Annotated in this window: 46 protein-coding genes (2 of these 46 cut by a window edge); 15 read left to right on the top strand and 31 right to left on the bottom strand. The window is 56.6% G+C overall.

From position 1 onward, the window contains the following. A protein-coding gene (locus ACO6TI_RS13960; RefSeq protein WP_055111629.1) for a hypothetical protein crosses the window boundary here: on the top strand, window positions 1-75 show its 3' portion. The gene continues 105 nt to the left of window position 1, outside the view; only the last 75 of its 180 coding nucleotides appear in the window; its start codon lies beyond the left edge, outside the window; the stop codon is at window positions 73-75. Window positions 76-117: 42 nt separating this feature from the next. On the opposite strand, the gene ccoS is transcribed toward ACO6TI_RS13960, so the two are convergent. From ccoS to ACO6TI_RS13915, 9 genes are all read right to left on the bottom strand, one after another. Continuing rightward, window positions 118-276 (bottom strand): cbb3-type cytochrome oxidase assembly protein CcoS, encoded by a 159-nt coding sequence (ccoS, locus tag ACO6TI_RS13955; RefSeq protein ID WP_029063994.1) that lies wholly within the window; start codon window positions 274-276, stop codon window positions 118-120. Window positions 277-282: 6 nt separating this feature from the next. Next, on the bottom strand, window positions 283-2529 hold the full coding sequence (locus ACO6TI_RS13950; protein ID WP_196999198.1) for a cation-translocating P-type ATPase: 2247 nt from the start codon (window positions 2527-2529) through the stop codon (window positions 283-285). A gap of 10 nt (window positions 2530-2539) precedes the next feature. Further along, the gene (locus tag ACO6TI_RS13945; protein ID WP_055111625.1) at window positions 2540-3052 is read right to left on the bottom strand and encodes a FixH family protein; all 513 of its coding nucleotides are present in this window, start codon (window positions 3050-3052) and stop codon (window positions 2540-2542) included. 10 nt (window positions 3053-3062) lie between these two features. After that, on the bottom strand, window positions 3063-4526 hold the full coding sequence (gene ccoG, locus ACO6TI_RS13940) for a cytochrome c oxidase accessory protein CcoG (RefSeq protein ID WP_055111623.1): 1464 nt from the start codon (window positions 4524-4526) through the stop codon (window positions 3063-3065). A gap of 191 nt (window positions 4527-4717) precedes the next feature. After that, window positions 4718-5596: a cytochrome-c oxidase, cbb3-type subunit III gene (gene ccoP, locus ACO6TI_RS13935; RefSeq protein ID WP_055111621.1), complete on the bottom strand. Its 879-nt coding sequence runs from the start codon at window positions 5594-5596 to the stop codon at window positions 4718-4720. A 3-nt stretch (window positions 5597-5599) separates the two neighbouring features. Further along, window positions 5600-5755 carry a cbb3-type cytochrome c oxidase subunit 3 gene (locus ACO6TI_RS13930; protein WP_029063999.1) on the bottom strand — a complete coding sequence of 52 codons (156 nt, stop codon included), beginning with the start codon at window positions 5753-5755 and terminating at the stop codon, window positions 5600-5602. A gap of 5 nt (window positions 5756-5760) precedes the next feature. Further along, complete coding sequence (ccoO, locus tag ACO6TI_RS13925; RefSeq protein ID WP_108874511.1) at window positions 5761-6495, bottom strand: cytochrome-c oxidase, cbb3-type subunit II; 735 nt, start codon at window positions 6493-6495, stop codon at window positions 5761-5763. 12 nt (window positions 6496-6507) lie between these two features. Further along, on the bottom strand, window positions 6508-8163 hold the full coding sequence (ccoN, locus tag ACO6TI_RS13920) for a cytochrome-c oxidase, cbb3-type subunit I (RefSeq protein WP_104703374.1): 1656 nt from the start codon (window positions 8161-8163) through the stop codon (window positions 6508-6510). Between the two features lie 247 nt (window positions 8164-8410). Then, window positions 8411-9301, bottom strand: coding sequence for a LysR family transcriptional regulator (locus ACO6TI_RS13915; protein ID WP_422385126.1), 891 nt, complete (start codon window positions 9299-9301; stop codon window positions 8411-8413). Between the two features lie 101 nt (window positions 9302-9402). On the opposite strand from ACO6TI_RS13915, the gene glyA reads away from it, so the two are divergent. From glyA to ACO6TI_RS13895, 4 genes are all read left to right on the top strand, one after another. After that, window positions 9403-10725 carry a serine hydroxymethyltransferase gene (glyA, locus tag ACO6TI_RS13910; RefSeq protein ID WP_422385125.1) on the top strand — a complete coding sequence of 441 codons (1323 nt, stop codon included), beginning with the start codon at window positions 9403-9405 and terminating at the stop codon, window positions 10723-10725. 78 nt (window positions 10726-10803) lie between these two features. After that, entirely contained in the window at window positions 10804-11937 is a 1134-nt protein-coding gene (locus ACO6TI_RS13905) for a PAS domain-containing protein (RefSeq protein WP_196890868.1), read from the top strand. Between the two features lie 35 nt (window positions 11938-11972). Next, window positions 11973-12341 (top strand): response regulator, encoded by a 369-nt coding sequence (locus tag ACO6TI_RS13900; protein WP_029063991.1) that lies wholly within the window; start codon window positions 11973-11975, stop codon window positions 12339-12341. A gap of 35 nt (window positions 12342-12376) precedes the next feature. Beyond that, window positions 12377-14704, top strand: coding sequence for a methyl-accepting chemotaxis protein (locus tag ACO6TI_RS13895; RefSeq protein WP_422385124.1), 2328 nt, complete (start codon window positions 12377-12379; stop codon window positions 14702-14704). 89 nt (window positions 14705-14793) lie between these two features. Here ACO6TI_RS13895 and ACO6TI_RS13890 read toward each other — a convergent pair whose 3' ends face one another. Together ACO6TI_RS13890 and ACO6TI_RS13885 are read right to left on the bottom strand one after the other, a co-directional pair. Next, window positions 14794-15849 carry an AbrB family transcriptional regulator gene (locus ACO6TI_RS13890; RefSeq protein WP_055111606.1) on the bottom strand — a complete coding sequence of 352 codons (1056 nt, stop codon included), beginning with the start codon at window positions 15847-15849 and terminating at the stop codon, window positions 14794-14796. 60 nt (window positions 15850-15909) lie between these two features. Beyond that, complete coding sequence (locus ACO6TI_RS13885; RefSeq protein ID WP_196999194.1) at window positions 15910-16674, bottom strand: glutathione S-transferase family protein; 765 nt, start codon at window positions 16672-16674, stop codon at window positions 15910-15912. A gap of 76 nt (window positions 16675-16750) precedes the next feature. On the opposite strand from ACO6TI_RS13885, the gene hemN reads away from it, so the two are divergent. Beyond that, window positions 16751-18127 (top strand): oxygen-independent coproporphyrinogen III oxidase, encoded by a 1377-nt coding sequence (gene hemN, locus ACO6TI_RS13880; protein WP_422385123.1) that lies wholly within the window; start codon window positions 16751-16753, stop codon window positions 18125-18127. Between the two features lie 18 nt (window positions 18128-18145). Here hemN and ACO6TI_RS13875 read toward each other — a convergent pair whose 3' ends face one another. The 6 genes from ACO6TI_RS13875 to ACO6TI_RS13850 all read right to left on the bottom strand — a co-directional run bounded on the left by ACO6TI_RS13875 (window position 18146) and on the right by ACO6TI_RS13850 (window position 23496). Beyond that, complete coding sequence (locus ACO6TI_RS13875; RefSeq protein ID WP_422385122.1) at window positions 18146-18745, bottom strand: hypothetical protein; 600 nt, start codon at window positions 18743-18745, stop codon at window positions 18146-18148. A 213-nt stretch (window positions 18746-18958) separates the two neighbouring features. Continuing rightward, window positions 18959-19672 carry a helix-turn-helix domain-containing protein gene (locus ACO6TI_RS13870; protein WP_422385121.1) on the bottom strand — a complete coding sequence of 238 codons (714 nt, stop codon included), beginning with the start codon at window positions 19670-19672 and terminating at the stop codon, window positions 18959-18961. 276 nt (window positions 19673-19948) lie between these two features. Next, complete coding sequence (locus tag ACO6TI_RS13865; RefSeq protein WP_208992524.1) at window positions 19949-20335, bottom strand: response regulator; 387 nt, start codon at window positions 20333-20335, stop codon at window positions 19949-19951. Window positions 20336-20434: 99 nt separating this feature from the next. Then, a complete protein-coding gene (locus ACO6TI_RS13860) occupies window positions 20435-21046 on the bottom strand; it encodes a response regulator transcription factor (protein WP_055111598.1) in 612 nt (203 codons plus the stop codon). A 39-nt stretch (window positions 21047-21085) separates the two neighbouring features. Continuing rightward, on the bottom strand, window positions 21086-22249 hold the full coding sequence (locus ACO6TI_RS13855) for a two-component system sensor histidine kinase NtrB (RefSeq protein ID WP_422385120.1): 1164 nt from the start codon (window positions 22247-22249) through the stop codon (window positions 21086-21088). Window positions 22250-22323: 74 nt separating this feature from the next. Next, entirely contained in the window at window positions 22324-23496 is a 1173-nt protein-coding gene (locus ACO6TI_RS13850; RefSeq protein WP_422385119.1) for a pyridoxal phosphate-dependent aminotransferase, read from the bottom strand. A gap of 246 nt (window positions 23497-23742) precedes the next feature. Here ACO6TI_RS13850 and ACO6TI_RS13845 point away from each other — a divergent pair, with 246 nt between their 5' ends. Next, on the top strand, window positions 23743-27264 hold the full coding sequence (locus ACO6TI_RS13845; protein ID WP_108874519.1) for a PAS domain-containing hybrid sensor histidine kinase/response regulator: 3522 nt from the start codon (window positions 23743-23745) through the stop codon (window positions 27262-27264). Between the two features lie 4 nt (window positions 27265-27268). On the opposite strand, the gene ACO6TI_RS13840 is transcribed toward ACO6TI_RS13845, so the two are convergent. The 3 genes from ACO6TI_RS13840 to ACO6TI_RS13830 form a co-directional block, all read right to left on the bottom strand. Next, entirely contained in the window at window positions 27269-29665 is a 2397-nt protein-coding gene (locus ACO6TI_RS13840) for a putative bifunctional diguanylate cyclase/phosphodiesterase (protein ID WP_208992523.1), read from the bottom strand. A gap of 363 nt (window positions 29666-30028) precedes the next feature. Continuing rightward, window positions 30029-30709, bottom strand: a complete 681-nt coding sequence (locus ACO6TI_RS13835; protein ID WP_055111587.1) for a response regulator — start codon at window positions 30707-30709, stop codon at window positions 30029-30031. A 15-nt stretch (window positions 30710-30724) separates the two neighbouring features. After that, window positions 30725-30943 (bottom strand): hypothetical protein, encoded by a 219-nt coding sequence (locus ACO6TI_RS13830; RefSeq protein ID WP_158705493.1) that lies wholly within the window; start codon window positions 30941-30943, stop codon window positions 30725-30727. Between the two features lie 238 nt (window positions 30944-31181). On the opposite strand from ACO6TI_RS13830, the gene ACO6TI_RS13825 reads away from it, so the two are divergent. Next, window positions 31182-32051 (top strand): thioesterase family protein, encoded by an 870-nt coding sequence (locus tag ACO6TI_RS13825; RefSeq protein ID WP_055111585.1) that lies wholly within the window; start codon window positions 31182-31184, stop codon window positions 32049-32051. Between the two features lie 246 nt (window positions 32052-32297). Here ACO6TI_RS13825 and ACO6TI_RS13820 read toward each other — a convergent pair whose 3' ends face one another. The 3 genes from ACO6TI_RS13820 to ACO6TI_RS13810 all read right to left on the bottom strand — a co-directional run bounded on the left by ACO6TI_RS13820 (window position 32298) and on the right by ACO6TI_RS13810 (window position 37017). Beyond that, entirely contained in the window at window positions 32298-32834 is a 537-nt protein-coding gene (locus ACO6TI_RS13820; protein ID WP_055111582.1) for a hypothetical protein, read from the bottom strand. A 124-nt stretch (window positions 32835-32958) separates the two neighbouring features. Then, window positions 32959-34608, bottom strand: coding sequence for a cisplatin damage response ATP-dependent DNA ligase (locus ACO6TI_RS13815; protein WP_055111580.1), 1650 nt, complete (start codon window positions 34606-34608; stop codon window positions 32959-32961). 87 nt (window positions 34609-34695) lie between these two features. Further along, the gene (locus tag ACO6TI_RS13810; protein ID WP_196897775.1) at window positions 34696-37017 is read right to left on the bottom strand and encodes a methyl-accepting chemotaxis protein; all 2322 of its coding nucleotides are present in this window, start codon (window positions 37015-37017) and stop codon (window positions 34696-34698) included. A 307-nt stretch (window positions 37018-37324) separates the two neighbouring features. On the opposite strand from ACO6TI_RS13810, the gene ACO6TI_RS13805 reads away from it, so the two are divergent. Beyond that, complete coding sequence (locus ACO6TI_RS13805; RefSeq protein WP_422385118.1) at window positions 37325-39382, top strand: DEAD/DEAH box helicase; 2058 nt, start codon at window positions 37325-37327, stop codon at window positions 39380-39382. A gap of 56 nt (window positions 39383-39438) precedes the next feature. Here the strand turns inward: ACO6TI_RS13805 and ACO6TI_RS13800 are convergent, their stop codons facing one another. Then, complete coding sequence (locus ACO6TI_RS13800) at window positions 39439-40473, bottom strand: MBL fold metallo-hydrolase (RefSeq protein ID WP_282044621.1); 1035 nt, start codon at window positions 40471-40473, stop codon at window positions 39439-39441. 463 nt (window positions 40474-40936) lie between these two features. Between ACO6TI_RS13800 and ACO6TI_RS13795 the strand changes: the two genes are divergently transcribed. Further along, window positions 40937-42103 carry a M24 family metallopeptidase gene (locus ACO6TI_RS13795; protein ID WP_104703386.1) on the top strand — a complete coding sequence of 389 codons (1167 nt, stop codon included), beginning with the start codon at window positions 40937-40939 and terminating at the stop codon, window positions 42101-42103. A 24-nt stretch (window positions 42104-42127) separates the two neighbouring features. Here ACO6TI_RS13795 and ACO6TI_RS13790 read toward each other — a convergent pair whose 3' ends face one another. Further along, window positions 42128-42571, bottom strand: a complete 444-nt coding sequence (locus ACO6TI_RS13790) for a DUF4440 domain-containing protein (protein ID WP_104703387.1) — start codon at window positions 42569-42571, stop codon at window positions 42128-42130. A 490-nt stretch (window positions 42572-43061) separates the two neighbouring features. Here ACO6TI_RS13790 and ACO6TI_RS13785 point away from each other — a divergent pair, with 490 nt between their 5' ends. After that, window positions 43062-43871 (top strand): FkbM family methyltransferase, encoded by an 810-nt coding sequence (locus ACO6TI_RS13785; RefSeq protein ID WP_104703388.1) that lies wholly within the window; start codon window positions 43062-43064, stop codon window positions 43869-43871. 188 nt (window positions 43872-44059) lie between these two features. Here ACO6TI_RS13785 and ACO6TI_RS13780 read toward each other — a convergent pair whose 3' ends face one another. Next, window positions 44060-45082 (bottom strand): ligase-associated DNA damage response exonuclease, encoded by a 1023-nt coding sequence (locus ACO6TI_RS13780; protein ID WP_196999258.1) that lies wholly within the window; start codon window positions 45080-45082, stop codon window positions 44060-44062. Window positions 45083-45215: 133 nt separating this feature from the next. Here ACO6TI_RS13780 and ACO6TI_RS13775 point away from each other — a divergent pair, with 133 nt between their 5' ends. Continuing rightward, a complete protein-coding gene (locus ACO6TI_RS13775) occupies window positions 45216-47720 on the top strand; it encodes a ligase-associated DNA damage response DEXH box helicase (protein ID WP_422385117.1) in 2505 nt (834 codons plus the stop codon). Beyond that, complete coding sequence (gene pdeM / locus ACO6TI_RS13770) at window positions 47717-48454, top strand: ligase-associated DNA damage response endonuclease PdeM (protein ID WP_422385116.1); 738 nt, start codon at window positions 47717-47719, stop codon at window positions 48452-48454. The genes ACO6TI_RS13775 and pdeM overlap by 4 nt, the downstream gene beginning before the upstream one ends. A 43-nt stretch (window positions 48455-48497) precedes the next feature. Here pdeM and ACO6TI_RS13765 read toward each other — a convergent pair whose 3' ends face one another. The 5 genes from ACO6TI_RS13765 to ACO6TI_RS13745 form a co-directional block, all read right to left on the bottom strand. Next, window positions 48498-48860: a hypothetical protein gene (locus tag ACO6TI_RS13765; RefSeq protein WP_422385115.1), complete on the bottom strand. Its 363-nt coding sequence runs from the start codon at window positions 48858-48860 to the stop codon at window positions 48498-48500. Between the two features lie 235 nt (window positions 48861-49095). After that, window positions 49096-50196: an AI-2E family transporter gene (locus ACO6TI_RS13760; RefSeq protein WP_282044626.1), complete on the bottom strand. Its 1101-nt coding sequence runs from the start codon at window positions 50194-50196 to the stop codon at window positions 49096-49098. A gap of 146 nt (window positions 50197-50342) precedes the next feature. Then, complete coding sequence (locus ACO6TI_RS13755) at window positions 50343-51128, bottom strand: TIGR02186 family protein (RefSeq protein WP_108874531.1); 786 nt, start codon at window positions 51126-51128, stop codon at window positions 50343-50345. Then, window positions 51125-52054: a sulfite exporter TauE/SafE family protein gene (locus tag ACO6TI_RS13750; protein ID WP_104703394.1), complete on the bottom strand. Its 930-nt coding sequence runs from the start codon at window positions 52052-52054 to the stop codon at window positions 51125-51127. The genes ACO6TI_RS13755 and ACO6TI_RS13750 overlap by 4 nt, the downstream gene beginning before the upstream one ends. Window positions 52055-52179: 125 nt before the next feature. Beyond that, window positions 52180-56271: a peptidoglycan-binding protein gene (locus ACO6TI_RS13745; RefSeq protein WP_422385114.1), complete on the bottom strand. Its 4092-nt coding sequence runs from the start codon at window positions 56269-56271 to the stop codon at window positions 52180-52182. A gap of 421 nt (window positions 56272-56692) precedes the next feature. Here ACO6TI_RS13745 and ACO6TI_RS13740 point away from each other — a divergent pair, with 421 nt between their 5' ends. Together ACO6TI_RS13740 and ACO6TI_RS13735 are read left to right on the top strand one after the other, a co-directional pair. After that, window positions 56693-57154 (top strand): MerR family transcriptional regulator, encoded by a 462-nt coding sequence (locus tag ACO6TI_RS13740; protein ID WP_029063961.1) that lies wholly within the window; start codon window positions 56693-56695, stop codon window positions 57152-57154. Between the two features lie 317 nt (window positions 57155-57471). After that, on the top strand, window positions 57472-57671 hold the 5' portion of the coding sequence (locus tag ACO6TI_RS13735) for an acyl-CoA dehydrogenase C-terminal domain-containing protein (RefSeq protein ID WP_196877700.1). It continues 1597 nt past the right edge of the window; only the first 200 of its 1797 coding nucleotides appear in the window; its start codon is at window positions 57472-57474; its stop codon lies off the right edge, out of view.

Here is a 57671-nt window from a genome sequence, read left to right as displayed (position 1 = left end):
AATATTCTGCTTCTTTCAGGAGTGGGGCTTGTATTGCTGGCGGTTGCGATGGCGCTGTCAAACATTCTTGCCTGACATATCCTTCGACAGACCGTACGCGGGAAACGGGCCCTTGCGTCAGCGCTTGTCTTCCGGCAGGTCGTCATCGTCCAGAATCCGCCACTTCGCGCCTTCCAGATCATCATACTGACCATTCTTCAACGACCAGAGAAATGCAATCAGGCCGAGGGCACCCAAAAAGAGTGCGATCGGGATCAGGAAGATCAGGACATCCATCGATTGCTATCTCCCGTCTGACGGCTTTGGCGTTTGCGCGCTGCCGGTACCGGACGAACGGCTTGTTTCGCCCCACTTCAACTTCAGCGCGTTGGCCGTAACCGCCAGCGAGGAAGCCGACATTGCAACGGCTGCCATGAGAGGCGTCACAAAACCGGCCACCGCAATCGGTACGGCAATGACGTTGTAGAGGGCAGAAATCCAGAGGTTCTGTTCGATCGCCGCCCTTGCCCTTCTGGACAAGTGCAAAGCATCGGCCACCGGCATCAGCCTGTCTCCCAGAAACACCGCGTCTGCTGCCGCCTGACTGAGATGAACCGCGGAAACAGGCGAGAGTGAAACATGTGCACCCGCCAATGCAGGTGCGTCGTTCAGTCCGTCGCCGACCATGAGTACCTTGCGGCCTTCCGCTTGCAGTTCCTCAAGACGCGCTATTTTCCGGGCAGGTTTCATGCCCGCGCTCCAGGCAGAGATCCCCAGCGTTTTTGCGCAGTCCTCGACAGCCGGCAGGGTATCGCCGGAGATGATTTCAAGCGTGTACCCTTCCTGGCCCAGCCGATCGATCACACTGGCCGCATCCGGCCGCAGGCTTTGCCGGAAAGTCAACAGTCGCACAGGTTCGTCACCGTAGCTGATTGCGAGCAGGGAAGCGCCGGGAACCCTTTCAAGGGCTTCGTCAATCAGCTCCCGAGAGGCCTGGCAGAACTGTGGACTGCCCAAACGGAGCTTCTTGCCTTCATGGTTTGTTTCCAGACCTGATCCGGCAATTTCCTCAATATCGGGCAACGGCATGATAGCGCTCGTTGCCCGGACCAATGCGGCGGACAATGGATGACGGCTGGCAAGGGCCAGACGCCCGGCCAAGGCTATCGTCTCGTCTGCCGGGTCAACGGTTTCGAAAAGTTCAGGCTCAGGCCTTGTCAGCGTGCCGGTCTTGTCGAAAAGGATCGTGTCGATTTCAGCCAAGCGTTCGATGGCATCCCCTGAGTTAAGCAGGATACCACGCCTGAACAATTGTCCGGAGGCCACCACCTGAACTGCCGGAACGGCAAGTCCCAAAGCACAGGGGCACGTGATGATCAGGACTGAAATCGAGATTACCAGGGCCGGTTGCCAGGCCAGGCCGGCCAGAAGCCAGCCAAGAAATGTCAAGGCAGCAGCACCATGCACCAGCGGAGCGTAGAGTCGCGCCGCACGGTCGGCGATCCGGACGTAGGCGGACTTGGCCTGCGACGCGGTTTCCAGAAGCCGGTTTACTTCGTCAAGAAGCGTCGTGCCCGAGGCAGCTTCAACGCGAACCTGAAGTGCCCCTGCCCCATTCAGGGTACCGGCATAAACTCTTTGTCCCCGCCTGACTGGCACGAGAATGCTTTCGCCCGTAACCAGGCTCTGGTCAATTTCCGACTGTCCCGTTTCCACGACGCCATCCACGGGCACACGCTCTCCGCCTGAGACCAGGACAAGGTCACCCGTGTTGATCTTGGAAAGCGGGACTTCGCGTATGCTTCCGTCGGAATTCATCCGGGCGGCAACTTCCGCTTTCAGCGCAGCAATGTTTTCGGCAAAGGACCGGGTTCGTCCGCGCATGTTGTGGTCGAGATAACGACCAACCAGCAGGAAAAAGAGCAGCATCACCGCAGATTCGAAATAGGCATGATGCTGGTGCTGCAGCGTCTGGACAAATGACAGTGCCACGGTCAGAAACACACCGATCACAATAGGCACATCCATGTTGAGCCGGCCTGCAGCGAGCGCTCCAAAGGCACTTTTCGTGAACGGACGCCCAGCGTAGGCAACAGTCGGCAACGCGATCAGGGCCGACAGCCAATGGAAAAAGTCCCGCGTTTCGGGGGTGATGTCCGTGGCATTTCCCGACCAGACTGACACCGACAACAGCATGATATTCATGCCTGCAAATCCCGCGACAGCCAGGCAGCGCAGCAGCTGTTTGCCTGTCTTGTCCTGACGCTCCTTCTGGCTTGCCGGATCGAACGGGTGGGCCGTGTAACCCAGTCTGGCCAATTCACCGACAATCTCTTCGGCGCCCGTCTGGTCCTCAACCCAATCGACGGCAAGCCGCTGACTGGTGAGATTGACCCTGGCGGAACGGATACCCGGCAAACGTTTCAGGCCACGTTCGATTTCCCCCATGCAGGCGGCACAGGTGATCCCGTCAACGGCAAGGTCCATATGAACCGCGCCGTTGTTTCCCGGTGTTATGAATGCCTGCCAGTCACGCTGATGTACCGTCACGCGGAGTGCCTCAGTCCTTCAGGAATATGCGGTTTTCAGACTTGAATTTGCGGTTTCCGTCCTGCTCGATCTCCAGGACAAGCGTCCAGTTGCCGGCGGGTAGATGTTCCAGATCGGCCACATAGCGCCCGCCGCCATCCGCACGCAGGTTCGCTTCCACGTCTGCCATTTCCTGGGCCGGGCGCCTCAAGAGGACATTGATGTCGATGCCGTAAAGCGGGGTCGCTTCGGCATCTGCTGCGTGTACCACCAGTTTCCAGGTGTCGTCGGTTGACCGAACGACTTCGCTCGAAACCTGCCAGTTCAACTGTTCCTGAGCTTTCGCCGCCGCCAGTTCCTGGTTGTAGCCCTGGCCGGCTTCATAGGAACTCTCCACGACCACGCCCGGGAAAGACCCGAGCGCGAGGTAGATGAACACGGCATTGGCTGCGAAAATCACCCCGAAGAACCCCAGCAGCCAGATCAAAACGGTTTTGCCGGTAATCGCCTTGGGGTCTTTCATATTCGACTGAACCATTGTCATTGTTTGCTCCTCAAGGCTTGTCTGGCGCTTTGAAAGTATCTTGTGCGGTTACGACCTCACCCATCACGCTTTCGGTGATGCGGAACGTCACCGGCGTTGAATGCGGCATCTTCTCCCAGGGCGGCGAACTTACAAGAACACGCACTTCACGTGTTGTGTCGGGGCCAACCTCGATAATCGGCCGCCCGGCAAAATTGGAATCCGCGCCGACGGCCTCAACCTGCGTGTTCGTGGGCATGCCTTCGACATGGAGCATGAACGCTCTGGTATGGCGCCGTTTGTTGGACAGACGCACGGTGTAGCCATTGCGCACCGAACCGTCGGATTGCTCAACGAAAACCGGATTGCGGTCGTGAAGCACGCTGATATCGGCAAAATCCCGGTTGAGCAGCGCAAACAGCATGATTGCGCCCACGAGAGCGATAATCACGGCATAGACCACGGTCCTGACCCTGACGATCTCGTAGACCGGCTCCTTGCCTTCGATCCGTCGCTCGATGTTCTCGTCGGTATCATAGCCGATCAGGCCCGTGGGCTTGCCGACCTTGGTCATGATGTTGTCGCAGGCATCGATACACAGGCCGCATTGAATGCAGTCAAGCTGCATCCCCTTACGGATGTCGACGCCGGTCGGACAAACCTGAAAACACTGGAAACAGTCGATACAATCGCCTGCGGGCAAACCTTCCGCCGCAAGCTTCTTGTTCTGTTTCAAAGATCCGCGTGGCTCGCCTCTGTCCCAGCGATAGGTAACATTAAGCGCTTTTTCATCGGTAAGGGCAGCCTGTATGCGTGGCCACGGACACATGTAGATGCAGACCTGTTCGCGCATGAACCCTGCGAGCAGGTAAGTCGTTGTCGTCAGGATCGCGATCCAGATATAGGCGATCATCGGCGCCTGAAACGTGAGCAGTTGCCAGACCAGCGTCGGCGCGTCGTTGAAATAGAGGACCCAGGCCCCGCCGGTCCACCAGGCGATCATGAGCCACAGGAAGTGTTTGGTAGCGCGCTTGCTTACCTTGCCGAAAGTCCAGGGATCCTTGTCGAGAGCAATGCGTTCGCGCCGATCCCCTTCCACCTGCCTCTCGACCCACAGAAAAAGGTCCGTCCAAACGGTCTGGGGACACAGGTAGCCGCACCAGATCCGGCCGGCGACGGCGTTCATCAGAAAAAGCGCAACAGCCGCGATGATCAAAAGCCCGGTGAGGTAATAGACTTCCTGCGGCCAGATCTCGATGAAGAAGAAATAACCCCGGGCCTTTTCCATATCGACCAGGACTGCCTGTCCGGGAGCTTCCGGACCGCGGTCGTAGCGTACAAACGGCAGGAAATAGTAAATGCCAAGCGTGATGAACAGCAAAGCCCACTTGATCCTGCGGAACAGGCCGTGGGTTGCCATGGGGTAGATTTTCTTGGCTGACGCAAACCACTCTTCGGAGTGCTCGTCCTCATGCGTATCGGTGTCCGCAGACATACCGTCCGTCCTCTTTGTCGCGATCCTGCCCCAATAGGATCCTGCTTCAATCGGAACGGGACCCTCATCCCGTTCTCATCGCCGATCAATATCAGCATTGCTTGAAAATAATCCGGCGCAAAGCGTCACACTTTGCGCCGGATCAAATGCTTCAGGCGACCCGGCGCATTTGCCGTCTCCTCACCATCTTGTTACTGACCACCGCCAAAGGAGTGGACGTATACGGTAAGTGACTTGACGGTTGCCGGGTCAAGGCGGTCAACCCATCCCGGCATCACACCGTTGCGCGGGGTGGCTACCTGCCTCTTGATGTCATCGAGAGTCTTTCCGTAAAGGTAATTCGCAGACATCAGGCTCGGCGCTCCGACTTCCTGCAGGCCTTCCAGATTGTCGCCGTGGCAGGCGGCACAATTGTCCTCATAGAGGGTTTGCCCGGCAGCCAGGTCCACACCGTCATCGGTTTCGACACCGGCACGGGAGGCGACGAAGTTGGAAACCTGGTTTATTTCGTCCCTGCTCAGCAATTCATCGCTACCGAAAGCCGGCATGTCGCCGAAGCGCGTGTCTTCACTTTCCGAGCGAATGCCATGGAGGAGCGTGGTGTGGATGTCATCCAGCGTTCCACCCCAGATCCAGGTATCGTCCTGGAGGTTGGGATACCCTTCCGCACCCGTGCCACCCGAGCCATGGCAAGGTGAGCAGTTGTCACCAAACGCAGCCTGTCCGCTGGCCAGCGCAAACTGCAACAGCTCCTGATCCTTGGATATGTCCTCAAGTGCAGTTGCCACGATCTTGTCAGCAAACTCGGACTGCTCCGCGATCCCCTTTTCGTAGGCAGCAACTGCTTCCTGGCGCTGGTTCGAGCCCAGGATGCCGTGTGTGTATCCGTTGACCAGGGGCCATGCGGGATAAAGCACCCAGTAGATTACGGCCCATACGATGGTGACGTAGAAGAGGTACAGCCACCATCTCGGCAAGGGATTGTTCAGTTCCTTAAGACCATCCCATTCATGGCCGGTCGTCTCGACCCCGGAGATTTGGTCGACTTCCTTGTTTTGTGTATCTGCCATGGTTCAATCCTCCCGGAACGGGATCTGGGCCGCGTCGTCGAATTTTTTGGCGTTCTTTGGCCACAACGCATAGGCCAGGACGATGCCGAACAGGACCACGAAATAGACCAGGCCCCAGGTCTGTGCGAAGCTTGCAAAAGCGTTATACGTTTCGTTCATCGCCCTTACCTCGAGTTTGCCTTGTCGTCGTAGATGGAGAAGTCGACCATGGTGCCCAGCACCTGAAGATAGGCGACCAGTGCGTCCATCTCGGTGACTTCCTTCGGATTGCCGTCAAAGTCGCGGACAGTTGCACTGGGCCAACGCTCTTCGAAGGCATAGGCAGCATCGGAGTCCGGCATTGCCTGCCCGAGGAGATCGGTCTGGGCATTTTCGACCTGTTCATCCGTGTAGGGCACGCCGACAATGGTGTTGACTGTCAGAGCGGACTGGATGTCCCGCGTGTTCAGCCTGTTTTCCGCAAGAAACGGATATCCGGGCATGATGGATGCGGGAACCAGCGAGCGCGGGTCGACAAGATGCTCGACGTGCCAGGCATCGGAATACTTGCCGCCGACCCGTGCAAGGTCCGGTCCTGTCCGCTTGGACCCCCACTGGAACGGATGGTCATACATGCTTTCCGCAGCCAGAGAGTAGTTGCCGTAACGCGCGAGTTCATCGCGCATCGGGCGGATCATTTGCGAGTGACACAGGTAGCAGCCTTCACGGACATAGATGTCGCGACCGGTGAGTTCCAGCGGCGTATAAGGCCGCATTCCCTCAGTCTTCTCGATTGTGCTCTTCAGATAGAAGAGCGGGGCAATCTCGACCAGGCCGCCAATGGCGACCACGACCAGGATACCGACCAGCAGAACGAAGGAGTTCTTTTCGAAGACTTCGTGTTTTTTCCAAAGTGACATTGTTGTCCTCCCTTATTCGGCCGGAGCCAGGGAGCCAACCGGCGTGGCTTCGGCTTCCTCAGCCTCGCCATGACGGACGGTCATCCAGAGATTGTAAGCCATGATCACGGCACCAAGCACGAACAGTGCGCCTCCGAGAGCACGGATGATGTAGAAGGGATGCATCGCTTCCACTGTTTCGACGAAGGAATATTCCAGGAAGCCGAGGCTGTCGTAGGCACGCCACATCAGACCCTGCATGATACCGGATACCCACATCGCGGTGATGTAGAGCACGATGCCGATCGTCGACAGCCAGAAGTGCCAGTCAACGAGCTTCAGGGAATAAAGCTGCTTCTTGTTCCACAGCCAGGGGATCAGGCAGTAGAGCGCACCGAAGGAGATGTAGCCAACCCAGCCAAGAGCGCCGGAATGTACGTGGCCAATGGTCCAGTCGGTGTAGTGCGACAGGGAGTTGACCGAACGCAAACTCATCAGTGGACCTTCGAAGGTCGACATGCCGTAGAAGGCAACCGATACGACCATCATGCGCAGAACCGGATCGGTTCTCAGCTTGTCCCAGGCACCCGACAGCGTCATCAGGCCATTGATCATGCCACCCCATGACGGCATCCAGAGGATGATGGAGAATGTCGCCCCCAGCGTCGATGCCCATTGCGGCAACGCCGTGTAGTGGAGGTGGTGCGGACCAGCCCAGATGTACAGGAAGATCAGCGCCCAGAAGTGAATAATCGAAAGGCGGTAGGAATAGACCGGACGATCAGCCCGCTTCGGGATGAAGTAGTACATGATGGCAAGAAAGCCAGCGGTCAGGAAGAAGCCCACCGCATTGTGACCGTACCACCACTGCACCATCGCATCCTGGACACCCGCCCAGACGATGTAGGACTTGGTCGAATAGATCGAGACCGGAACCGTCAGGTTGTTGATGATGTGCAGCATGGCGATCGTGACGATAAACGCCAGATAGAACCAGTTCGCCACATAGATGTGCGGTTCCTTGCGTTTCCAAAGCGTCCCCAGGAACAACAGCAGGTAGAAGACCCAGACGATGGTCAGCCAGAGATCGGCGTACCATTCCGGTTCCGCGTATTCTTTGCTCTGGGTGACACCGAGCAGATACCCGGTACCCGCGAGGACGATGAAAACGTTGTACCCCAGGATCACGAACCAGGGCAGGATCTTGCCCGGCATGCGCACACGGCACGTCCTTTGAACGACATACATGGACGTCGCCAGCAAGACGTTACCGCCGAATGCAAAAATCACCGCCGATGTGTGCAGGGGACGCAGCCGGCCGAAGTTGGTCCAGGGAAGATCGAAATTCAATGCCGGCCATGCCAGCTGAAGCGCGATTATGAGACCGACCGTGAACCCGGCAAGCCCCCAGAACATGGCGGCGACCGCACCGAATTTGACCGGCCCCATATTGTAGTTCGGTTTTCCGTCGATTTCGGCCGGGATAGGTTCCCCGCCGTCGTCAAAGAAGTTCTTGAAGATCAGAAAGACGCTGACCGCGGCGAAAAGCGCGCCGATGCCAGCGTGAAAAGCCATGACCTGATCAAAGGTCTTGCCTGCTACGATGATGCAGACGAATGCAAGCAGCACAAGGAAGATGGCGAAACCACCCTCCTCGAGCGAGACCAAACCGGTCTTTTTATGTGCCATTTCAGCGCCCCAGTTTATTAGAATCCATGCAAGGTGCCAACGATGGCACGACCATGCGCACGACTCCCTGTGAGCCGCGTTGATTCATATCAAGAGCGGTCTTACTGCATTCAAAGATGTGAAAGTTGCCCGCACAGTGTCGCACGCCACAGGCAGAGTGTCGCAATCGTAGAACTGCGTACTCGCACGCGCGTCCGGCATTGCATGAAAACATCGCCGCCGTCCAAAAACCCAACACGGCTCATGGTCAAAATACCGAACCAGATTGCTTCAGGCTTTCAACGACATCTCTGAGAATTTTAATGTGATGCCTGCTTGGCAAAATCCACATTGTAATTCTCCCTGTGAGCGGCACCTGTGTCTTGAATGGGGCCACCAACTCTCCCTTCCGGAGATGATGCAAAACGAGGGACTTGTGTGCCATGAGAACACCTGCCCCGCTCAACGCCTCCTGGAGTGCAACCGAATAAAGTGAAAAGACCGGACCGTCGGGACTGAAGTCGGCTTCCGGCATCACTCTTTGCGCCCACAGCTTCCAGTCATCGGCCCATGCAATATCAGTCAGGCAGGAAACAGTTTTCAGGTCTTCCGGCCGCGTGAGTTTGCGCGCCAGTTCGGGAACGCAGACCGGCAGGATTTCTTCACTTCCCAGCTGTACTCCTCCCGGAGGGGTGGTGTTTGTGTAAAACAGGCAAAGATCGAACGGCACCCGTTTGAGGTTTGGCGGCGTTTCCATGGCAGTCACTGACACATCGACGTCAGGCAGTCTTTCTCGCAGCATCGGAAGTCGCGGTGCGAGCCAGAGCTGCGCCAGGGCAGGCAGTGCGGCAATGTGCACCTTGTGGGGCGTGGCATCCTGCCTGAGGTCGCGCACCGCCTGGCCCAGAGAATCGAAAACCTCCACGAATGCCGGCAGTGCTCTTTGCCCAATCGGTGTAAGCGTTACACCTCGGGTACTGCGGACGAACAGGCTGGCACCGATCTCCTCTTCCAGCGACTTGATTTGTGCGGCAACCGCACCCGGGGTCACGCCGAGTTCTTCGGCTGCCAGCGCAAATCCGCCAAGCCGCGCGGCCGCTTCGAAGGCACGAAGGGCATTGAGCGACGGAATTCGAGGTGTCGGGGGTGATACAGGCATCTTTTGACCTATTTTTTCTAGCCCTTGTTTTTCTAAAATCTGATTTGCGAATGTGCAAGCCCGGGTCCACTCTGATTGCAATTCGGATTGGAGAAACCTGAATGTCTGCACACGAACTCCGGCCATGGTTGCCGCAAAACGTCGCCTCGCGTATCGACGGAATAAACAGGAGCACCCGTCCCCTGACTTCAGCTCAGGTTGCAGGTCGCGTCGACCAGCTGGTTGCAGAAAACCGCAAGATTCACGAGCGGGACTGTTTCAACCTGAATCCCGCGACCAATGTCATGAACCCGAAGGCCGAGGCACTTTTGGCCAGCGGCATCGGATCACGCCCGTCGCTCGGCTATCCGGGCGACAAATATGAAATGGGCCTGGAGGCGATTGAAGAGATTGAGGTGATTGCCGCCGAGCTTGCCTGTGAAATTTTCAACGCGACATATGCGGAAATCCGGGTCGCATCCGGTGCTATCGCCAATCTCTACGCCTTTATGGCGACCACAAAACCCGGCGACGTGATCATCGCTCCTCCCGCCTCCGTCGGAGGGCATGTGACGCATCATGGTCCGGGTTGCGCCGGCCTTTACGGGCTCGAAATTCACGAAGCTCCGGTTGATCCGGACGGATACACGATCGATCTGGAGGGCTTGCGGGCCCAGGCCCTGGAGCTGCGCCCAAAGCTCATCACGATCGGCATGAGCCTCAACCTGTTTCCGCATCCGGTAACGCAGATCAGGGCGATTGCAGACGAGATTGGCGCCTATGTCCTGTTCGATGCGGCCCATCAGTGCGGCATGATTGCAGGTGGCGTCTTCGCCGATCCGCTGGCGGAAGGTGCGCATCTCATGACCATGAGCACCTACAAGAGCCTTGGCGGGCCGGCAGGCGGGCTACTTGTCACCAACGACCAGGAATTGTCCAGAAGGCTCGACGGGATCGCCTTTCCCGGACTGACGGCGAATTTCGATGCTGCCAAATCTGCTGCGCTGGCTGTATCGCTTCTGGATTGGCGCGACTTTGGACCTGCCTACGCGCAAATGATGGCCGCAACGGCAAAAGCCCTTGCAACAGCCCTTTCTGAAGAAGGTCTGCCGGTCTTTTCTACCAGGCTGGGCTTTACCGGATCACACCAGTTTGCCCTGGAAGCGGCTTCGCTGGGCGGTGGACAGGCAGCGTCGAAGAAGCTTCGCAAGGCCGGCTTCCTGGCGTGCGGCATCGGCCTTCCCGTACCGCCTGTCGACGGGGACATGAACGGACTGCGGTTCGGTACACCGGAACTGGTCCGCTGGGGCATGACGGAAACCGACATGCCGGAGCTTGCACGCCTTATCGCCGAAGCCTTGCGGTCAAACGATCCTGAAGCCATGGCAAGCCGTGTCTCGGACTGGCGGAAACAGTTCGGCGAACTGCACTTCGTTCGAACCTGAATCTGCAGTCTTCCGTTTTTCCGTTTCTCTGCCTACCCTCCTGTTGGCGTGCCTTTGAGTGCTTGGGGGGAAACAGACATGCAGAAGCGACTGGACCAGGGATATGCGGCTCTGGAAAGAATTGCCGATAGCTCGCCCGACTTGTTGAAGTCACTGCTTGAAGGGTCACCAGACACTGTCAGCGTCTCGGACGCCAGACTTCCGGACCTGCCTCTCACTTACGTCAATCCGTCATTCACAAAAACGACAGGATACAGCGCAGACGAGGTGCTGGGTCGCAACTGCCGTTTCCTGCAGGGCGAAGATACGGACAGGGATGATGTCGCCAAAATCAGGCAGGCAATCGAGGCTCGGCAACCTGTTGACGTCGTGTTGCTGAACTACAGGAAATCCGGTGAGCCTTTCATAAATTCCCTGCGTATGGCGCCGATCTTCGACAAGTCCGGCCAATTGTCGGCGTATCTCGGCATCCAGCGCGACATTACCGAGGAACGGCTACAGGCCGAACGGAATATCGGACAGAACCGCCTGGAAGCGCTCGGAACGGCGTCAGGTGCATTGGCCCACCAGCTCAACAACCTGCTGCACCCGGTCACGAGCCTGATCTCCCTGCACTTGCCCGACATCGAGGATCCGGGCATCCGCAAGGACCTGGAAATGGCACACTATAGTGCAAACCAGGCCGCCGACCTGTCGGACAATCTGCTTGGCCTGTCACGCGGCAGTTTCCAGGACAGCTCCGATGTCACGACACTGCCTGCCGGACTGATTCGAGCAGTCGATCTGGTTCGACTGATGCTTCCACCGACCATCACCATTGAAACTAGTTTCAGAAACATCTCAGGGGAACTGAATGTTCCAATCAATGAAACACTGTTCGCACAAGTATTAATCAATATCATTACAAATGCGTCCCAGGCGACCAAGCATTCAGGGAAAATACGTATAGAAGTCGCAGAACACGACAGTTCAAGAGTGAAAATTTCGATTTCCGACAATGGCCCCGGCATCCCACCTTCACTCAGAGAAAAAGTATTTTCTCCATTTTACTCAAAAAGCCACAGTAAAAACAGCTCCGGCTTAGGGCTGTCTGTCGCTTTGCAAATTATTAATAAAGTTGATGGACAAATTATAGTTGAAGACGGCCTGATACAACCTAACGGCGACGGATTTGGTTGTATGTTTATTATAGATATACCGAATATTACGTAGGGTTGTATTTCGGTAGATCTGGGAGAGACAGACCAATGTGTCAGATTCTACTGATTGACGATATGCAGCCAGTCCGGCATGCCATTGCAGCGACACTTCGCAAGGCAGGGCATGATGTTGTCGAGACCGACGACGGCAACAAGGGGTTGGAAATCGCAGCCAAAAGGCAGTTCGACCTGATTATCACCGATATCATGATGCCGGCATCTGACGGAACAGATGTCGTTTTCGCGCTCAAGTCCGGTGGAAGCGGACCCAAGGTAGTTGCAATGTCCGGCGGCGGGTCGGGCATTGCGGCGCAAGACGCCTTGAGCCTTTCGGCGTCCCGCGCCGATGCAGTTCTGAAAAAGCCTTTCACCAATGAAGTCCTGATCGAGACCGTGAGCTCACTCACCTCGAACTGATCACCAATTCATCCACGCTTTCGGAGGGGAAAATCGTGGCCTGGTTTTTTAATATGCGGATAACGCAGAAACTTCTGCTCGCGTTCGGTGTTTTGCTGCTGATCCTTGCGTTCCTTGGCGGAAAGTCAGCCCTGATGTTCCGTACGCTGGATCACGAATTCACCGAGTTTACCGAGCACGGCAACGCTCTGGCCGCTGCCACCGACATCACGCAGTCTTTTTCCGACATGGAGATCAAGGCGATTGAGTTCGTCGCGAATTCGACCGAGGAAAATCTTCAGCAGGTCGATGCGGCGCACACGAAGGTCGTTCAGCAGATTTCGGACAAGATCAAGAAACTGCACGTGCCGGAAGAAATCGAGCGTCTCGAGGATGCCAGGAAGCATGTCGAGATCTATTGGGAAAACTTCAAGAAACTCGCACATGAACGCGAATTGCAGCACGACATCGTCGACAACAGCCTGCACGCGGCCGGTGACAAACTTCAATACGAAATCGTCACCGTGTTCAAACACAAGCAGGAACAGGATTCCAAGAACGGCAAGCCGGCAGAAACGCTTGAACTCGTCACGGATGCAATGATCCACCTGCTGATCGCCAGGGACCATGCCAACCGCTTCGTCTACTCGGGACTGGAAAGCGAACTTGACTATGCGCTCAAGGAAGTCGAGCGGGTCAAAAAAGACCTGACCAGCGATGCGATGGCAAAGCTGGATGGCGAAGACAAAAAGCTTGTCAACGACGCCCTGCATCAGATCGACGTCTACGTGAGCGCCCTTGAGGAATTTCGTGTTCTGGAAAAGGACATCACGCATCTGGAAAATGATGTGATGTTCTCAGAGGCGAAAATCATCGCGAAAGACCTCGATATCATCAAGGAATTCGCGATCAACGCAGAGCATAAGCTTGAGGAACAGGTGCACGCCCAGACCGCCGAATCGATCATGTTTTCGCTTGGTGGAACCGCGATCGGGTTTGTCATCGGCCTTGCCGCTGCCATCCTTCTTGGCCGGATGATCAGCCGTCCGATCAACGGACTTTCAAAAACCATGAGCGACCTGTCGCACAACCGGCTCGACACACTGATCCCGGAAGCCAAGGGCAAGGATGAAATCGCGGAGATGACCCAATCGGTCATCGTGTTCCGCGACGGACTGGTCGAACGCCAGAAGATGCGCGAAGAGCAGGAAAGAAACCGCGAAACGACCAACCGTCGCCGCGACGAACTGGACCAGATGATCGGCATTTTCGGAAATACCATTCGCGGCATATTCAAACGGATGTCAGATTCCTCGACCGAAATGTCCGAGACAGCCGTCACACTGACCGAAACGTCGGAAAACTCGACGTCCCAGGCAACAGTACTCGACAAGGAAGCAAGCGACACTTCTTCGATGGTGGCAACCGTATCCTCCGCCGCGGAAGAACTGATTTCCTCCATTCAGGAAATCCGGCGGAACGCGGATCATTCAGCAGAGATTGCCGCACGTGCCTCCGGCCGGGTGGAAGAAACCAAGGCCAATTTCACCGAGCTTGTGACTGCGTCTGACCAGATCACCAGCGTTGTCGACCTGATCCGCGAAATAGCCGACCAGACAAATCTCCTGGCCCTGAACGCCACAATCGAGGCCGCGAGAGCCGGGGAAGCCGGCAAGGGCTTTGCGGTGGTCGCCTCGGAAGTCAAGGAACTCGCCGCGCAGACCGCACGGGCAACCGGTGAGATCAGCAACCAGGTGGGTGCTGTCCAGCGGACTGCCCAAAGCGCTGAACACTCCATAGGCGAGATTTATGGCACCGTGCGCGAGATCAACGACGTCGCGACCAGCATTGCCTCTTCGGTCACACAGCAGGAAAGCGCAACGTCGGAAATCGCGCGGAGCATGGAAACGGTCTCCAGCAGCGCAACACGTGTGCGCGACAGTGTTTCCGTCATGAGACAGAACTCCGAGGACACCGCAAGTTCGTCCAAGCTGGTTCAGGATGGAAGTTCAGTGGTCTATGACGAGGCGGTGCTTCTGGGCGACGAAGTTGAAACCTTCCTCGACGCGATCGGTAGCCGCGGTGACGACGAAACCTATCGGATCTACGAGGTAGACTGGGCGGCGACACTGGAAATCGATGGCAGGCTCATCAATGCCACCACAACGAAAATCTCGTCCGCCTACTGCACGGTCAACACCAAGCTCAACCTGGCTCCCGGCACTCCGGTCGTGTTTGCATGCGAAGAGCTTTCGATGACAATCAAAGCCCGCGTTGCAATGGTTGAAGACAATTCCACCACCCTGCAGTTCCCGCTGAACCTGGATCATATATCGGAACTCAAAATGCAGCTGGAGCAAATGAACCTGCAGGCAGCTGCCTGAGCCCATGTTCACGCGATCTTCGGGGCGCCGGTGAAACACCCGGCGCCCCGAATTTCTTTTCAGCCACCATATCGGGGGTCACATCGCCGCTATGACCGAGGCTTTGCCCGCCCGAATACCAGTCCGGTAATCAACGGCAACAGCAAAACCATGCCGGTAAACCTGGCAATCTGGTGCGCGGCGACGAAGGCCGGATCAAGATCCAGCATGAATGCCAGAAGGGTCATGACCTCAAGACCGCCCGGCGCATAGGCCAATAGCGCCTGACCGAACGGGATATCCACCAGCGACGATATGGCCAGCGCTCCCAGAATGGACATCAGGAATGCAGCGCTGAACGCAGCAACGGACGCGCCAAGCACGCTGACGAACTGCCGGAAGGTCATGCTTCCGAAACGGCACCCGATCATGGCCCCCATCAAGACGAAACAAGGCAAGACCATGTAGTCGGGCAAAATAAGTGTCCAGGCGCCCGATGCATTCAGGCCGGCGCTCATGAAAAAGGCACCCGTCATAAGTCCGCCCGGCACGTTCAGCTTCAGCGCGATCAGGCTCGCAAGAAGACAAAGGGGCAGGCCGATCATGATTTCAAACCAGCTGGAGACTTGCAGCAAGCCGGTTTCGCCTTCGAGCGTACCGCTGGTCGACACCACCGCGAAAGGCAGGATCGCAACCAGAACGAAAAGCCTGAGTGACTGACTGGATGCAATACGGGGGAGATCGGCACCACGATCGGTAGCCAGGGCGATCACATAGGAGAGCGTTCCCGGAATGGCTCCGAAAAAGGCTGTTTCCTTTGACCATTTGGCACCAAAATGCAGCACGGCATATCCGGCAAGCGTGACGCAGACAACGACAACGAGCAACAGGGCCATGGATATCGGCCAGTCGCCGATGCGTTCCACCACATCCGGGCGAACACCTGCTCCCATGGAGACGCCGATGCCGACAAACAGAGCGTCCCGAAGCGGGTCCGGCATGATCGTCGGAACGCCTGCCAGTGTGGCGGCGGCGACAAAAACCATTGCGCCTGACAACCACGCTGCCGGCAATCCCATCAGATAGAACGTCCCTCCCCCCAATGCCGCAAGCAGAATCGTCACGGGCAATCGGGTCAGGGTTGAGTTGAAGAACGCAGAATTCATGAAATCCGTCTGGGTTGATCCGGGATTGTCGTCATGACCTACTATGGTTGATCGTTGTCGTCATGGTTGATTGCATCGATCAACATAATGCTTTTGTTCCCGTGCGAGCGTAACCGGAACCGGCTTGGTAAAAGGGGCACCTGCAATCAATTCCATCTCGCACGCCCTTTTGACCGCAGGCCGACACTCCAGGCGCTCGAAAATGCGCCGCAGCCCGGGTGAACTGTCCAGCTCCCATCGCCCACAATTACCATAAATCTGGGCCCAGCGTGCACAGGCGGCGGCATAGAAATCAAGGCAACCCGGATCCGGACCAAGAAGGAACGGGCCTCCTGTTGCAACAAGCTCGCGTTCCAGAAGCTGAAAACCGGAATCGATGCGCTTTCTCAACGCCGCAGCGAAAACGCCAGACTGGTCTTTGGCGGGAAAATAGCGATGCGGCTTGAATGATATGCGCAGGTCGGCGTGCAACGTGTTGGACAGGAAAAAAAGCCACTTCAGGAAACGTCCGCGCTCAGGTGCCTCTTGCACAGGCGCGAGCCGGCGATGATGATCGACAAGCATCAGCACGATAGCTCCGGTCTCGAACACGGGGGCATCCTGTCCGGGCCATTCCAGTACCGGTATCAGCCCCTGCGGGTTCAGTTGCCGGTAGGTCTCCGATTTCTGCTCCGATGCAACGCGATCTACGTGGACAAAGTCATATTCCGCTCCCAGTTCCTCCAACACCATGCGGACAACCAGATTTGCGTTGTCCGGTGCCCCATGGAGCCGGCAGCGCGGCGTCCGGACCTGTTCTTGAGCTGTTTCCCACCCGTCGATCACCAAATTTCTCCAAATCCAGAAGGCGGACTTGAGCGATATCAAGGTTCCGTTCGGCACTTGAATGAATTATGCCGCCATGACTCACGATCCGCTCTCCTACGCGCTGCGCAATGTGCCGCGCTACACAAGTTACCCGACAGCACCGCATTTCCACGATGGTGTCACGGCTGAAACCTATGCAGACTGGCTCGGCGCGACCTCCCGGGACGACAGCCTCTCGCTTTACCTGCATGTGCCATATTGCCGGGAACTTTGCCACTATTGCGGCTGCCACACCAAGGCAACCCGTCAGGATGCGCCACTAAAGACCTATGCGGCGACACTCGGGCAGGAAATCGGACTGGTAAGCGAACACTTGAAAGAAGCTGGTCCGGTACGGCACATCCATTGGGGTGGCGGCACGCCAAGCCTGTTGCCGCGTCAAAGTCTCATCGATCTGACGGATCTGTTGCGGGACCTGTTCGATCTGTCGCCCGACCTGGAACACGCGATCGAACTTGATCCGAGACTGGTGACGGAAGACCTGGCTGAGACACTTGCACAGGTGGGTATCAATCGTTCCAGCCTGGGTGTGCAGGACTTCGACCCAGACGTGCAAAAGGCCATAGGCCGGGTTCAGCCATATGAAATCGTGGCAAAGGCAACAAGGTTCCTTCGGTCAGCGGGTTTATATGCACTCAATTTCGACCTGATGTATGGCCTGCCCGGTCAGTCGCGTGACACCATTCTCGACACGGTCGACAAGACGCTCTCGCTGGCACCGGGACGGATCGCGCTTTTTGGGTATGCACATGTCCCCTGGATGCGGAAGCATCAGCGACTGATAGACGAGACCACCCTGCCTTCTGCCGCCCAGCGCCTTGAACTTGCGGATCTGGCAAGGGCCGAGCTACTGAATGCAGGGTATGTCGCAATCGGTCTCGACCATTTCGCGCGCGCCGACGACAGCATGGCGATTGCGCTCGCCGATGGCTCGTTGAAGCGCAACTTCCAGGGGTACACGACTGACCAGGGTGAACAGCTTGTCGGCTTCGGTGTGTCATCTATCGGGAAAATGTCCAGGGGCTTCATCCAGAACATGCCGGACGTCGGCAACTGGCGCCGCAGCATACTGGCAGGCGAGTTGCCCGTTTCCAAGGGCCTCGCCCTTTCGGCAGACGACAGGATGCGCGGCCGGATCATTGAAGAGCTTATGACCAACTATGCCTGTGATCTCGCACCGGTCTGCGAGAGATACGGTCTGTCACTGCGGGATCTAGATAACGCACTGGACACCTTGCAGGACCTGATCACGGATGGAATGGTCGCGCTGGACTTCGGCGCGAATGACAATGTGAGGGTAAGCGTCACAGAGACCGGCCGACCGTATGTGCGCCTTGCAGCTGCAGCATTTGATGCCTATCTGGCCGAAAGCCAGGCGACCGGCAAGGCAAGACACTCGGCCGCCGTATAGCAAAGCTCAGGGCCGCCGTTAACCTGCGCGTGCGCCGCGAACCGTGATTTCGACCAAAAGCAATATGGACGCAATCATCAGATGCGCCGCCTCACTGGAGACCGGCTCATCGAGTTCGAGTTTCCAGTCGCGAGGTTTCAACAGGCCTCTCAGCTTTTGCAGCCTTGTGCCGGGTTCTTCCTCGCCGGGCCGCAAGGCCCGTCTCACCACACCAACACAGCGATCCCGTGACACAACAGCATAGCTGTCAGCCCAGGAGCCAAGTGCGGTTTCGAAGGTTTTTGCTGTCCATTTGCGGGGATCAACCACACGGAAGAGTTCGTTGGCGGAGGCGTCGCATGCAAGCCACGCACTTGCGCCATCTGCCACGACCATACCGCTTTCACGGTCTTCGCTCTCGGTGAGATGCCAGCGTTTGTTGAGAAATTTCTTTTCAGGCGACAATGTTCGCGTTGTTTTGTCCATCAGATTGACCAGAGCAATCGGCTTGGCGATCGTTCTCCTGGAAAGATCGCAGCGAACGAATTCTTCCTCATTCGCCAGGACTGAATATTGCTTGTCCGCATCGCCGCCGGGTGCCGACGACTGCACAAAACGTAGTGAGTTGATCTGCATCACGATCGCGTCCGATCCTTGTGAAACCAGAGACTCATATGCAGTTTCAACTGTTAAGATTCTTCCGCAGATCTCCGCCAATTGGTGGCTGTTCAAATGAAACTGGAGACATGGCTAAGAAACGATTTCTATTGTCAGCAGGAAAAGTATCCAGTTGAACCAAAAAAAAAGCCGCGACATGATCGCGGCCTTTTTCAGATCGTTCCTGATGTCCGCTCAGTGAATGCCTGTCATCTGGCAGAGGCTGCAGACCTTGTTGAGGTGAATCTTGTCAGCCTTGTCCACTCTTATGACACCGCGCCGCTTCAGGTCGGAGACAACCCGGCTGACGGTTTCAATCGTCAATCCCAGATAGTCGGCGATTTCCTGGCGCGTCATGTACAACTGCAAGTCGAAGCCGTCATTTTCTTCGTCTTCGGGACCTGCACATCCCAGACCACCACGATCGGGAACCAAGTGCATCAGAAAGCTGGCAACCCGCTCGACGGCCGATTTACGTCCAAGAAGAACCGCATGTTCATGCAGAACGTGCATCTGGCTGGTCAGGCTTTTCGTCAGGATACTTTGCAGTTCCTGAGATCGCTCAACCTGCCTGAGATCAATTTCCTGCACGATCGAGCTGGTCAGCGTTTCAGCGGTGCAATCGTTTTCGTCGGTGCTTGCCAGCCCGAAAATGTCGCCCGGACGAAGTACTTCGACGACCTGACGACGCCCATCCGGCAACAGTTTGTAGAGCATGATCGAACCGCGAACCAGTTCGTAAAGCCGTTTGGCGGGGTCGCCTTCATAGTAAACAACGGCATGGGTTTCATATGCCGTCGATTTGCCGCCAAAATCGGAGAGATTTGATTTTGCGGGACTGCATGGTGTTCTGCCTGTGGGCCGTGCGACAGCACCGTGGTCAATAACACTTGCTTCCAAATACGCCATTTTCCCTCCTTTGCGCGCATCTGCGCGGCCTGGCCTGCAATGGCAGTCCTTGTTCCTGATCGCCGATCCCGAAACCGGCCAATACGAACCAAACAAGCACCGCCTCTTGTTGCCGAGGCGTCCCGTCCGACGTCTCGCAACTTGCAGGAGCTACACTAAAGCTTGGAATCCATTGAAGGAATTCGGTCGACTGCGTAAGAGGAACTACATATGAGCCGATTGGACGCAGGCAACGAAAGTATTAGTCGGAGTGAGCGCAGGTGTTTGCCAAACGCGTCAAATCAATGCGGATGTCAGCATGTCGATGGACAATGGCTTGCGCAAAATGGTCAGGTCCTGCATTTCCCGCATTTGCCGCAGGATCTTGACCCGTGACTTTCCCGAGATCGCAATGATTTTCGGAGGTATCGCCAAGCTCTTCAATTTCTTGACGATTTCTGCGCCACTCACACCGGGAAGTCCCAGATCGACAATAACCCAATGGCAGGCGGACAGGTTCGCCTGTGCCAGGAAGGTTTCGCCATCTTTGTATATCCGGGGACGATGGTCCAGATGTTCGAGCGTAAATGCTAACGCGTCGGCAACAGCTACATCATCCTCAACGATGTGAACAATCACACAAAACAATCCCAGGAAGCCGGCGACATTGCCAGAACTCCCCATATACATACGTCAAAAGTACTACTGCGAATGTACGCAGAAATACGTCTGCCGCTAAAACTTGCGTGATCGGCCGGGAACTTTTTTCGCGAATCGGCTCTTTCAACCGGCTGCTGGATGCCCCAGCACAATCCTGACCAGATCCGCCGCGTTGCGCGCACCCAGTTTTTCCATGATCCGGGCACGATGAACCTCGACGGTCCTCGGGCTTATCCCAAGTGTCCTGCCAGCTTCCTTGTTCGAGGCCCCGTCCGTGATCTGCTTGAGTACTTCGAGCTCCCTGCGGGTGAGCAAGTCTGCCCCCTCGAACGTTTGGGACCTGTCTTCGTCTTCCCGCTGTTTCATCGCCGCGATCGCTTCCTTGACACGGTCAAGAACAGTTTCCGCGGAAAAGGGTTTTTCAATGAAGTCGAAGGCTCCGTTTCGGATTGCCTCAACAGCCATCGGAATGTCGCCCTGGCCGGAGATAATGAATATCGGTGCGGGATAGTTCTCGGCATTCAATGCCTTGAGGATTTCGATACCCGACCTGCCTGGCATATGAACGTCCAGCATGACGCATGCCGGAACCGACTTGCTCGCGGACTGAATGAACGTATCTCCGTCAGAGAAGGTTTCAACAACATAGCCTTCCATGTTGAACAGGACGGATAGCGCATCACGCACCGCAGGGTCATCATCGACGATGTATACGGCCTCTGCGTCAGCTTCCATTGTTTTTCAGTCCTCAGTTATGCCATCGCTTCGCGAAAGCTAAAGCTTTTCATCCAATGATTCCTCTCTTGGATGAACCGGCAACGTCAATAAAAATGATGCGCCACAGCCGTCCGGCGTGGATTCAAGTTTCAAATCGCCACCGTGATTCTGGGCAATTGATCGCGAGATCGCCAATCCCAATCCAACACCCTTGTGCTTTGCACCAGTGAAAGCGCGAAACAGACCATCAATGAGTTCGGCAGGGACGCCAGGTCCGTTGTCCGTTACCCTGAACTCAAGGGACTCTGCATTCATGATCACCGACAAGCTCACTTTCTTGTCCGGCTGGTCAATAACCGCTTCGCGGGCATTACGCAAAAGGTTGATCAGGATCTGTCTTATCTGTACCGGGTCTGCCTGCAGGGGCGGTAGGTTGGGTTCGATCGTGGCCGAAAGAAATGTCTGCTTTTCACCGCTACCGAGTTGAGCCATTTCCAGACAGGATCTTACCAGTTCGGCAACATCGACCGTCTGTCTTTCGGGAGCCTTCTTTTCGACCAGCTGCCGCATCCGCTGGATGATTTCACCGGCACGTTCCGCCTCGCGGACTGCCTTTTCGATTACAGACAGCACAAGCGGATCAATCGAAGCGTCCGACTTCGCTTTCCGCGATACGGACTGAAGGTACAAAAGGACAGCGGTCAAGGGCTGATTCAGCTCATGCGCGATTGCTGCGCCCATCTCGTCGAGTGCGCTGAGCCGTGTCATGTGCAACAATTGGGCCTGCGTCTTGGCCAGGCGATCCTCGATCTGCTTGCGGGATCTAAGATCTCTGAGGATACCGATGAACTGGCGCCCATAGGACGATTCGGCCTCGCCGACGGACAACTCGATCGGAAAAACTGTTCCGTCCTTGTGCTGTGCCTGCACCTCACGGCCGATACCGATGATTTTCTTCTCCCCGGTATCAATGTAATTTTGAACGTAGTGATCATGCGCCTGCGCGTATTCCCGAGGCATGATCTTGTTGACGTTCCGTCCAAGCAGATCTGCTGCCTCGTATCCGAACAATCGCTCACAAGCTTTGTTGTAGGCCAGCACCAGACCGCGATCATTGATGACGATGATACCGTCGACAGCGGTATCAAACACACTCGCAAGCCGCGCCTCTGAAACAGCGGCCGTTTCGGCATTGCGATCAATTACACTGTCGTCTGCCATCCCGGCACCCAAATGGAAATCACGTCCATTCAAGGTTTAAGGGGTTTCACGTAGACCAGCAACCCAACATATGTCTAAATCTCTGGAAGCCAAGCGTTAATTCGCCGTACCGCCTCGGCCAGCTGATCCTGCCTGCGGGCGTAGCAAAGACGAACAAAGTTCTCACCTCCCGGACCAAACGCAGAACCGGGTGCCAGACCGACACCGGTCTCCCGCACAAGATCAAGCGCAAACCGGCGCGTGTCGGTAACGCCATCAATGGAAAAGAACAGATAAAACGCGCCATCAGGCGGTTTTGCGCCAATGCGACCGGTCTCCTGAAGTCCTTCGAAAACGGCGTTCCTTCCAAGGCGCGCACGTTCTATTTGTGATGCGAGGAAGTCTTCTCCCTCAGTCAACGCCGCAACGGCTCCCCATTGCATGAAAGCGGGAACACCGGAGGTAGAGTACTGGATCAGGTTTTCGACAACCTGACCGATTATCGGCGGTGCGGAGATCCAGCCGACACGCCAACCTGTCATTGCCCAGTTCTTGGAAAACGAATTCACAAAAATGATCTGATCGTCTTCATCCGCGATATCGTAAAACGACGGTGACCGAGGTTGCTCCCCATAAAAATACTGGGCGTAGATCTCGTCAGCTATGATCCAGAGGCCATTTTTGCGGGCAATCTCCAGAAATGCGCGCAACAGTTCTTCCGATGCGGTCCATCCGGTCGGATTGCTCGGAGAATTCAAAAAGAGTGCGGCGGTGTGAGGTGTGATTGCAGCCTCGATTTCCTCCATGTGCAAGCTCCACCCGCCGTTTGCCTCGCGGAGCGGTACCGGTACCGGTCTGGCTCCATGTATTTCCACTGCAGCAGAAATATTCGGCCATGACGGAGACGGAACAATCACCTCTCTGCCGGGGTCCACGACAGCCTGCACGGCAAGCTGAATCGCCTGCATGCCAGATCCGGTGACGAAGAACCTCTCGGCAGAAAACACCCTGCCATACAGGTCCTGATGATAAGCCGCCAACGCTTCACGCAACTGGGGAATGCCGCGCTGGTAGGTATAAAAGGTTTCCCCCCGGTCGAGTGAAGCCTTCACCGCCCGGTTGATGAAATCCGGCGTCGGCAGATCCCCCTCACCTGCCCAGAGAGGTATCAGAGCTTCGTGATGCCAGCCCGCATTGAACACTTCGACAATGCCGCTTTCGGCCGTGTTGCGTGCACCTGCACTCAATCGCTCGATCAGGTTGGACAACTCACATTTCCTCGCATGCTTTTCCCGCGCACCTTAGCTCGTTTGAAACCAATTGTTTCATGAAACGATGTGAACAGGACTTCACCAACATTGATCAGTTACCCCTTGGCAAACCGGTCGATATTCTGTTTTGCCCTCATTGTTCGCAAGACGAATGGACAGAATGGTTTCGCTGTGCTCCGATCTGAATAAGGTGGCGAAACAAATTGCTGCAGGAACCGGGTCGGGAGGACAGTAAACAGCGCAATGTTGCACGGATGGATCGTGATATTGACCGCAACGGCCTATATCCTGCTGCTGTTTGCCATTGCCAGCTATGGCGACCGGATGACGCGCCGCAAATCATCACGCGCCGGTGGACGTCCATTCATCTACGCACTTTCCTTATCCGTCTATTGCACGTCCTGGACATTCTTCGGCTCGGTTGGAAACGCCAGCAGGAGTGGTGCGGAATTTCTGACAATCTATATCGGCCCCCTGCTTGTATTCGCACTTGGTTATCCGCTGCTGCGGCGGATCGTCCAGATCTCGAAGACGGAGAGCATCACGTCGATTGCCGATTTCATCGGCGCGCGATACGGCAAAAGCCAATCCGTGGCAGCACTCGCAACATTGATCGCCGTGATTGGCGTAATCCCCTATATCGCGCTGCAGCTGAAAGCCGTTTCCCTGTCGGTCACGACCATGGTGGGGCCGCTGATTTCGCCCGGCGACATCTTTACCCCTGTCTTCGACGACGTGACGCTGCTTATCGCACTGGGCATGGCCATCTTCAGCTGGGCTTTCGGAACTCGTCACATCGATGCGACGGAACACCAGGAAGGTCTCATGCTGGCAATCGCAACTGAAGCGATCGTCAAGTTGTTTGCCTTTCTGGCCGTTGGCGTATGGGTCACTTATTGGCTGTTCGACGGCCCGTTCGACCTGGTCCGGGCCATTACGGAAGCTCCGGAGGTGGCAGAGGTATTCGAACAGCCGATCAACGTGAGCAACTGGCTGATCCTGTCAATTCTGTCCGGATTCGCGGTTCTGATGTTGCCGCGTCAGTTTCATGTCACCGTCACGGAAAACAACTCAGATGCCGAACTTCGGCGGGCAACCTGGCTGTTCCCTGTCTATCTGGTTCTGATCAATCTCTTCGTGATCCCGATTGCCGCTGCCGGAATGCTGCGTTTCGGCCAGGATATCAATCCCGATACTTTCGTTCTTGCCCTGCCGATTGATGCCGGCCAGAACTGGCTGGCACTGTTTGTCTTCATCGGCGGATTGTCCGCCGCAACCGCAATGGTCATCGTCGCCACGGTAGCGCTGGCAATCATGATTTCCAACGACATTGTTGTTCCGCTCCTTCTTCGCCGTCACAGTGAGGACGAGCTGGTCAATACCAGTGGACGGGACATGAGCCGGCAGTTGCTCACGATCCGCCGCCTGGCGATTTTTGCGATCCTTCTTCTGGCCTATGCCTATTACCGGGCGGCCGGTGACACCGCGGCGCTGGTATCGATCGGCCTGCTGTCCTTTGCCGCGATTGCGCAATTCGCGCCTGCCTTTATCGGAGCCCTTGTCTGGCGCAGGGCAACCTCTCTGGGGGCGCTGGCAGGACTGAGTGGCGGGTTCGTGCTTTGGGTCTACACTCTTCTTTTGCCGACTTTCGCTCAATCCGGGCTGATTTCGGCCGGTTTTCTGGAAACAGGTCCGTTCGGCGTGGGCGTTTTGAACCCGCAATCGCTCTTTGGAATCGAGGCCGATCCCTTTATTCACGGGACGCTCTGGAGCCTTTGTATCAATATCCTGCTTTTTATCGGCGTCTCCTTTGTCAGAAAACCGCTGCCGGCCGAAACGCTGCAGGCAAATGTATTTGTGCCCGCAGAATTCACCCCGTCGCCGAGCCTTCGATACTGGCGAACCTCCGTGACAGCAGGCGACCTGCAATCGACTGTCGCCCGCTATCTTGGCGAGGAACGCACGGAACGTTCGTTTCATCGGTTCGCGACCGAAAGAGGCATCCCGCTCGACCCCAATACCCTGGCCGATGCCAATCTGCTGAGGTTTTCCGAGCAACTCCTGGCAAGCGCCATCGGCGCTGCATCTTCACGTCTGGTTCTGACGCTGATGCTCAAACGCCACGATCCGTCGACCAAGGGAGCAGTAAAACTTCTCGACGACGCATCCGTTGCCATCCAGTACAACCGCGATCTTCTGCAAACCGCGCTCAATCAGGTTCGTCAAGGCATCGGTGTTTTCGACCGGGATTTGCGACTGATCTGCTGGAATCGCCAGTTCAGGGACCTTCTTGGACTGCCTGCGGAATATGGTCAGGTCGGCACCACTCTCGACGCGATTTTGCGCGTGAACGCAGAACGCGGCGAACACGGCCCGGGGCCAGTCGAAGCGATTGTCGCCGACCGGATCGAAAAGCTGGTGCTCGTCCAGGAAACCTTCCAGGAGCGTCTGGAATCCAGTGACACTGTGTTTGAAGTTCGGATCAGCCCGATGCCGGACGGAGGAATCGTCACCACCTATACCGACATCACGGAACGGGTCATGGCAGAAGATGCACTTGCGCGCGCCAACGAAACGCTCGAGCGGCGCGTCAGGGAAAGAACCGAGGAACTCACGCACGTCAACGAACGCCTCGTCGAAGCCACACGCGCCGCAGAAGAAGCCAATATCGGCAAGACCAGATTTCTGGCTGCTGCCGGCCATGACATTTTGCAGCCCCTTAACGCTGCTAGACTTTACTCGTCCGTCCTGGTCGACAAACTCAAGGAAGGTGACGACGGCGATCTCGTGCGCAACGTGGAAGCGGCACTGGAATCGGTTGAGGACATCATAGGCGCCGTGCTCGACATTTCCCGGCTCGACACTGGTGCCTTGAAACCGGAGCCGACCGTATTCCGGCTGGATGAAATCTTGCGTGGTCTTGCGCTTGATTTTCAACCCGTCGCGCAGGAAAAGGGTCTCGAACTGAGGATCGTGCCGACGTCAATTTCCATTCGAACCGATCGCCGGCTGTTACGCCGCCTGCTGCAAAATCTGGTTTCCAATGCGTTAAAATACACACAGGAAGGCCGGGTTCTGGTCGGCTGCAGGCGTCGTGGCAACCGTGTGCTTGTCGAGATCCACGACACCGGAATGGGAATCCCGAAAAGCAAGCAGAAGGCCATTTTTCAAGAGTTTCACAGGCTGGATGATGGCATGCGTGTTGCCAAGGGCCTTGGACTTGGCCTGTCGATCGTGGAACGGATCAGTCATGTTCTGAACCATCCTGTCGACCTTCGCTCGGACGCCGACAAGGGATCCTGTTTCTCCGTTGAGTTACCGCGTTCAGCGGCAGTTCCCGATATCGAACCCGCCAAACAAGCCCCTGCTGCAATCGGCAATCTGGACGGCCTTTGCGTCGTGGCAATTGACAACGAACCGGATATCTTGAGCGGGATGCACCATCTCTTGTCGAGCTGGAACTGTACAGTCGTCACCGCTGCAAATGAGCATGAAGCCGCTGCGCTCCTGAACAAGGCAGGCCTGACGCCTGACGTCATCCTGGCCGACTACCATCTGGATGAGGGCACAGGCATTGAGGCAATCGTCAAACTCAGGTGGAAATTCGGAAACAGCATTCCGGCAATCCTGATTACCGCAGACCGGAGCAGACCCGTGCGGTCAGAAGCCGGAGACAAGGATATCTCCTTCTTCAACAAGCCGGTCAAGCCTGCCGCGTTGCGCGCGCAGCTTGCCCGGTGCCAGGCTGGCCAAGCGGCAGAGTAAATCTTCACGATGCGGAGGATTTTTTTCCCGGCACCTGTTGAGGCTCCAGGGAGTTTTGTGGTGCGGTACTGGGGCTACGGTCTTCCCAGTCTTCAGAACTGACCTGCGTTATCTTCATCGGATTTGCATGTGGTTTGCCGAAGTAATAGCCCTGCAGCGTGTCACACCCCAGGGTGCGCAAGGCTTCCACCTGAAACTGGCGCTCAACACCTTCCGCAGTCACCTCAAGGCCGAGGTTGTGCGCAAGAGCGATCACAGCAGAAATAATGGCCAAACCATCGCTGCGCTCTCCGATCTCGTCCACAAACGACTTGTCGATCTTGATCTTGTCGAACTTGTATTGCCGCAGGTAGGACAACGACGAATAGCCGGTACCGAAATCATCCAGCGAGATCTTGATACCGAGATCGCGAAGTTTTTCCAGTTTGTCCGGCGCTGATCCGAAGTCCCGCAGAAAAACCGATTCTGTGATCTCAAGAACAAGACGCTCGGGTGGAAATCCGGTCTCATCAAGAACGGACGTGATATGCCCCACAAGGTTGGGGTCCATGAACTGCACCGGTGACAGGTTCACCGCGACGCTCTCCAGTTCGGGGCATTGCGCCGCCGCCGCACATGCCTTTCGCAGAACCCAGTTTCCGAGCGGCAGGATAAGACCGGCGTGTTCGGCAATGGGTATGAAAGTATTCGGCGTAACTTCACCGCGCGTTGGATGGAACCAGCGGACCAAGACCTCGCTTGAGACCACTTTTCCGGAACGGGAATCAACAATCGGCTGGAATTCGACACTGAGCCTGCCGTATTCGAAGGCTTCACGCAGATCCGCTTCCAGTTCCCGGCGTTCGCGAACCTCGCGCTCCATGTCACTTTCAAAAGCAAGTGCCCGGCCACGGCCACTTTCCTTGGCCTTGTAGAGGGCGATGTCGGCCTTTCGCATCAGATCGTCGACCGTGTCCCCTTTGTCGCGCAGCCGCGTGAAGCCGACCGTTGAACCGATGGCGAAGTCTCGCCGTCCGATCCTGAAGGGTTTTCGCGTCACACTGACAAGCTCTTCGGCAAAAGCACTCGCCGCCTGGTCGCTGACGAAGCGGCCAAGTGCAGCGAATTCGTCTCCACCGAAACGGGCCAACGCGGTCCTGCCCTCGCTGATGGCCGTAAACCTGTCGGCAACCTGCCGCAAAAGCTCATCGCCGGCCGGGTGTCCGCTCGTATCGTTGACAACCTTGAAATTGTCCAGGTCGATGAGAAACAGCGTCAGCGTGTTCTGGCCGGTCCGGGCTTGTTCCTCCAGCATGCTCTCAGCCTGCTTCAGGAACCAGCTGCGGTTCCCGATACCGGTCAGTGAATCATGGTCTGCCAGATGAGATGCAAGCGCATTGGCGCGTCGAGGTTCCGTGATATCGGAGGCCACCCCCCGGTATCCAGCGAATGAGCCGTGATCGTCATAGATTGGTCTTGCGGCAAGGGACCACCAGCGTTCTTCACCATTGACCGTCAGACCGATGATCATCTCGCGGAAAGATTTTTGCAGGCCAATGGCTTCCTCGAGTTTGGCGACCGCATCCCGCGCTTCGTCCTCATCGAGAGAGTAGGCCAGATCAACCATGCGCATGGCATGGAGTTCCGATCTGCTTCGACCGCTCGCATGCAGAAACCGGTCTGAGACATTCCGGAAATTTCCGGCACTGTTGGCTTCCCAGATCCAGTCGCTCGATGTTTCCTCAAACTCATTCAGCAGCAGTGCAATCAGCTCGCTGTGCTTTTCGAGCTCCGCCTCTGCGAGAAAATGAGACGCAAACAACCAACCCGCCGCTGTCGTGCTGCCGATCACCACGAAAGCGTAGCTGGTTAGCAAAAACAGGAGCGGCCACATCATCACGCCCTGATCGATGACAAGCGCGACAACGGTTGCCACATAGAGGATTGCGACCCACCTGAAGGCGGCCTGGGGTACTGTGGCAAGTGCAAACCCTCCGCCACAAATCATCCCGGTGGTGATGCAGGACGCAATCCAGATACCGTTCAAATTTCCACTTGCAAAGGCGACGATGGGCACGACGGCCCAAAGCGCACTCAATACGGTGGCGTGGCGCAAGGCTGCTGAAAGGGCTCGTCGGGATGCCAGTTCCACCGGCGAACGTTTCGCGAGAAACCACTTTATCGCGGTGAGCGCCATAAGGCTCAACACCGCAATCACCCAACCTAAAACATAAGGAAGCGGCAGGACCAGCGCCAGGACAGGAGTGACGACCACCACGTTGACGATGTTGGCAAGAATAGTGAGCGGCGTCAGGCGGGCGATACTCGCGATCTGCGCCGCTCGCACCTTGCAGGCCAGGTACTGATCGACGACAGGATGACCGAATGCAAGAAGGAGAGCCCTCGACGGACTGGAATCCATTTGCCCATCCGTCTTCGACGCTGCAAATCTAATGCGCGTCCCGGGTGACACTAGCGCCATCAATATCGTCTGGAGGATCAATTTCCAATTGGCGCCGGGCCGCATCTCGTCTCCGCATCCACTACTCGCCGCTGTGGGCGTCACAGTTCAATGGGGGGAACGTAAGTGCAATCCCTGAAATTCCGGTAAAAGGCTTGGTCGGAATTACGGAAATTTCTGAAACATTTAAAGAATTTAGAGCTAATGCCCGTTTAGGTTAACAGACTGCTTCCGAGGTCCAGTTGGCACATAAACAACGCACAGACCGCTTTCGTTGCGGCCTGTATAGGATGATTTGCCGACACCCGTGCTGGAAGGATGTTGCTACGCCCCGGCAGCTTCCTGCGTCTCCCCGCCGAGCTGCCATTGCCCGGCCTCAATCTTGGAGGCGGCGATGACGGCTTGAGTTCGGCTTTCCACACCAAGCTTTTGCAGAATGGCAGAGACATGAGCCTTGACCGTAGCCTCGGACACCGACAGCTCATACGCGATCTGCTTGTTCAGCAGGCCTTCGGACAACATCATCAGAACGCGAACCTGTTGCGGTGTCAGCGTGGACAAGCGTTGAACCAGATCATCACTGCCATCGTCAGCCTTCAGATCGACATCGGGTGGTGTCCACATGTTGCCGGACATGACCTCAGAAATCGCCTGACGGATGACTTCGATGCCGTGTGATTTGGGTATGAAACCAGAAGCTCCGAATTCAATTGCCCTCCGGATTGCCTGCGGCTCTTCATTCGCGGAAACAACAACCACCGGAACGCCGGCATATTGCGCACGCAAATACATCAGGCCGGAAAAGCCCCGCATTCCAGGCATCGTCAGATCGAGAAGGATGAGATCGGCATCGCCGTCCTTTTCAAGGCGCGACGTTACATCTTCAAGCGCCCCTGCTTCCTCTATGGACGCATCAGGATACTGCGTTTCGAGCGTTTGCCGCAGAGCTCCACGAAACAGAGGATGATCATCTGCGATGATAAAACGATATGAGGTCGACGACACGTTGTTTTTCCTCCCTCAACGGTCACTTTTCCGCCTTACCAGCCTTTTTTTCGCCGAGCGCTCCGCTGCAAGCGTGCGCTTCAAGGCGACTCTATCGGCTTTTTGTTCCGTAATGCGGCTTGTTTGAAGTATGTTTGCATCATGGGTTGCGCGCAAGTCAAACAATGCTTTTGGTGAATGTATGCACTTTTTCATCCGCGCCTCTACGGCAAGGCGATAGATTTTCGCCGGCACGCAATTCTTCCCTTTTAATATAAAACCTAGATTAACTTCATATCGGAACGTGCAACTACGGGTTTAATGTTAAGTTTCCGCAGTAGCATTTCACCTATTGAGAATATTTCGCGATCAATCCAAACTATTTTTTCCACAGTCTACATTTCTTATTGATAAAATCTCAAAAGAGAGCAACAAATGAACTTGTACCAATTCGCAAAAACCTAATAAATCACTAAGCGCACGAAGTTATAGAATGACCATTCAAGCTACTCTTTACTCATTTGTGAATCGCTGGGAATGCGATGAAAATGATCACCTAAACGTTCAGTTCTATTTTAACCGATTTGAAGAAGCCGACCGCCAGTTCCGTTTGATGTGCGGGTTGAGTGAAACAATCGTCGGTGCAAGGCGTGTGAGACACGTCCGCTACCACCGGGAACTACGCACAGGCGATCTGATAACTGTACACTCCAGCGTTGCCTTCGACGGTCCGCACATGTTGACCGTTGTGCATGAAATGCGTGACGGAACCACAGGCACCCTGGCGGCAACCGCTCTCGACGGATATGAACCAAGCCCGAATTCCGCCAAATCGCTGCGTCAGCGTTTCAAGGAATTCCAGACCCCCATGATTTCCGAAGCAGCGCCGCGAGGAATCCCGTCCGGCCCGGCGGGACTACGCACCTCGTTGCCAGGACTGTTGTCTCACGGCGCGGAAATCTGCTTCAGGGGAACGGTGCTGCCGCGCAACATCGGGCCGGATGGAAAGGCAGATGACCAGTTTGCCCTCTCCTGCTTTACCGATGGCGTCGCGCATGTCTGGCAGCGCACACCGATGGATCATGCATATCTAAACCAAAACGGATATGGCCGGGTCGCCGCAGAGATGAAGCTGACCTGGTCGACACCGGTTAAATCCGGAGACACAGTGGTCGTCGCAACAGGATTTACCAGCGTCAACGCCAACACTTTCTCGATGCGGCATCATTTGTTTGAAAGCCGTACGACCAGACTGGTTGCGACCCTGGACGTTGTCGCCCTGACAATGGATCTTTCGACGCGCAAGGCCGTTGCCTTGCCGGAAGAGGCTCACAGCAGCATTTCAAAGATGCTAATCGACTGACTCAAACGGTTTAGCAGTTAAGACCGGGCGCAAGGCAATCCAAAACTTGCCTGCGCTTCTCAACCCGAAATTCGCTCGTGAGCACCCAGGCGGCTTGTTGGGCTTCAATTCAATTTGCGACAGAATACAGGGGCAAGTGCGAGACCCCTCATCGTACAGGCTCGTGAATGCTTTACGGTGGGTGCTATTGATCACTGGTCTCCCGGACACCGTGGTCGAAGAAGACACCCAGTTGAGGCACCACGTCTAGTTCCCGTCGTTGTCAAAGTCTTTCTGCAAGTCGCGCACCATGCCGAAAAATCGCCGCATGGCACTTTCAGTAAAGGTCAGAACCCGTTCCAGCTCCTCATCCTCCTCGATCCATCTGGATGTCTGGTCTCCTTCATCTGTCTTCGGACCCTGCCGTTTCAGAGTCGAACCAGGTGCTTGCGGCGCGGGAGATCCGGCCTGATCTTCCAGTTGCTCAAGACGGGCTGACAGGCGGTCAACTTCCGCTGCCAGCTCATTGATTTCCGCAAGATAGGCTTCTTCCGCCAATGGCACCGGGTTGCATCTCCAGGAGCTGTTCTGTTTCCGGCAAATCGAAACAGTGCCAGTTTGCCGGTCGACCCTCAGGATGTCTCCGTCGGCTTCAACAAGAGAGAACCGCTCGGGCTGTCCCTCGGTCACGGCCTGGGAATCCTTGCCTGCCATTCCTGACTGGGCTTGCGCAGGTACCGCCAGGACCAAGACAGCCGCTACCGCGCCAAGGAGGTAAAGGAACGTAATCTTGCGCATCGTCATCGTGGGTCTCCGGGTTTTGCTCAACAGCAGACCTGTCGCTGTACTCTCATAGCGGTGATGGGTGACACAAATCCATGGCCAAAGCGCGGCTTGCGGAAACTTTCCGCCTCATCCCTGTCAATGCTCAACTGTCCGGCAACAACGCTTCCAACGCTTCCAACCGGTCGGCTTCCGCCGGCGGCTTGTCCCATCGCAACCTGGATATTCTTGGAAACCGCATGGCAACGCCGGACTTGTGCCGGGTCGAACGGTTCAGTCCTTCGAAGGCCACTTCCAGAACAAGACCTTGATCCTTGCCGTGTTCGACTTCCCGCACAGGGCCGAAACGGTTGATTGTGTTGTTGCGGACAAATCGGTCAATTTCACGAAGTTCTTCATCGGTGAAGCCAAAATAGGCTTTGCCGACCGGCACCAATTCCTCGCCGGCATCTCCGCGCCGCCAGACGCCAAATGTGTAGTCCGAGTAAAAGGAAGACCGTTTTCCGTGTCCCCGCTGAGCATACATGAGCACGGTGTCGACCAGAAACGGTTCGCGTTTCCATTTGAACCAGGGTCCTTTCGGCCGGCCACTGACATATGAAGAGGCCCATTGCTTGAGCATCAGTCCCTCGACAGCTTCGGCGTCGTCGGACCGGAGAAGTTTGTGCGGGTCGGCGCGTGCGGCGGCTATTTCATCCCACCCGTTCACTTCAACCATCGGCGACAGCTCGATGCGCGGATCTGAAACTGTACCAATGAATACCTCCAACCTCTTGCGCCGCTCAACAAACGGCCTGTCGCGCAGATCCTCGTCACCTATCTGGAGCAGATCATATGCCCGGATCGCTGCCGGATGGTCCCGGATCAGTTTCGGTCCTGCTGTCTTGCGATTCAGACGTTTTTGAAGGTCGGAAAAGGGTTTTACCTTGCCATCATGAACAATCAGAAGCTCACCATCTATGCAGGCATTGAAATCCAGCAACTCGACAATATCGGGAAACGCCCTGGAAATATCCTCGCCCGTGCGGCTGTAAAGGCGGCGAACCGTTTCACCGCTTGAAGTCTCCCCTGCCGCTGCCTGCACCCGGATGCCGTCCCATTTCCATTCAACTGCGTAGTCCGCAGCCACCAGTATGCCGGTATCCCGGGCTTCATCCAGCGGGTGCGCCAGCATGACCGGCCGGAACGGTGCCGGATCCTGATTGTCAGGTCTTGTGCCTTTTCCCTCTGCCCAGGCAAACAGAGTTTCATAGGGCGGTTTCAATCCATGCCAGACTTCTTCAATCTGAGACACATCCAGACAGCCGAGCTTTGCAACCGATGTCTTGGCAAGCCTTGAGGAGACACCGACACGCAGGCCGCCGGTCACGAGTTTCAACAACGCCCACCTGCCTGTCTCGTCCAACCGGTCAAGCCATGCCGTCAACAATCGGGGAACGTCTGTTTTTCCGGCAGTCTCCAATTCAGTAACGACCTGCGTCAGCGTCAATTCGCCGTTGGTCACATCAGGACGGTTCCTTCCGGCCTCGGGCCACATCAGCGCTATTGTCTCGGAAAGATCCCCGACAAAATCATAAGATAGCGCAAACAGCTGCGGATCTGTTCGTTCACTGATCAGGGATCGAAGAAGCGCAGGTTTTGCGTTTTTGAACGAAAGTCCCCCAGTCAGTGCGGCAAGGGCGTAGCCACGATCCGGATTGGCCGTTTCCTGAAAGTAACGCACCAGCAACGCCTCCTTCGCAAGGCGCCGGGGTTCGAGGGAAAGTCGGTCCAGAAGCTGGGAGAAAGCCTGCATGAACAGAGAAAAGCCGGGAAAGCCTTGCGATGCAAGTCTTTCCCGGCCTTGTGCGAACTAGCTCAATTGCGTGGAGGGGGTTGCAATTCAAGCCGCCGCATACAGGTGGTCTTCAGCCGCATTGATTTTCAGTCCGGCAATACCATCCTTCACCCACCTGACTTCCATGGGGTGCCTGTCACCGGACGCGTCCTCATAGGTAATGCGCATTCCAACGTCGGCACCTTCAAAGCTGGTGACTGCAACACCACCTTCGGAACTGTTCACCAGGCTGGTCGTAATCTCGCGCCCGTCTTGAGTAGTCAATGTTACCGTCTGACCCGTCTCCAGTGTGCGCGAGGCCCGGCGGCGTTCCTCAACATCCTGGGCCATTTCAACAAGGAACCCTTCGATGCCCTTTGCCATCTGATCGGCAACGTCCTTGACCTCGCCGGAGATACGATCGACGATTTGAGCTTCACCCGCAGTTGTCTGAACGGCCTGATCGACGCTTTCGGCGCTGTTGACGGCATTGCTCGTCTCGCTCGCGGCCATGGTGATGCTTTGCGAGATCTCCTGCGTCGCAACGCTTTGCTCACCGACCGCGGTTGTGATCGCACTGGTCACTTCACTGATCATCTCAATGGAACCGGAAATCTTCCGAATGGAACCGACGGCTTCATCGGTCAGTCCCTGCACGGAGGAAATCTGACTTGAGATTTCCTCCGTTGCCTTGGCGGTTTGCGTGGAAAGCTCCTTGACCTCCGCCGCGACCACCGCGAACCCCTTGCCGGCCTCACCGGCTCTTGCGGCCTCTATGGTCGCATTCAGCGCCAGGAGATTGGTCTGTTCGGCAATTGCCCGGATCATCTCCACGACGGTTCCTATTTTTTCCACCGCTTCCGCTAGGCTTGAAACACTCTGATCAGTTCGTTGCGCCACACCCGTCGCGTCGCTGATGACAGTGTTGGCACGATCGGCCTGGCTCATGATTTCCTGGATCGCGGCGGACATCTCTTCGGCTGCGGCTGCGACTGTCTGAACGTTGTTTGATGACGAGGCGGATGCATCGCGGGCTTGTGTTGCAGCTCCAGATGCTTCTTGCGAGATCGACCGGACACGCGCAGCAATCTCGGTCATGGTGCCTGTCTTTTCGTGAACTTCGCCTGTAACGCTGTTCATCAGATCCTTGAACTTGTTGATCAATTCCTCAACGTGATTCTGGCGCATGCGCTCGCGATCACGTTCCTTGGCAGCTTCGGTCTCCAGTTTCTGACGCACCCTCGCGTTCTCCTGAAAAACACCACCGGCACGCGCGAGATCCCCAATGACGTCGCTACGCTCGCCGTAGGGCATCTTGAACTCGATATCACCATTGGAAATGCGCACGAGGTTGGCAGTCAGGTTTGCCAGGACACCGTTGACGCTGCGGAGCTGCCAGACACATATTGCAAGGGTCAGAAGGATAACAGCAAGCGTTTCGGCAATTACGTAATTCAGGTGGGAAATCGCGGCAGCAGCAAGCTCCTGTGCTCTTAGTTCTCCGGCCTTGAGCATCCCCAGCGATGTCTCTCGGATCAGGTTCAGGCGTTCGGTCGCCTTACCGAACCAGACGGATCCCTCGATCCCCTGACCGTCCTGCGTCTGCGGCAAATTGCGCAGAACACTGCGCCACTCCGCGATCTGATTGACAGCCGGCCCCACCACGATCTGGTTGTAGGATGCGAGCTCTTCCGGCGTCGCAACACTCTTGAAGTTCTCCAGAAACGTGGTTTCAACCGACAAGCGATCAAAATAGGCAAGAAACCGATCAACTGGTATTTCTTCGTTCTTCTCGATGATCGTGAAGAGCTGAGCACCAAGCGCACGTTCCAGCCCACCTGCCTCGATCGCTTCGGTGAGCAGCAGGAATGGTGTCATCTGTTCGGCGTATTCGGGATCCGCACTCGCATGCTGGGCTTCCTGAATAATCAGGATCAGGTCGCGAATCTTACCTGAATAAAATTCCAGGTTTTGCTTGCCGTTCAGGATCCGGCCATCGATTCCGGAGCGGTGCCCTGCGATGGTGTCCAACCCGCTTGCAGTGGCGCGGACTTCTTCAACAAGCTTGGGATTGCCGACATTGAAATCAACAACCGTCTTTCGCAGGTCGTCAAGCGCCTTGTCGGTTGCGCCGCGTTGCCTGTCCAGGAGGGCCCTGGGCTCATCGGAGTAGCCTGATGCAAGAAGAACGGCAGTCCTGCCCCGCTCCTTCTGCAATTCATGCAGCACGGCCTCGGATTTTTCGGCCATCAGCGCCGTCGGATAGATATCGGCGGCAACCCGGCTTTCCGTGTAGGCCTCGTTGAGCGCGATAAATGTCGCAACACCGTAGGCCAATAGCGGCACAATCGCCAGCAGGGCGATCTGCATGCGAATCGATTTCAGCATCGGACACTCCCATCGCTTCAACTGACCGGATTTAGCATGGTTGCAGGTTAATAAATTCACTCTACCTGAGGGTGAAAATACAATCTTTTATGTCTAATGTTAAAAATTACAACTAAATTCATACCAATCACATTTGCAACCATCGTTACTACTTTCACTTGTGCCTAATATTGAGTCATGTGGTCGCTGTGGACGACAGCCGCTTTTGCATATATAAGCCGCGCAAATCCTCGCCCGACGAAGTCCGGGCGGATCCGGTAGACTGCTGATTGGCATGCAGATGATCCGGAGCAGTTGAAAGATCTCTATGACCGAATTGAATTCACTCGCCCCGGCCCTGTCGGCCGCGTTGGCGAAGCGGGGCTATGAAAGCCTGACGCCTGTCCAGGAAAGCGTTCTGAGCGACGCACCAGCAGAAGCGGACCTTCTCGTGTCCGCCCAGACCGGTTCCGGAAAAACGGTTGCCTTCGGCCTTGCTCTCGCCCCGACCCTCCTTCGCGACAATGAACACCTTGGAAAAGCCGGTGCTCCGATTGCCCTTGCGATTGCCCCGACCCGTGAGCTTGCGCTGCAGGTCAAGGAAGAACTGACCTGGCTTTATGAAGAAGCCAGGGCCGTCACCGCGTCCTGCGTCGGCGGGATGGATCCGCGCACCGAGCGGCGGCAACTGGATCGCGGCGTGCACATCGTCGTCGGAACACCTGGCCGCTTGCGTGACCATATCGAGCGCGGCGCGCTTGACCTGTCTGAATTGCGCGCGGTCGTACTCGATGAAGCCGATGAAATGCTCGACATGGGTTTCCGCGAGGATCTTGAGTTTATTCTCGACGCGGCTCCTCAGGAGCGCCGAACGCTGATGTTTTCGGCGACCGTTCCCAAGCCGATTGCGGAGCTTGCGAAGAGGTTTCAGAAGGACGCGGTTCGTCTCTCGACTATCAACGCGCGGGAGCAGCACGGCGACATCCATTATGTCGCTCATCCTGTTGCGCCGAATGAACGAGAGAACGCAATCATCAACGTCCTGCGAATGCATGAAGCTGAAAAGGCGATTGTCTTCTGTTCTACACGCGAAGCCGTCAGCCGTCTGACGTCGCGACTCGCCAACCGCGGCTTTTCGATTGTTTCTCTTTCTGGCGAGCTCAGCCAGGAACAGCGTTCCAGTGCATTGGCCGCCATGAAAGACGGCCGCGCGCGCGTCTGCGTTGCCACCGATGTTGCCGCACGCGGGATTGACCTGCCAAATCTGGATCTGGTTGTCCACGCGGATCTTCCAACCGGGAAAGCTGGACTGCTCCATCGGTCCGGGCGTACCGGCCGCGCAGGACGAAAGGGAACCTGTGTTCTCATGGTGCCGTTCCCAAGACGGCGCCAGGCTGAACGCGTACTTCAATTTGCGGGGATCAAGGCAACCTGGACAGGTGCGCCCACGGCGGAAGCCATCCGCGCAAACGACAAGGAACGGCTTCTTGCCGACCCTGCGCTGTCAGTGGAACTCGAAGACGAGGACCGTGCACTGGCGATGGAACTCCTCGCACTGCACAGCGCGGAACAACTGGCAGCTGCGTTCGTCAAGCTGAGACAGTCTCGCATGCCCGCGCCGGAAGAGATTACGGAGATCGATGAATCTTCGCTCAGGGGACGGGACGCCGGATCACGTGGTGGCCGAACCGCGGAAATTACCGGAAAGTTCGAGGACGGCATCTGGTTTTCCCTGTCGCTCGGTCACAGGCAACGGGCAGAGCCACGCTGGATCCTGCCGATGATCTGCCGCGCGGGCCATGTCACCAAGAAAGAAGTCGGTGCGATCAAGATCTTCCAGAACGAGCTGTATTTCGAAATCGCAGGCAGTCACGGCAAGCGCTTTTCCGATGTTATCAAGCGTGAGGGTTCAAGCGAGGAAAACGTCACGATCACGCTTCTGGACGCGCGGGGCGGCAAGATCCCCGCACCACCCAAGGACGACGGGTTCCGGCGCGACCGCGGCGGTCCGCCCAAACGCCGCCCGCGCAAGGCGGATGCACCAGACTACGAGACACTCGGACCGGAAGACAGCCTCAAATCCGGCAAACCGAAACGTGGCCCGAAGCGCGATTTCGATGCGCCACGCGGCAAGAAACGGCGCCGCGACGATGATGCCGCTCCCAATCATCCCGCTTATGAGCCGCTTGACATGAAGGCGCTTTCAAAGGACCAGGATAGCGGCGACAGCAAACCGCACCGGAAGGGCGCCAAGGAAGGCGACGCCGATGCGCGGCGCAAGCCGAAACCACGGATAGCGGCCAAAACGTCCGCTGCCAAAAAGAAGGCCCCGAAAAAGAACAAGCCTTCCCGTGCAGAGCGGAAGGCGTCAAAGGCGCAGAAATAACAAACAGACCGGTTGCCAAGGCAATCGGTCTTTTTTTCGGACGCGAAGACCAGGCGTTAGTCGATCGCCTCGATCTCGCCACCTGCGGCTTTCCAGGCGCGAAATCCTCCAGGCAGATGCGCAAGTCCCTTCAGATCGTATTCATTGGCTATTTCAACAGCAAGCGTCGAACGTTCACCAACGGCGCAATAGATCAAAAGGTCCGCGTTCCTGTTGAGGCTGCGAAGTGTGCCGGCATCCGAACAGTGGGAAGCAAACCGTCCATAGGGCAAATGAATTGATCCCGGGATTGCGCCATCACGTCTGCGCTCGCTCTCCTCACGGATATCGACGAGCTGCATCTGTACATTCGGCCAGTCCGCAAGCAACGCGTCCACTTCAACGGAGGGCACGCGGTGTTGAGCTTCCATTCGCAGTCCGAGCTTCAAATTCTCGGGAACCGCGACGTCCATCATCTTCGGATTGGGAAGATTCAGGTTGTTCATGATCTCGGCGTATTCTTCCGCCGAGGAAACATTGAGGCGAGGATTGTACGCCTTTTCTTCCGCAATGGTGCTGACGGTGTCACCCTTGTAGTCGTGCCCGGGATAGACAAATGTCTGTTCCGGCAACTTGAGCAAGCGTTCAAACAAGGAGTGGTACTGATCGTACGGGTCGCCGTTCTGGAAATCGGTGCGGCCAGTGCCCCTGATCAGGAGAGTGTCACCGGTAAAGACGCGGTCGTCCATCAGGAAACTGTAGCTCTCGCTCGTGTGGCCGGGTGTGTGAAGCGCTCTAAGCGTCAACCCTTCAATGGTCAGTTTCTCGTTGTCGCCGACCCGCATGGAAACGACTTCCGTCGGCGACTGTTCACCCATGACGGTCACGCAACGCGTAGCGTCCCTGAGTTTTCCCATGGCGCTGACATGATCGGCGTGAATATGCGTGTCGATCACCTTGACGAGTTTCAGATCGAGTTCTTCAAGAAGTTTCAGATAACGGCCGGTCTGTTCAAGGACCGGATCAATCAGGAGCGCCTCACCGCCACTTCTGCTCGCCATCAGATAGGTGTATGTGCATGAGGTCTTGTCGAACAATTGCCTGAAAATCACAGGGTAACCTCCACTGGTTTTCACTTTCCGGATCTTGTGGCCGGATATACAGGTCGCCGAAACTGTTGCTGCCAATTAGACAAATTGATTTTCAAAAGGCCAATCAAAAAGCATTCACAATACGGCTTTCCCGTCATTGACGCATCATTTTGCCGTTTTGGAAAGACCTGTGCCCTACATCGACCCACGTCGCGCGATTGAACCGAAGCCGATTGCCGTTTCGATGTGCCGAAAGCCGTATTCCGCGCACGCTCACGCAAAACTGGACCCTTTGCAACTGGCAGCGGAACGCGAGCACGCCGCCTTTGCCTTGCGCTCGCGGCGACCACACATCGGCTTGCAATAGCGTTCAAGGTTTCTATTCTCGTTCGGAAAATGGATCGAAGCAGCCAAATCCGACTGAGTTCGAAGTCGTCCATCCTGCCTCCGTCTTCGCCTCAAGAACACTACGGGACGCCCGGTCTTGGAAATTGAACGCGATCGTCTGATCAGAGAAACCCACAAGCGTCTTGTTTCGGTCATGACCGAACGTGCTGTTCCCGCAGTGCTGACGGCCAACCCGATCAATATTCTCTACGCCACCGGTGCTCGGAATATGACTGTGTTCAGCCTCATGGGTCCATTCCGGTTTGCCCTCATATTGGCATCGGGAAAAGTCGTTCTTTGGGAATTCGCAGGCTGCGAACATCTGCAAACGGGCAATCCGGTTGCAACAGACATCCGTGCGGCTCCGGGGATCTCCGCCATTTCCGGTGCCGGATACCGCTCCGAGATCACCCGTTTGGTTCGCAACGTCAGATCCGCATTGGGTGTGGAAACCCGGCTTGCGATAGAAGGTTTCGATCTACCGGTCATTGATGCGTTGCGCGAGGACGGGCTTGAACTGGAAGATGCGACCGATGTTTTTTCGACTGCGCGTCTCATCAAGCAGCCTTTGGAAATTTCAGTCATGCGCGAGGCCGTCAGCCGCGTGGAGGCTGCTGCACGCTCCCTTGAAGCGGCTATCAGGCCCGATGCCAGTGAAGTTGAAGTGTGGTCCGAATTTCACCGCCACCTGATTGCGACAGAAGGCGAATACGTCTCGACCCGGCTATTTCAATCCGGCAGCAGAACGTTCCCTTACTTTCAGGAGGCAGGCCCGCGGCGTATGCAATCCGGGGATCTGGTGTGTTTTGATACCGATGCCCTGGGCTATCTGCACTATGCCGTGGACTTTTCGCGAACGTTCCTGTGTGGTGACCGTGCGGCCAGCCCGAGACAAAAGGATCTCTACAGGCTCGCCCATGACCAGTTGCACCACAATGCGATGCTCCTCGGACCCGGTATCTCCTACGAAGAATTTGCGCGTGCTGCCTGGCCTATTCCGGCCGAGTATCGCGGCCATGGGTATTATTGTCTCGGTCACGGCCTCGGACTATGTGGCGAATTCCCCTATGTGCCGCATTATTTTGATGGCGTTCCTTATGTATTCGAAGGTTGCTTCGAGCCTGGCATGGTGATCTGCATTGAAAGCTATATCGGCGCGGAAGCGGAAAGCGAAGGTGTCAAACTGGAGGACCAGTACCTGATCACCGAGACAGGGGCCGAGCGGATGACCACTTACCCATTTTGCGAGGCTCTGCTTGCCTGAGACTATGGCCCTATACAGCGGCGATCATTCGTTGATGATACAGGTGATCACCCAGTCAGGCCCCTGCTGGATCAATTGATAGTGGCACGTGAACTCAAACACGGCTTCACCATCAGCACTTTCCTGCGACCAGTCGAGCGTCACGAGAGCGGCCGATCCGCTGACGTGGCTCGATACGACCTGAAATTCCGAGTGCGCGATCCCTTCCTTCTCGAGCGCTTTCAGAAGGGCTTCGATGTTCTCGATCAGTTCTTCGTCATTTGCAAAAACATGACCCTTCTCGTGCTGCCAGATAATCACCGGCAGGGCAAAGCAATCGCAGATACGTTCAATATCGTAGTCGTCGAAGCCGGCCTGGTAGTCGTCGAAAAGCTGCGCAATCGCCTCTTCGGCATCGCCGTTCGCGCTCGTCCCCGATCCGTTCGTCTGGCCGTTTCCGGCCTTCTCAAATCCACCATTGTCCGTCATGACCGCCTCCCCAGAGGATGGGTACAAGCACACACGTAGTTTTACGCCCCTGAAACCTGTGTGTTGCCCGCATCCTCACCATCGTCATAGCCTATCATATTGAGTGCTTGAGCGTTTCGTCCATTCAATTCGCGCCGGAGCAAACGCGCGTCCCCAGTGTCGTTCGTCACAAAGATCTACCCTGAGCCCATTTCGTGAATCGCCTGGTCACTGGATAACCGAGACCACGACCTTCGCGCCGGCAAAAGCGGTTGAGAAAGCTGGCAACAGCGAGGGCACTAGCCAAAACCGCGTTCTGAGTGTAGGGCAACAGAAGTAAATCTGGTTCAACGGACAATCGAATGCCGGTTGCCGAGCGCAAGGCTTCACGATGGTGTTCAAAGAAGACAAAATGCCATCGTGGCCAACCTGTTTGGTTGCACCGCAACTTTTTTGAAGCAACCCGGGCTTCGACGGCAAAGATCGACAGCATTCAATCAAGGAAGAAAAAATGGGATTGCGCAAAAGCATTTCGAAATTTCTATACGAAGACAAGCGCCCGCGATCCAGAGTCAGCGAACCAGATGACCTTGTTGAATTCATCAAGATGCTTAGACCAAAACCTACTTCACATGAACTTGTAAGAATAGGAGAAGAAGGCGATGGCGGTTATCTGGTTCCAGATGACTTCCAGGGCATAGGTTTTTGCTTTTCACCCGGTGTCTCGGTAAAGGCGAGTTTTGAAGAGGAACTGGCGTCCAGGTATTCGATAAAATCGTTTCTGGCGGATGCCAGTGTCGAAAACCCGCCGGTGCTCAACGAGTTCTTTTCGTTTGAGAAGAAGTTTCTGGGAAGTCGGGACGAAGGAGATTTCATCCGGCTGGAAAGTTGGCTGAATTCGAAGGAAGAGCAAATTTCCGGTCAGGATCTTTTGCTGCAAATGGACATAGAAGGCTTTGAGTACGACGTCCTCATTGATACGTCCATCGAGACCCTGAAACGCTTCAGGATCATGGTTATCGAATTTCATACGTTGCAGATGCTCTTTGAGAGTTACACCCTGCGGCTAATGAAAGCTCTGATGGAAAAGATCACCCGCGAATTCGTTGTCGTTCACATTCATCCCAACAACTGCAAGGGTTTGGTGGAACGGAACGGAATTCACGTTCCAAAGGTCTTTGAAGTTACATTCCTGCGCAAGGACCGGGTAGATGCTTCGAACCCGACAAGAGAACTCGTGTTTCCACATCCTCTCGATGAAAAAAACATCCCCGAAAATCCAGACGTAGTTCTGCCGGACATCTGGTGGAAAGAGGATTAGTCAAACCTCTCTAGAAACAACGCGTGACAAAAAGCGCCGGGTGCGGAAACTGACGCTATCCCGCGTTATGCCACTCCGCCGATAATGAGAACATGAGACGGTCGCGAGGCCGGCAGGACCGATGCCGAGGTTCATCCGCTCGGTGATGACCATCGAGCCGACTGCGCAGAGCAGGCGTTGCGCGACCTTCACGATTCTGTGGCATGCACATCGTCGGTATCCTCGCCATCGTCATAGCCGATCATATTGAGAGGGCGTGCCTTTCGTCCGTTCAACTCGCACCAGTGCACGAGAGCTTCCTCGGCGCCGTGCGTGACCCAGATCTGCTCTGCCCCTGTTTCCAGAATCGTTCGGCAAAGGTCATCCCAATCGGCGTGATCAGATATGATGAGCGGCAATTCTGCTCCACGTTGACGCGCCCTGGCACGTACTCGCATCCATCCGGATGCCATCGCGGCGACAGGATCGCCAAATCGCCGCGCCCAGCGATCACTCAACTGCCCCGGCGGGCAGATTATGATCTCTCCCTGAAGCTCCTTGCCGCGTTTTCCAACCGGTTCAAGCAGACCCAGATCTATCCCCTGTGCCTGGTAGTAGTCCGTCAGCCTTTCCAGAGCGCCATGGAGGTAAATCACCTTGCCATAACCGGCGGCCCTGATCTCCGCGATTACGCGCTGCGCCTTTCCCAGTGCATAGGCGCCAACCAGATGAGTCTGCTCGGGAAAAAGATCGAGCGAGGACAGCAGTTTCGCAATCTCGAGTCGTGCTGGCGGATGGCGGAAAACGGGTAACCCGAAGGTCGCCTCCGTCACGAACGTATCGCAAGGAACCGGTTCGAATGGAGCGCAGGTCGGATCGCTCTGGCGCTTGTAGTCGCCGGAGATGACGACCCTCTGTACGCCGGTCTGCAACAGGACCTGCGCCGACCCAAGCACATGGCCCGCGGGATGGAGCGAAACGTCGACGTCTCCGACCCGGAGGGTCTCGCCGAAGTCGACAGCCTGGGCTGTGCCGCAGAAATTCTCACCGTAGCGGATCGCCATGATATCGAGTGTCTGCCGCGTCGCCAGAACAGCTCCATGGCCTGCCCTCGCGTGATCCGCGTGACCGTGGGTGACGACGGCTCTTTCGACCGGCCGGACGGGGTCGATGTGAGCTCGCGCTGCAGGAGAATAAAGACCTTCGGGGGTGATTGTCAGTGGATCGGACATCCGGAGATTTAATTCCTGATCAGGTGCGACATTCAAGAGCCTTTTCGTCATTCGGCCACCTACTAGAACACAAAGTGAACAAAATCAGCCTGATCCCCTCGCCTTTTCACAATGTCTGGCCTAAAACCGTTTGATGGACGCTGCGCTGCTACCCAATCGGTTTCAATCCTGGTTTGCCTCACGAGGCTGGGCCCCGCGGCCGCACCAGCTGCAGCTGATCGATCACCTGACGCTGGGCCATTCCACGCTCCTGATCGCGCCGACAGGTGCAGGCAAGACACTGGCCGGATTTCTTCCGAGCCTTGTGGAACTTGAAAGGCGGGGAAAATGCAAACCCGGACAGCCTGGATACGGCATACACACGCTTTACGTCTCCCCGTTGAAAGCCCTGGCGGTCGATATTGCCCGCAATCTCGAAGCTCCCGTTTCGGAGATGGGCCTGCCCGTTCGACTTGAGACGCGCACCGGCGACACGCCCTCCCACAAACGGCAGCGTCAGAAACTCAATCCACCGGACATCCTGTTGACCACACCGGAACAGATCGCCCTGCTTCTTTCCGATCCGGCGTCCGACAGATTGTTTGCGTCCTTGAAAACGGTCATCCTGGATGAGCTCCACGCGCTCGTCACGTCCAAACGCGGTGACCTGCTCGCCCTCGGCCTGGCGCGGTTGCGCCGTCTGGCACCCGGTGTTCGCACCATTGGCCTTTCGGCGACGGTGGCTGAACCGGATGATCTGCGCGCCTATCTGGTCGACCAGCAGGATGCGAACAAAAGAGCTCTGTCGCATGTTGTAGAAGTTTCGGGAGGAGCCCGACCCGACATATCGATACTGGAATCGCAGGAACGTCTTCCGTGGTCCGGGCACTCCTCACGCTACGCGATCGGCGACATCTACCGATTGATCAAGGCACATAATGTTTCGCTGCTCTTCGTGAATACAAGAAGCCAGGCGGAAATGGTCTTCCAGGAACTCTGGCGTATCAACGACGATACACTGCCGATCGCTCTTCACCATGGCTCACTGGATGTCGGTCAGCGGCGCAAGGTGGAAGCTGCGATGGCATCCGGAGCCCTGCGGGCCGTCGTTGCGACTTCATCGCTCGACATGGGTATCGACTGGGGCGACATCGATCTTGTCGTCAATATCGGCGCACCGAAGGGCGCAAGCCGTCTTGCGCAGCGGATCGGGCGGGCCAATCACCGGATGGATGAACCGTCAAAGGCGGTGCTTGTGCCGTCCAACCGCTTCGAAGTCCTCGAATGCCAGGCGGCGCTTGCAGCATCCAGGCGCGGCGATCAGGACACTCCACCACTTCGCAAGGGCGCTCTTGATGTGCTGGCACAGCATGTTCTCGGCCTTGCCTGTGCCGACGCACTGGATCTTGCCGCGACCTATGAGGAAATCCGATCGTCCGAGACATATCGCACACTGGACTGGGAAACGTTCGAGCGCGTCATCGACTTCGCCGCAACGGGGGGATATGCGCTAAAGAGCTACGACCAGTATGCCAAGCTTCGCAAGGGAAACGACGGGTTCTGGCGGATTGCCAACCCGAAAATCGCCCAACAATACCGGCTGAATGTCGGCACGATCGTCGAAGCTCCCAAAATCAAGGTCAGGCTTGTGCGCTCGAAGGCGGATGGCCGACGGACACCGGTGGGGCGCGGCGGGCGGATACTTGGCGAGATCGAAGAATACTTCATCGACCAGATGGTCCCCGGCGATACGTTCCTGTTCAGCGGCGAAGTCGTGCGCTTTGAGGCAATCCGCGAGAACGAAGCCTATGTTTCGCGCGCGAAAACCGAAAACCCGATGATACCGTCCTACATGGGCGGCAAGTTTCCGCTCTCCACTTATCTGGCGGAGGGAGTTCGGGCAATGCTGGCAAATCCGTCGAGCTGGGATCAGTTGCCGGGACAGGTTCGGGAGTGGCTGGAAATCCAGAGAGACAAATCCGTCCTGCCGACGCGGGACGGACTGCTGGTCGAGACCTTCCCTCGCTCGAACAAGCACTACATGGTCTGTTATCCCTTCGAAGGGCGCCTGGCGCACCAGACGCTCGGCATGTTGCTGACGAAGCGCCTGGAGCGGATGGGCGCCCGCCCGATGGGATTTGTCGCCAACGACTATGCTCTGTCGGTCTGGGGTCTTGGCGACCTCTCCCTGCTGTTTTCGTCAGGCCGCATTTCACTGGATGAACTCTTCGAGGAGGATATCCTCGGTGACGATCTTGATGCCTGGCTGGCGGACTCCAGCCTGATGAAGCGTACCTTCCGCAATTGCGCCGTGATCGCAGGCCTGATCGAACGCCGGCATCCGGGCCAGGAAAAGACCGGTCGTCAGGTCACGGTTTCCTCCGACCTCATCTACGACGTTCTCAGGGCGCACGAACCGGATCACATTCTGCTCAAGGCGACCTGGAGCGATGCGGCCGAGGGACTTCTGGATATCTCTCGTCTCGGTGAACTTCTTGCCCGCATTCGGGGGCGAATCGCACATACTCAGCTTACACGCGTCTCGCCCCTTGCCGTGCCTATCCTTTTGGAAATAGGCAAAGAACCAATCTATGGTGAAGCCATGGATTCCCTTTTGGAAGAGGCGGCAGAGGATCTTGTTCTGGAGGCTATGGAATGAATGTTCTGACATCACATGTGCGCAATTATCAGACTGCGCCGGTGTGCCATGACATTCAGATCAACGGCCAACTGGTGGGTCTGCACGACAGCGGCATTCTCTGGTGGCCTGACGAGTCCCTGCTGGTCGTTGCCGATCTTCACCTGGAAAAAGGCTCCAGCTATGCCAGACGCGGTGTCATGCTCCCGCCCTATGATACGGGAGCGACTCTGGAAAAGCTCGCCGGCGTGATGGACGCCTTCGATCCGGCCTGTGTCATCTGTCTCGGCGACAGTTTCCATGATGCTGACGGATCCGACAGGCTGCCGGCTCCCTATCGCGCCATGCTGACCACCCTGCAGTTGGGCCGGGAATGGATCTGGGTGACCGGCAACCACGATCCGGTCGCCCCTGTGCGGCTTTGCGGCGAAACGGTTGACGAAATTAACGTCGGCCCGTTGAAATTCCGCCACGAACCGATTGAGGAAATCGGTGTCGAGCGCGCAGCCGGCGAGATTTGCGGCCACCTGCATCCCGTCGCCCGCGTCAGGCGCTTCGGCCGGTCGATCCGGCGCTCCTGTTTCATCACCGACGGTACCCGTCTCGTCTTGCCTGCGTTCGGCGCCCTGACCGGCGGGCTCAATGTGACCGACCGCGCCTACGCGACACTCTTCAATCGCCGGCAATTCTCGGTCTTCCTGCTAGGGAATGACCGTCTATTTCCGTTCACGGCAAGCCGGTTGGTGGGGGATTGATCGATGTATTTTATTCTCGAGACAGAGCGGTAACCAGCTGGCATTAGTCGGTTGACGAACTCGGAATTGGCAAGTGGTAGCTGGTGGCCCCTCTCGTCCTGGTTCGCTTGACGAGTTCCACCGGTAAGCCGACGCCAACTGTTCCATTGTTTGATATGCGCGCCGTAACAATAGTTCCGTCTTCCAATTGCACGTGCAAAATCTTCTGAACCGAGCCATCGTCTCGTGGGGCAAGATTGTAGTGATGCAATACGCCGGTAACCTGCTCTTCGGTAAAGTTGTTTACGCCGCTCATCGAGACCATGAGGAGACTGATCACGATGGCGACCGGCACTCCGATTACCAGGAATATCAGCGCATTTTTCGCTCGTTCCATCCACATGAGCCGGTCAAGTTTTTTGTACACACTCAAGCGTTTCCATTGCCTCGTCTGATGCTGTTTCCTCGCACGGAATTCCTGCATCGTGAACACGTGGTGATTTGATCTTCATTTGCAACCGGCCCCCGAACAGGGCAGTTCGGTGTGCAAGTTCACCCCTTGACGCATACGGCTTGGCCCGATCACGCGCGCGACTTTTGCTCCGGGTCAGGGAACATTGGCGTCTGGAAACAAAACCTGTTGCGCGATCTTTTCGCCTCTTTCAGCCGTCCTCTCCAGCTTTCACCCACGCGATGACCAGCTCATAAAACACCGCGAGGACAACCGGACCCAGGAAAAGACCTAGCAGACCGTGAGCGATGGTGCCGCCGAGCACACCGATCAGAATGATCAGCATGGGAACATCCAGGCCACGCGACATCAGGATCGGCCGCAACACATTGTCCACGAGCATGACGGGTACCATGAGGACCGTGAAGGCGAGCGCGGGGACCAGGTCCCAGGAACTCCAGGCCCAGATTATGGTCGGAATGATCACCAGTGCCGGCCCAATTTGAATGATGCACAGGATCAGTGCGGCGAATGTCAGAACGCCGGCAAGAGGAACGCTGAACACGATCAGCAAGACACCTGTCAGAAGTCCCTGGATGACCGCAACGCCAATCACTCCCCGCGAAACATTCCGGATCGTGGCGCCTGCAAGATCAACAAACTCAGCACCGCGCGGAGCGATAATACGATCGGCAAAGCGTTTGGCTCCTTGCGCGAGACCGGGTCCGGGAACAAACAGGCAGCCTGCAAGGATGATCGAAACGATGAAGAACAGGACGCTGCCGCTCAGCGAGGCGAGCATGGACAGGATACGACCACCTGCCGGCACGACCATCGGACCGATCTTCTCGAAGAACAGTTCGAGACTTCGACTGGCAAGGTCCCACAATTCGGACACCCGGTCGCCGACTATCGGAAGCTCTGCCAGCTTTTGGGGTAATGGTGGCAGTTTCAGGCCGTCGCCTGTTATCCCGTGTAACCAGAACTGCAGCGTCTCAACGAGGCTTACCACCAGTACCGCAACGGGGCCGATCACAATGGCCAGGCACACCAGCGTGATCAGGATCGCGGACAGTACCTTTCGGCCGCCAAGCCTGGCCGCAAGCCAGCCATAGGCCGGATAGAGCGCGACCGTAAGCACGACGGCCCAGAGCAGGAACAGAAAAAACGGCGCGATCAGTTGCAGTGAGAAATAGGCAAACAATCCCAATACACCGAGACGAATGGCAACATCGATCACCCTGGCGTCTAGCGTCGTTTCCCGTTTGGCGGTTCCTTCGGCAGTTGGTTCGGATGAAGACTGATCGGTCATGGTGCCCCACCTTGTGATTCCCGGTAATTTCCTTTGCGGAAGAATAGCGGCAGGACGCGGGAGTGCCAGAGGAATATGAGGCACGACCTCAGGCACCCGTCAGAGCCGGAACAGTCCTTACTATTACCGGAACACCCGGAAATTCATCAGTCTTTCTTGAAGATGACGCCTGCAAGCCAGCCAGTGAATATCGCCAGGATCACTGCGAGAACACCGTAGACCAGCGGATAGTTCTGGGCGAGTTCAAACGTTACCTGTTCGAAACCGATCTTTGCGACTGCCAGTGTCTGCTCGGTCTGTGAGACCAGATCCCCCCGGTTGAACAGGAAGCTCTTGATCTTGTAGTCGCCGACAGGGATGTTTGCCGGGAGGGGAATATTGGTGCGGAACATCGTATCCGTCAGAAACTCGATCGAGGTTTCCCGCTCCGAATAAAGATCCGATTCCTCGCGAAGCCGTACAAAGGCCTTGCGAAAATCATCGCGGTCCGACAGCGGAACGTTGGAAACCCCGGAGACTGCCAGATTTAGGTGATTGAGCCCTATGCGGTATTCGTCCAGCACGTTCCGGTGAGCGATGTCGCCGATATCTGCAGTGCTCGCAACCGCATAAAAGGACGGTACATTCTGAAACCGTTCCGCCTCGCGGTTGACCCAGACACCCAGAAAGCGACCCTTGCGCCGCGTCGTGATGTCCTGCGGCGGTCCCTCGACGACAATCGCGAGCTCAAAATCGCCGGCGGCGTGCGGTGCTCTTTCTATGTCGCTGGCCTGACCGAAAATGACAATTTCGGTGCCGGTGAAGTTCGACTGGATCGAGACCGTGTCGGAGGAAAGCGCCGTGACCAGATCCTTGGAAGAGGCCTCTTCCTGCGCGAGCGAGAGTGACGCTCCGAAGACGGCAAAGGCAAGACAGAGAGCAAACCGGATCATGCGCCCGCCCCCTTGCGAATTGCGATCGAGTAGAAGTCCTCGGGCACCAGCAGGAGGTCGACCGCGAAGCGCAATCCGACACCCATAACCAGCAATGCCAGAAGAAGACGCAACTGGTCGCCGCGCAGGTTCTGACCCATTCTTGCACCGAATTGCGCGCCGATAACACCGCCGATCATCAGCGTCATCGCGAGAACAATGTCGACGGTCTTTGTCCCCATCGAGTGAAAAATGGTCGCCGCAGCCATGGTGAAGAGGATCTGGAACAGCGAGGTGCCGATCACGATATTTGTCGGCACCCGCAGAAGGTAGATCAGCGCTGGAACCATCATGAAGCCACCACCGATACCCAGGATCGTACCTAGGAAACCGATTATGGCGCCAAGACCAACCACAGGAATAACACTGACATAGAGCTTTGACCGGCGGAAACGCACCTTCAACGGCAAACCGTGGATCCAGTTGTGCTGGCCCGGCTTTCGTGCAGATGGTGCAGCACCCGACTTTCTGCGCCGTATCGCCCGTATGGACTCAAACAGCATCAGGCCGCCGATCGCGCTCAAAAACGTGACGTAGGAGAGCGAGATGACCAGATCGAGCTGTCCGACGGACTGCAACACGTCGAACAGGATCACGCCAATAAGCGACCCGAAGACCCCCCCTGCCAGAAGGATGGTGGCGAGCTTCAGATCGATGGCCTTGCGTCGCCAATAGGTCATGACCGCCGATGCCGACGAGGCCACAACCTGCGTCGTGACGGTGGCAACCGAGACCGCGGGCGGAATACCGGAAAAAATCAGAAGTGGTGTCAGCAGAAACCCGCCGCCGATGCCGAACAACCCGGAAAGGAAACCCACAGCACCACCCATGGCGAAGATCACGAAGATATTCACCGGAATTTCGGCTATGGGCAGGTATAGTTGCACTGGGTTACGCCGGACAGACTGCAGATAGGACTGCGACAAAGTTAAACTGGACTGGTTAAAAACCCGTGCCTGCCAAAGTGTCAACCAGCAAGCACGTCACTTCTCTTTGCAAAAACGACTTTTGGTCAGATTGCCTGGCTCTTAAGCTCTTCGATCAGCTTACTGTCGACCAAACCTGTCTCCGGCATGCCGATGCTGCGTTGAAACGCCTCGATCGCGCTGCGGGTGCGTGGACCCATCTGACCGTCCGGAGTTCCCGTATCGAAGCCCAGGTAATTCAGCTTGTCTTGCGCCTCGCGGATCATGTCCGTGTCGGCGGCAGGTGCGATTGACGATACGTTTGCTGCAGGCAGCGACGCCTCCTCGGCCCAGGACGGTTCGAGCGTGACCTTGTTTGCAGCAGGATCGGCTTCCGTCAATGCGAAACTTTCCACTGCGAGGCGGGCATTTGCCAGTGTCTGCTGATCCATCATGTTGGCGACGTCGTCGCGGCGCTTGGCCGCCTCCGGGTCGCCTTTGTCAGCTGCAATCGCAAACCATTTGTAGCTGGCCACAAGGTCCTTATCCACACCGATACCGCCCGCGTAGAGGATACCGAGATTGAACAGGCTGTCCTTGACGCCGTAGTTGGCTGCCGCCTCAAACCAGGTAGCGGCCTTGCCGTAATCCGGCTCTTCCCCACCTCCCTCAGCATAAAGGACCGCAAGATTGTGCATCGCCTTGGCATTGCCGGCCTGCGCTGCCAGTGAATACCAGGCTTTCGCCTTGGCAACGTCCTTTTCCACACCCCTGCCTTTTTCATAGAGGCTGGCAAGACGATACTGCGCAGGCGGCAAGCCCTTGTTGGCCGCTTTCTGGTACCAGACCGCTGCCTTGGAAAGATCGGCAGGGACGTCCTTGCCTTCGGTATATTTGACGCCAACCAGGAATTCCGCCGCCGGATTTCCTCCCGCAGCGGCGCTGCGCAATGCCATGGGACCGACGCCTTCCGGCGGAAGATTGGCGATGAGCGCGGATGCGCCGTTTTCGGTCGACGAAGAGGGGGGCGAAGGTGCAAATGCCGTGGTGTCGTCGAGGACTTTTTCCTTGAAGCCGTTGTCGACATTGGCCGGAGGTGCGAAGGCGACTTCCGCCTCCGGAGTGACCGTGTTCGATACAGAAGCCGACTGTACATTCGAAGTGGCCGCAATCGGGTCGGTCCGGGGTATCGGATCAGCCTCCACGACCTCCGCAACCTGTTCCGGTTGCACTTTCGGTGCTACAGGTTCAGCAATCTCAACTGCGCTTTCCACCGGTCCCGGGGCTTCTGCAACCGTATTTGCCGCCTCTTGGCCGTTGTCGAGGCCAGCGACGTTTACCGAAGGCTCGGTCTCCACAACAGGTTCGACTTTTTCCGAAAGTACCCCGGCCGGTGCCGCTGTTTCCTGCTCTGTCGAGGCAAGGTTCTCACCTTCGGGCGCACTCGCCATAAACCTGTAGGCCGTCAAAGTTCCAAGCGTCAGTACAACTGCCACAGCAGCCAGCATGATGGCTTTGCGGCGGCTTCCGCCTGACGACGGGGCAGCCTCAGGAGCCGGACGATCACCCGGCAGGACCGGTGCATCCTGCGCTTCCATGTTGTCTTCGGCGAGGTCTTCGCTGCCAAGCTCCAGTTCGTCGGCAGCTTCGTGCCCGTCAGTTTCATCGCGTGAAGGCTTGCCGCGTTTCAGGACATTGCGCAACCAGCCGACACGCTTCTTGCCGCGCTCTTCGTCAGCTGCTTCCTGGTCTTCGTGAGGCGCCCGCGCCTGATCGAGTTTCGCGGCCTCCGCAGATGCCGCCTGCGCAGCTCTTCGTGCTGCCGCAATGAAATCGGCCTTGCGGTCCCTGGTCTTATCCTCCGGGTGAGTTGTCCTGGTCTCCGCGGTTGCCGCTACATATTGCACAGGTTCCTGTACCCGCTGGGTAACAGGCGTGAACTGAAGTGATGGCTCCTCACCGGCAATGGGTGCGGCAGCCACTGCGGAATAGGGCATTGCCGACGTGGCCGGTGCGGTGATTTCTGCCCGTTCCAGACTGTCCAGGCGTTCAGTCAGCGACCCGAGAACCGATTTCACGCTGTCAAAAGTGTTGCGGGTTCGCTCCTCACTGCCTTCGGCAGCATCGAGGAGCCGCTTTAAGTCCCCCTGCAGGGCGGAGATCGCATCGTCATACTGGGCGACATACTGATTTGGCGCGTTCGCGACCGCGTCGAACGCCGCCTTCCTGGCAATTTCCGTGACGTCCACCTTGGTTTGTGCCAGGCCGCTTTCTATCCTTTCAAGGGCCGGCGAGACCTGTTCCAGGCCCGATACCGGTGCGGGGTTGCTTGCGATCTGTTCCGCCAGCGCGGCAACCTTTTCACCCAATTGCTCGAACCGGTTGTCGTCCGTGGATTCCGCTCCCCTGGAGACAAGCTGTGCAAGATCGGAGATCCGCGCTTCCAGAGATTCGGTTGATGAGGGCGCGGCGACGCTCGCGCGCATCGACCCTATTTCCTCACGCAACTTGTCAAGATCAGAGGACGTTACCGTGTCCTTCGGCTCGTCGAGCCGCTCGGACAGATGATTAAGTCTTTCCTGCAGTTGAGAGAGAAACTTTGCGTCAGCCCCTGGCGCGGCCTTCATCGCAGCAGTTTCCAACATCGAAACAGGCTTGGATGATTTCTGTTCGATGGAGTCAATCTTGCCCGAAATGCTCTCGAGGCGCTTCTCAAGTGCCTCAAAGGCCGTGCTGTCGGTCGCAGGCAACGGACCTGCCTGCTCCATTCTCTCCAGCCGGTCAACGATCTCGTCCAGCCGCTGGTCCACCTGTGACATGTGCTCTTGATCACCGGAACTTGCCCGATCATCCGCCATCATGCCGGCAATATCTTCCAGACGTCCCTGCAGGCGTGCAATTGTCTCCGGTTCCGGGATGCGCTCTTCCATCGCCGACAATCGCACATCCATGCCGCGCTGCTCACGCGCAAGAACCTCAATGTCATCCAGTCGACCGGAAACGAACTTCATGCGATCGTCGATACCCTCGACGAGACCCTTGACATCAATCTGCTCGACATAGCCCCGAACTTCGCGCAATTCGGCCCGAAGCGGTTCAATTTCCACCTGTTCCTTGCGCTGCAGGAGTTCTTCCATGCGCTCGGCAATGGTGACGACCCGATCTTCAAGAACCACCATGTGCTCGGAACGAGGAAGAGCTGCAAAGGCTTCCTCGATCTCGTTCAATCTTGCGGTCACGCTGTTGAGAACACGCGGATCCAGGGACGCCCGGGAAAGCTCATCCAGTCGCTGAAGGATATGAGAATAGCCGTGCTCAAGCGTCTGCAGCGCACCTTCCACATTCGTGCGGCCGACCATGGTCTTCAGGTCGGCGACTTCCTTGCGGATTTCGTTGGTAAACTGTTCGCCGCGCTTGTCGACACGCAGCCGATCAACCATGTCGGCGAGCCGGCGCAGCTCGGAATTCTGGCGCCCCACGGTTTCGCTGGTGCCTTTGGTAATGCCCCCGAGAGCAGCGCGCAGCGACCCCAGCTCTTCGCGAACCTGATTGAGAGCCTTTTCATGCGGGGCTCTCAATGCGTCTATCCGCCGTCCCAGGTCCTTGTAGATATGGAGCGATGCATCGTTATGCCCATATTGGCCCCGGTCGCGGGCCGCATGCGGGTCAAGACCGTATTGTTCCTCATAGCCTCCCGCGCGCTCGCTTCCGAAGGACACTTGTGACCCAATGCTCTGGTCGTTTTCGTGCAGTGTATCCATTGCGTAACGCCCCGGCTGTGGGTATGGGCGGGAGGGCGCAGACAATCCGACTTCGTGCGTATCGGACGCGTTCGCCAATCCCTGTACCTGTTCGTCAAGCCGGTCCAGCGCTCCAAGAACGTCATCCATGCCAGGACTGCGTGAAGGCGTTCTCGGCGGCGATGCACTGCGCTGCGGCCGGACGGATGCTGTCCGGCCAGCTCCGACACTTCCGCGCTCCGACAACATCCTGTCCAGTTCGTCCGCGACAGCATTGAGGTCATCATCACGACCCTCCCTGGCACGCGTATCGTAGCCGTTTCCCAGGGACGTCGCAGTACGCGTCAACCGTTCGATGCGTTCGCGCGCCGGTTCCCTTCCGGTCGTTTCATAGAAACCGTCGCTTTCATACGCATCACGGCCGCGGCGTCCTGCCTCGTGTTTCTTCCATGCCGGCATATCTAGACCCTGGACTGACGGTCATTCAGACCGCTGATTTAGCGGGCTGCCCCTATCTTCCGCCAAAGAACGGACCAGTTGCAGCGTTTTGATAGACTTTGTCGACTTAGGGTAAACAGGTCGTTAACCGGTGTTGCTAAATGCGAAAATCAACCTTTTTCGAGTAAAATGGCCTGTTCATATCTTCTTGCAGATACAAATTGCAGATGCATTCGTTAACGCTTTTTTTACTTCGTTTCGACCGCACTGGACCTTTACGCAAACGTAAGCTAAACAATTGTCAGGAAACCGGCTGGCGATTGTCTTGCGGTATGCACAGCGGCGTGCAGAGGCAAGTCACGAGACCTTCAACACCGGTCCTCGAGAACCAAAAAACCCAACAATGAGCCGGTTAACGGCGGGAAATAGAGTATCAATAGCCATGAGCGAAGCGCTTTCCATCCTCAACGAAGACGATCTTGTCGACGTGGTCTCCGCGTCCGATGACAGCACCAAGAAAACCCAGTTCACAATCGGGGACCTTGCCAAGGAATTCAGCTGCACTTTGCGGACCTTGAGGTTCTATGAAGACAAGGGCCTATTGAACCCGAAACGTGACGGCATGAACCGGATCTACAACAGAAGGGACCGAGCCCGGCTGAAACTTGTCCTGATGGGCAAACGAGTCGGTTTCTCTCTGACGGAAATCCGCGACATGCTCGACCTTTATGACCTGCGGGATGGCCAGGTGACCCAACTGCGTGTCGCCCTGTCCAAGTTCAATGAGCAGATTGCGGTTCTGGAAGACCAGCGAAAAGACATCGAACAGGCAATCGAGGAATTGTCGCGCACCGTGGAAATTGTCTCGGGAATGCTGAAGCACAAGGAAGCAGAAGAAGCCTGAAAAACCGACACTTCATTGACGCCGCCGGCCAAACTGGCCGGCGGTTTTTTGTTTGCATGCCGACGGCTATCCGGTCAGGTCGACACCTTCACGGCAGCCGAGACCCTGAAAAACTTCAAATAAAAGTCATCCCGGCATGAATCTGACGTGGTCACCGCCGAAAACTCTTCCAATTTACGTGTTTTAGGCACATTTTTTTGTCATCCCTTCCGTGGGGACACCACTTGCCGGACGAAATCGAGACGCGTATATAGACATCACCTGACGTTTACGGAAACGTAAAGCTGACAACACCCGGCAGATCTGGGAGGATATGCATGCCAAGCTATACTGCGCCCGTTGAAGACACCCTGTTCCTGTTGAAGGACGTCTTCGGCTACGAACGCTATTCCAATCTTCCCGGTTTTGCAGATGCACCACTCGATCTGGTGGAAGCTATCCTGCGCGAAGGCGGGAAGTTTGCCGAAGAAGTCCTGCAACCACTTAACCAGGTCGGTGACCAGGAAGGTTGCACTCG

Origin of the sequence: Roseibium album (assembly GCF_965233825.1) — a bacterium.
In the GTDB taxonomy this organism is placed as follows: Bacteria; Pseudomonadota; Alphaproteobacteria; order Rhizobiales; family Stappiaceae; genus Roseibium; species Roseibium album.
Note: the sequence above shows the minus strand (reverse complement) of the source record. Positions and strands in the feature narration are given on the sequence as shown.

Excerpts from the sequence above, each read along its gene's own strand:
- ACO6TI_RS13930 (WP_029063999.1), bottom strand. The coding sequence starts at position 5,755 with ATGAACGAAACGTATAACGCTTTTGCAAGCTTCGCACAGACCTGGGGC.
- ACO6TI_RS13915 (WP_422385126.1), bottom strand. The coding sequence starts at position 9,301 with ATGCCTGTATCACCCCCGACACCTCGAATTCCGTCGCTCAATGCCCTT.
- ACO6TI_RS13805 (WP_422385118.1), top strand. The coding sequence starts at position 37,325 with ATGACCGAATTGAATTCACTCGCCCCGGCCCTGTCGGCCGCGTTGGCG.
- ACO6TI_RS13760 (WP_282044626.1), bottom strand. The coding sequence starts at position 50,196 with ATGACCGATCAGTCTTCATCCGAACCAACTGCCGAAGGAACCGCCAAA.
- ACO6TI_RS13790 (WP_104703387.1), bottom strand. The coding sequence starts at position 42,571 with ATGACGGACAATGGTGGATTTGAGAAGGCCGGAAACGGCCAGACGAAC.
- ccoS (WP_029063994.1), bottom strand. The coding sequence starts at position 276 with ATGGATGTCCTGATCTTCCTGATCCCGATCGCACTCTTTTTGGGTGCC.
- ACO6TI_RS13820 (WP_055111582.1), bottom strand. The coding sequence starts at position 32,834 with ATGACGATGCGCAAGATTACGTTCCTTTACCTCCTTGGCGCGGTAGCG.
- ACO6TI_RS13840 (WP_208992523.1), bottom strand. The coding sequence starts at position 29,665 with ATGGATTCCAGTCCGTCGAGGGCTCTCCTTCTTGCATTCGGTCATCCT.
- ACO6TI_RS13855 (WP_422385120.1), bottom strand. The coding sequence starts at position 22,249 with ATGGCAGACGACAGTGTAATTGATCGCAATGCCGAAACGGCCGCTGTT.
- ccoN (WP_104703374.1), bottom strand. The coding sequence starts at position 8,163 with ATGGCACATAAAAAGACCGGTTTGGTCTCGCTCGAGGAGGGTGGTTTC.
- ACO6TI_RS13745 (WP_422385114.1), bottom strand. The coding sequence starts at position 56,271 with ATGCCGGCATGGAAGAAACACGAGGCAGGACGCCGCGGCCGTGATGCG.
- ACO6TI_RS13740 (WP_029063961.1), top strand. The coding sequence starts at position 56,693 with ATGAGCGAAGCGCTTTCCATCCTCAACGAAGACGATCTTGTCGACGTG.
- ccoG (WP_055111623.1), bottom strand. The coding sequence starts at position 4,526 with ATGTCTGCGGACACCGATACGCATGAGGACGAGCACTCCGAAGAGTGG.
- pdeM (WP_422385116.1), top strand. The coding sequence starts at position 47,717 with ATGAATGTTCTGACATCACATGTGCGCAATTATCAGACTGCGCCGGTG.
- ACO6TI_RS13860 (WP_055111598.1), bottom strand. The coding sequence starts at position 21,046 with ATGGAAGCTGACGCAGAGGCCGTATACATCGTCGATGATGACCCTGCG.
- ccoO (WP_108874511.1), bottom strand. The coding sequence starts at position 6,495 with ATGTCACTTTGGAAAAAACACGAAGTCTTCGAAAAGAACTCCTTCGTT.
- ACO6TI_RS13900 (WP_029063991.1), top strand. The coding sequence starts at position 11,973 with ATGTGTCAGATTCTACTGATTGACGATATGCAGCCAGTCCGGCATGCC.
- ACO6TI_RS13890 (WP_055111606.1), bottom strand. The coding sequence starts at position 15,849 with ATGAATTCTGCGTTCTTCAACTCAACCCTGACCCGATTGCCCGTGACG.
- ACO6TI_RS13755 (WP_108874531.1), bottom strand. The coding sequence starts at position 51,128 with ATGATCCGGTTTGCTCTCTGTCTTGCCTTTGCCGTCTTCGGAGCGTCA.
- ACO6TI_RS13815 (WP_055111580.1), bottom strand. The coding sequence starts at position 34,608 with ATGCAGGCTTTCTCCCAGCTTCTGGACCGACTTTCCCTCGAACCCCGG.
- ACO6TI_RS13785 (WP_104703388.1), top strand. The coding sequence starts at position 43,062 with ATGGGATTGCGCAAAAGCATTTCGAAATTTCTATACGAAGACAAGCGC.
- ACO6TI_RS13945 (WP_055111625.1), bottom strand. The coding sequence starts at position 3,052 with ATGACAATGGTTCAGTCGAATATGAAAGACCCCAAGGCGATTACCGGC.
- ACO6TI_RS13865 (WP_208992524.1), bottom strand. The coding sequence starts at position 20,335 with ATGGGGAGTTCTGGCAATGTCGCCGGCTTCCTGGGATTGTTTTGTGTG.
- ACO6TI_RS13845 (WP_108874519.1), top strand. The coding sequence starts at position 23,743 with ATGTTGCACGGATGGATCGTGATATTGACCGCAACGGCCTATATCCTG.
- ACO6TI_RS13810 (WP_196897775.1), bottom strand. The coding sequence starts at position 37,017 with ATGCTGAAATCGATTCGCATGCAGATCGCCCTGCTGGCGATTGTGCCG.
- glyA (WP_422385125.1), top strand. The coding sequence starts at position 9,403 with ATGTCTGCACACGAACTCCGGCCATGGTTGCCGCAAAACGTCGCCTCG.
- ACO6TI_RS13905 (WP_196890868.1), top strand. The coding sequence starts at position 10,804 with ATGCAGAAGCGACTGGACCAGGGATATGCGGCTCTGGAAAGAATTGCC.
- ACO6TI_RS13780 (WP_196999258.1), bottom strand. The coding sequence starts at position 45,082 with ATGTCCGATCCACTGACAATCACCCCCGAAGGTCTTTATTCTCCTGCA.
- ACO6TI_RS13870 (WP_422385121.1), bottom strand. The coding sequence starts at position 19,672 with ATGGCGTATTTGGAAGCAAGTGTTATTGACCACGGTGCTGTCGCACGG.
- ccoP (WP_055111621.1), bottom strand. The coding sequence starts at position 5,596 with ATGGCAGATACACAAAACAAGGAAGTCGACCAAATCTCCGGGGTCGAG.
- ACO6TI_RS13825 (WP_055111585.1), top strand. The coding sequence starts at position 31,182 with ATGACCATTCAAGCTACTCTTTACTCATTTGTGAATCGCTGGGAATGC.
- ACO6TI_RS13775 (WP_422385117.1), top strand. The coding sequence starts at position 45,216 with ATGGACGCTGCGCTGCTACCCAATCGGTTTCAATCCTGGTTTGCCTCA.
- hemN (WP_422385123.1), top strand. The coding sequence starts at position 16,751 with ATGACTCACGATCCGCTCTCCTACGCGCTGCGCAATGTGCCGCGCTAC.